Source organism: Amycolatopsis cynarae (assembly GCF_026802195.1).
In the GTDB taxonomy this organism is placed as follows: Bacteria; Actinomycetota; Actinomycetes; order Mycobacteriales; family Pseudonocardiaceae; genus Amycolatopsis_E; species Amycolatopsis_E rhizosphaerae.
The window spans coordinates 6,498,791-6,555,316 of record NZ_CP113836.1; the positions used below are offsets into that span (position 1 = coordinate 6,498,791).

A 56,526-nucleotide genomic window follows, 5' to 3' on the forward strand; every position below is an offset into this window, starting at 1 on the left:
CGCCTCCCGCCACACGCGTTCCACGGGTTCGTCCCACGCGTGCAGTGCCAGGCGGAAGGTGCCCCAGTGCACCGGGATGAGCAGGCCACCGCGCACGTCGAGATGCGCGGCCACGCCCTCCTCCGGTGTCATGTGGATATCCGGCCACGCCGGGTGGTACGCGCCGATCTGGACCAGTGCGGCGTCGAACGGACCGTACTTGCGGCCGATCTCCGCGTAGCCGGCGAAGTAGCCCGAATCGGCGGTGTAGAACACCCGCCGCTTCGCCCCGGCGATCACCCACGACGCCCACAAGGTGTTGTTGCGGGTGAAGGCGCGGCCGGAGAAGTGCTGCGCGTCGGCCGCGGTGATCCGCAGCCCGGCGATGTCGGTGCTCTCGTGCCAGTCGAGTTCGATGATGCGCGCGGCGGGCACCCGCCAGCGCCGCAGGTGCGAGCCCACCCCGAGCGGGACGACGAACGGCGCCTCCTGCGTCCGGGTCAGCGTCCGGACGGCGCTCGCGTCGAGATGGTCGTAGTGGTCGTGCGAGACGATGATCGCGTCCAGCCGCGGCAGCTCTTCCAGCTTGTGCGGCGGCCTGTGCATCCGGCGGGGCCCGACGAACCGCGACGGCGAGACCCGCTCGCTCCACACGGGATCGATGAGCACGCGCGCGCCGTCGAGTTCGACCAGCGAGGAGGCGTGGCCGTACCACGTGACGTGCAGCCCCTCGTCCGGGCTGTCCGGACGGGGCGGCACGAGCGGGATCGGCCCGGCGGGGCGGCGGCGCTGACCGCCGAACAGCATCTCGCGCAGCAGGTCCGTGCCGGTGGCGGTGTTCGGCATCACCGGCGGGGCGAGATTGCGGAACCGGCCGTCGCGGAACTGGGGCGACCGGCGCATCACCTCGAGATCGGGCCTGCCCCCGAACGCCAGGGGTATCTCCCACAACGCCCAGCCGAGGGCGCCGATCAGCGCCGGGATCGTCCACCGGAGTTTTCTCGCCATGTCCTGAGAAACTACCCACTGCGGACGGAAGTTCCCCACACGTCGTGGACCCAGAGGGTGACCCCCGGCCGGTTATCCTTCGTGTGGGGTCCCTCACGCCGGAGCACGGGGAACCCACACCAGGCCGGCTCAGCGCAGCGGCGCCAGCGGACCGTCCGGATTCGCCGGGGAGACGCAGCTGACCAGCGGGTCGACCAGCGAGCAGGCCGACGGCCCCTGCACCAGGTGGTAGCCGGACGGCACCCCGCCGGTGGCGATGACCTGCCGGTACACCGGCACCGCGTCGGTGGGCCTCCGGGTCAGCGCCGGATCGGTGAGAGCGTCCACTGTGTACAGGCCGAAGCGGGGCCGGTAGCTGCCCCACTCGTAGTTGTCGGTGATGCTCCAGTAGTTGTAACCGATCACGTTCATCCCGTCGGCCTTCGCCCGCTGCACCCAGAAGATCGAGTCCTGGAGTGCGGCCGAGCGCGTGTACCCGTCGGCACGCGGCTGCCCGTTGTCGGTCGGCATGCCGTTTTCCACGATGTACAAGGGAAGTTCCGGGTACCGGCCGGCGTAGTAGCGCAGCGCGTCGTAGATTCCCTCGGGCTGCAGTTTGATCTTCCAGAACTCACTGGAGATCCCGTTCACCGCGGTGAGGTTGTCGAGGCTGACGCCGTAGTAGTAGTCGAGGCCGATGAAGTCGACCTTGTCCTTGATCTGGTCCATCACGACCAGATCGGTGGCCGCGTTGAAGCCCGAGTAGAAGGACTGGTTGCTGGTGACCTTGCCGCTCGGGTCGAGCCGGTGGATCAGGTCGTAGGCCTGCCGGTGCGCCCGCACCACGTCGGCCTGCCACGCCGGGATCTGGAACACATTCACCGCACCGATCCTGAGTTCCTGGGTGAGGAAGGCGACCGGCTCGTTGAAGGTCACCCACAGCACGCCCAGTTCCCGGTAGCGCTGCACGATCCTGCCCGTGAAGGCGAGGAAGTCGTCCACCGTGCGGGCGTCGGCGAACCCGCCGCGGTCGGCCACCCAGCCCGGATACACCCAGTGGCTGAGGGTGATCATCGGCGTCATCCCGGCCTGGCGGATCTGCCGGATCACGTCGTCGTAGTAGGCGAGTTCCTGCTCGTCCCACACGCCGGGCTGTGGTTCGACCCTGGCCCACTCGACGCTGAACCGGAACGTGTTCACCCCCATCCCGGCGGCGAGCCTGATGTCCTCCGGATAGCGGTGCCGGAAGTCGACGGCGTTGGCGTACCGGTCCACGCTCGCGGTGCGGGCGACGTACCGCGACCAGTTGCTGTCCGGCGCGCTCCCCTCGTTCTGATAGCCGGCGGTGGCGACGCCCCAGTAGAACGCGCGCGACCAAGCGGCGGCGCCGGCGCTCGGCGAGCCCAGCGACGCGGTCAGCACGGCAACGACGGCGATTACCCACACCCGGCGCAACACGCGAAAGATATTTACGTTTTTGGCCACGTTCGGTCAACGACCGACTCCGCACCGCGTTACCCGCGGAACGCCACGAAGAGGCCCCGTCGGTCAGGGGCGAGTTTCGCCGGTCAGCCAGGCGAGGTACTCCGCGCTGCCGCCTGCGATGGGAGTCGCGATGATTTCCGGCACGTCGTAGCCGTGGTTCTCACGGATCAGCTCCACGAGCGCCCCGGCCCGGTCCGCGGCCGTCTTGATCTCGACCCGCCATTCGGTGTCGGTCCGGATCCGGCCCTCCCACCGGTAGACGCTGGTGATCGGGCCGACTATCTGCGCGCAGGCGCCGAGCTTCGCCTCGACCGCCTTCCCGGCCAGCTCACGCGCGGTCTCCTCGCAGTCGGTGGTGGTCGAAACGATCACGTGCTCCGGCATGCGCGCAGGCTACCGCCCGCGACCGGCACCCGGTGGAAGGAAACCTCCCCCCGGACGGGCGACGAAGCCGTGTCACCGAACGGCGATCGGGGTACCACCGCTCGTATGCGATTAGGCGTGCTCGACATCGGATCCAACTCCGCGCAGCTGCAGATCGTGGACGCGCACCCCGGCGCCCCGCCCCTGCCCGCGCTCGCGGTCAAGGAGCCGACGCGCCTGGCGGAGCTGATCGAGGAAAACGGCGCGGTGGCCGAGGAGGGCGTCCGCCGCGCGATCGACGCCGTCGCGGAAACCCTCGCCGCCGCGCGGCGACACCGGGTCCAGCAACTGTTCCTGTTCGCCACCTCCGCCATCCGGGACGCCACCAACCGGGACGAGATCCTCGACCGGATCGAGGAACGCACCGGCGTGCGCCCGCAGTTCCTGACCGGCGAGGACGAGGCCCGGCTGACCTACGCGGCCGCGCACCGCTGGTACGGCTGGTCCTCGGGTCGGCTCCTGCTGCTCGACATCGGCGGCGGCTCGCTGGAGATCGCACTGGGCCGCGACGCCGAACCCGACCTGACGCTGTCCCTGCCGCTCGGCGCCGGACGGCTGACCCGCCGGTTCCTGCACGACGACCCGCCGACCCGGGGCCAGGTGAAGGAGCTGCGGCGCTACGTCCGGAGCATGCTCCGCGAGGTCGCCGACCGGTTGCGCTGGGAGGGCGTACCCGCGCGAGCCGTCGGCACCTCGAAGACCTTCAAGCAGCTCGCCCGGCTCGCCGGTGCCCCGCCCCAGCGCAAGGGACCGTTCGTGCCTCGCGGCCTGACCGCCGAGGCGGTCGGGGACTGGATCCCACGCCTGGCCGGGATGTGCGCGATGGAACGCGCCAAGCTGCGCGGCGTTTCGGCACCCCGCGCCCGGCAGATCCTGGCCGGTGCGATCGTGGCGAAGTCGGCAATGGACACTTTGGACATCAAGGGCGTGGACATCTGCCCGTGGGCCCTGCGTGAGGGCATCATGCTGCATCACCTCGCCTCGCTCCAGGTCCACCGCGAACTGCTGCCGCTGCAGGCGGTCAGCGCCGTCAGCCCCTCCCGCGACGCCGCGGTGCTGCATCCGGTGCCCGACCGGTTGAACGCCTGAGCATGTGTCGCCCCGGGTCGGCCGGGTAGCCCGTTGGCGGGACCGAGCCGAAAGCCCGAGGAGGAAAACATGGCCGAGACGGTTGGCGACTACCTGTTGCGGCGGTTGCGCGAATGGGGCGTGGAGCAGGTGTTCGCCTACCCCGGCGACGGCATCAACGGCCTCGTCGCCGCCTTCGGCAAGGCCGACAACCAGCCACGGTTCGTGCAGACACGCCACGAGGAGATGGCGGCGTTCGCCGCCGTGGGCTACGCGAAGTTCAGCGGCCAGGTCGGGGTGTGCATGGCCACTTCGGGCCCCGGGGCCATCCACCTGCTCAACGGGCTCTACGACGCGAAACTCGACCACGTGCCGGTGGTGGCCATCGTCGGGCAGACCGCGCGCAGCGCGATGGGCGGCAGCTACCAGCAGGAGGTCGACCTGCAACCACTGTTCAAGGACGTGGCCAGTGAGTACCTGGTCGAGGTGAACGTCGCCGAGCAGCTTCCGAACGCACTGGACCGCGCGATCAGGACCGCGCTGGCCCGGCGGGCGCCGACCGCCCTGATCGTCCCGTCGGACCTGCAGGAACAGGAGTACCAACCGCCGAAGCACGCGTTCAAGCAGATGCCGTCGAGCGCGCCGTCGTGGCCGCATCCGGTGGTCGTCCCGCCGGAGGACGAGCTGGCCCACGCGGCCGAGGTGCTCAACGCCGGGGAGAAGGTCGCGATCCTGATCGGGCAGGGCGCGCGGAACGCGGCGGACGAGGTCGTCCGGATCGCGGAGCTGACCGGGGCGGGCGTGGCGAAGGCCTTGCTGGGCAAGGATGTGCTGCCCGACGACCTGCCTTATGTCACCGGCGCGATCGGCCTGCTGGGCACGCGCCCGAGCTACGAGCTGATGCGAGACTGCGACACGCTGCTGATCGTCGGCTCGAACTTCCCCTACAGCCAGTTCCTGCCGGAGTTCGGCAAGGCCAGGGCGGTGCAGATCGACATCGACGGCAGCATGATCGGGATGCGCTATCCGACCGAGGTGAACCTGGTCGGCGAGGCGAAGGCGACGCTGCGGGCACTGCTGCCGATGGTGCAGCGCAAGGAAAACCGCTCCTGGCTCGAGACGATCGAAAAGAACGTCCACGACTGGTGGTCGACCGTGGCGCGGCAGGCGATGCTCGACGCCAAACCGGTGAACCCGATGCGGGTGGTGCACGAACTGTCCGAACGCATCCCCGAAGACGCCGTCGTCACCGCGGACTCCGGTTCCTCGACGAACTGGTATGCGCGGAACCTGCGCTTCCGCGGCCGGATGCGCGGCTCGCTGTCCGGCACCCTCGCCACCATGGGTCCGGGCGTGCCCTACGCGATCGGCGCCAAGTTCGCCCATCCCGAACGGCCGGTGGTCGCCCTCGTCGGGGACGGCGCGATGCAGATGAACGGGCTGGCGGAGCTGATCACGATCGCCCGGTACCGGCAGCTGTGGACCGATCCGCGCCTGATCGTCTGCGTGTTCCACAACAACGATCTCAACCAGGTGACCTGGGAGCTGCGCGCGATGGGCGGTGCCCCGAAATTCGTGGAATCCCAAGCCATCCCGGAGGTCTCCTACGCGGACTTCGCCCGGTCACTCGGGTTCGAGGCGATCGCGGTGGACCGGCCGGACGAGCTCGGCGCCGCCTGGGACCGGGTGCTGGCGGCGGACCGGCCCGCGGTGCTGGACGTCCGGTGCGACCCGGAGGTGCCGCCGATCCCGCCGCACGCCACCTTCGAGCAGGTCAAGTCGGCGGCGGAGGCGCTGCTCAAGGGCGACCCGGACAGCTGGCACATGCTGACCCAGGGCATCCGGACGAAGGCCGAGGAGCTGCTCCCCAGCCGCTGAGGGCCTCAGTCCCGGGGCCGCCGGAGCCAGTCCAGGATCTCGCCGGTGTGCTCGCCGAGATGCGGAGCGGGACGGCGGTAGGTGGGCGGCGTCGCGGACAGGCCGATCGGGTTGCGCACCGTGTCGCCGGAGACACGGGGATCGAGGCCGAGGCGTTCGGCCAGGCCGAACGCCTCGGCGAGCGTGTTGACCGGCCCACAGGGCACACCGAGCGGAGTGAGCAGCTCGAACCAGTCGTCGGCACCGCGAGCCCGGAGTTTTTCGCCGAGCAGCGAGGCGAGTTCGTCGACATGCGCCACCCGGTCGGTGTTGGTGCGGAAACGCGGATCGGTGGCGAGCCCGGGACTGCCGACGGCTTCGGCCAGCGCGGCGAACTGCCGGTCGTTGCCCACCGCGAGCACGATCGGCCGGTCCGCCGCCGGGAAGACCTCGTACGGCGCGATGGAGGGATGGCGGTTGCCCATGATCCCCGGCACCACCCCGGCCATCAGGTAGTTCGCGCTCTGGTTGACCATGCTCGACAGCAGCGTGCCCAGCAGGTTGACCTCGATCAGCTGCCCCACCCCGGTGGCGTCGCGATGCCGCAGCGCGGACAGGATGCCGATGGCCGCGTGCAGCCCGGTGAGCACGTCCACCAGCGCCACGCCCGCCTTGGTCGGCTCCCCTGGACCGGGCCCGGTGACGCTCATCAACCCGCCGACCGCCTGCACCAGCAGGTCGTAGCCGGGAAGCGCGGCGCCGCCACCGCTACCGAAACCGGAGATCGAGCAGTAGACCAGCCCGGGGTTCGCGTCCTTCAGGCCGCTGTGGTCGAGGCCGTAGCGGGCCATCAGGCCCGGACGGAAGTTCTCCACCAGCACATCGGCCCGCAGGGCGAGTTCCCGCGCCGCGGCGAGCCCGGCCGGATCGGTGAGATCGAGCGCGATGGAACGCTTGTTCCGGTTCACCGACAGGTAGTAGACCGCCTCCCCGGCCACGTGCGGCGGCCCCCAGGCGCGAGTGTCGTCGCCAGTGCCGGGTCGCTCGACCTTGATCACCTCGGCGCCGAGGTCGGCAAGCAGCATGGTCGCGTACGGCGCGGCGAGCACCCGGCTGAAATCGGCGATCAGCAGCCCGGCAAGTGGTCCATCGGTCACGTCTTCTTCTACCCCATCCGTCCGCGAGGGGTTAGCGCCGGACCGCCACGGGAATACCCGGCATGGGTATAGGGAGGTGGCTGTGCACGCGATCGGCAAGGCACTGGCGCTGGCCGGATCGATGACCTGGGAAATCCTCTGGGCACTGATCCTCGGCTTCGCACTGTCCGCGGTGGTCCAGGCCGTGGTGCGCAAATCCACGGTGGTGCGCCTGCTCGGCGACGACCGGCCCCGCACCCTCGCGGTGGCAGCGGGACTGGGCGCGGCCTCTTCGTCCTGCTCGTACGCGGCGGTGGCGCTGGCGCGGTCCCTGTTCCGCAAGGGCGCGAACTTCACCGCCGCGATGGCCTTCGAAATCGGGTCCACGAACCTGGTCGTCGAACTCGGCATCCTGATGGCCCTGCTGATGGGCTGGCAGTTCACCGCCGCCGAGTTCGTCGGCGGGCCCCTGATGATCGTGCTGGTCGCGCTGCTGTTCCGGTTCTTCGTCCGGGACCGCCTGCTGCGCGCCGCGCGCGAGCAGGCGGACCGCGGGCTGGCCGGTTCGATGGAGGGGCACGCCGCGATGGACATGTCCATCCGGCGCGCGGGATCGTTCTGGCGACGGCTGGGCTCGACCGAGGGGTTCACCTCGGTCTCGCACGTGTTCGTCATGGAATGGGCGGCCATCCTGCGGGACCTGGTGATCGGCCTGCTCATCGCCGGGGCGATCGGGGCGTGGGTGCCGGATTCGTTCTGGCGTGCGTTCTTCCTGACCGACCACCCGCTGGGCTCGGCCCTGTGGGGCCCCGTGGTCGGGCCCGTGGTCGCGATCCTCAGCTTCGTCTGCTCGATCGGCAACGTCCCGCTGGCCGCCGTGCTGTGGAACGGCGGGATCAGTTTCGGCGGCGTGGTCGCGTTCATCTTCGCCGACCTGCTGATCCTGCCGATCCTCAACATCTACCGGAAGTACTACGGCACCCGGATGGCGCTGACCGTTTTCGGCACTTTTTTCCTCGCCATGGTGGGGGCCGGTTATCTCGTCGAACTGCTGTTCGGCGTGAGCGGCCTGATCCCGAAGGAGCGGTCGGCGACGGTGCTGGAGACCGGCATCTCGTGGAACTACACGACCTGGCTCAACATCGCCTTCCTGGCGCTCACCGCCGTGCTGCTGATCCGCTTCTTCCGCACCGGCGGTGCGTCGATGCTCAGGATGATGGGCGGCGCCCCCGCCGCCGAGGACCAGTCCGAACCGCACCACCAGCACCACCGCTAGGAGCTGTATCGAAGTGGTTTGTGTGGCGGTGCGGGTGGCGGAACCTCAGGCGGTCCCTGGCTGCGGGATCTCCTCTTCATGAATGCCAATTCACGAAGCGCTGGCAGTGCTGTTCCTGCCAGGAGCCGCCTGAGAACCGCGGCGGTGCAAGCTGACGGCCCACCGCAAGCGGCTCCGCCGCTTCGAACCACGCCCCAGGCGGTTGGTGTCAGTGGAAGGTGCGCAGGCGCAGGGAGTTGGTGACCACGAACACCGAGCTCAACGCCATCGCCGCGCCCGCGATCATCGGGTTGAGCAGACCGAAGGCCGCCAGCGGCAGTGCCGCCACGTTGTAGGCGAACGCCCAGAACAGGTTTCCCTTGATCGTGCGCAAGGTGCGCCGGGAGAGCCGGATCGCGTCGGCGGCGACCCGCAGATCGCCGCGGACCAGGGTCAGGTCCCCGGCCTCGATCGCCACGTCGGCGCCGGTACCCATGGCCAGGCCGAGGTCCGCCTGCGCCAGTGCGGCCGCGTCGTTCACCCCGTCGCCCACCATGGCCACCCGGTGGCCCTCGTCCTGCAGCCGCTTGACCACGTCCACCTTGTCCGACGGCAGCACTTCGGCGAGCACCTCGGCGATCCCGACCTGGGCCGCGACCGTGCGGGCCACCGCCGCGTTGTCGCCGGTGAGCAGCACCGGGCTCAGCCCCAGCCCGGTGAGCCGGGCAACGGCTTCCGCGGAGGTCGGTTTGACCGTGTCCGCCACGGTCAGCACGGCTCGTGCCCGGCCGTCCCAGCCGACCGCGACCGCCGTCTCCCCGCGCTCTTCGGCGGCCGCCTTCGCCTCGGCCAGCGGCTCCGGCAGGTGCAGGCCCCACTGTTCGAGCAGCGCCGGGCGCCCGACGACGGCCGCGAGCCCGCCGACCACGCCCTGCACGCCGAGCCCTTCGACGTTGGCGAAGCCTTCCACGTCGGCTCGCTCGGGCGCGGCCGCGGCGATCGCCCTCGCGATCGGATGTTCGGAGGCGTGTTCGAGGCTGCCCGCGACCCGCAGCACCTCTTCGCGGTCGACGCCCTCCGCCAGGTGCACGCCGGTGAGCGCCATCCGCCCGGTGGTGACGGTGCCGGTCTTGTCCAGCACGATCGTGTCGATGCCACTGGTGGATTCGAGCGCTTCCGGCCCCCTGATCAGGATGCCGAGCTGCGCCCCGCGCCCGGTGCCGACCAGCAGCGCGGTCGGCGTGGCCAGTCCCAGCGCGCACGGGCAGGCGATGATCAGCACGGCCACCGCCGCGGTGAACGCCGCGGAGGGCGCGTTTCCCGTGGCCAGCCAGGCGACCAGCGTGCCCAGCGCCAGCACCAGCACGACCGGCACGAACACGCTCGCCACCCGGTCGGCGAGCCGCTGGACGCGGGCCTTCCCGGTCTGCGCCGCCTCGACCAGCCGCGCCATCTGCGCGAGCTGGGTGTCCGCGCCCACGCGGGTGGCCCGCACCACGAGCCGCCCGCCCGCGTTCACCGTGGCCCCGACGACCGGATCGCCAGGACCGACCTCGACCGGCACCGATTCGCCGGTCAGCAGGCCGGCGTCCACCGCGGACGTGCCCTCTTCGAGCACGCCGTCGGTGGCGATCTTCTCCCCGGGCCGGACCACGAACCGGTCGCCCACCCTCAGCAGGGAAGCCGGAATGCGGGTCTCCACCCCGTCGCGCAGCACCGCGACGTCCTTGGCGCCGAGTTCCAGCAGCGCCCGGAGCGCCGCGCCCGCCCGGCGCTTCGACCGGGCCTCGAAGTACCGCCCCGCCAGCAGGAAGGTGGTCACCCCGGCGGCCACCTCGAAGTACACGTTCGCCAGCCCGTCGCCGCGCTGGACGGTGAACTCGAAGGAGTGGCGCATTCCGATCATGCCCGCCATGCCGAACAGCAGCGCGCAGAGCGACCACAGGTAGGCGGCCAGGGTGCCGACCGAGATCAGCGTGTCCATGGTCGCGCTGCCGTGCCGCAGGTTCGCCCAGGTGGCGCGGTGGAACGGCCAGGCGCCCCAGGTCACCACCGGGGTGGCCAACGCCAGCGAGACCCACTGCCAGTAGTCGAACTGCAGCGCGGGGACCATCGCGAGCACGACGACCGGAACGGCCAACACCGCGGAGGCGACCAGGCGGAGACGCAGGGGACGGGTGGTGTCCTCGTCCGCGTCCGCTTCTTCACTCGCGGGTTCGGGAAGCACGGCGGTGTACCCGGCCGCCTCGACCACCTCGATCAGGCGGTGCGGATCCACGCCCGACGGGAAGGTCACGTCGGCCTTCTCGGTGGCGTAGTTGACCGTGGCGGTCACGCCGTCGAGCTTGTTGAGCTTCTTCTCGATCCGCATCGCGCAGGACGCACAGGTCATGCCGCCGATCGCGAGTTCCAGCCGGTCGTGCTCCGCGGTGACGGCCATCAGGCGACCTGGTAGCCGGCCTCGTCGACGGCCGCGCGGATCGCCTCATCGCTGAGCGGGGTGGCGCTCACCACGGTGACGGCTCCGGTCGGCAGGTCGACCGAGACGGACTCGACGCCCTCGATCCTGCCGACCTCTTCGGTGACCGACTTGACGCAGTGTTCGCAGGTCATGCCGGTAACGGTGTAGACGGTCTCAGTCATGACCCGACTATACCCCTTACCGGTAAGGGGAGAGCGGTGGGCGCCGGGGGCAAAGACGGTGACGCCGAGCACGGGAAAGCTGTCTTCACCATACGGGGAGCGGGTATGATGACGGTTCAGTCGAACACGAAGGTGGGCACGGAAATGGCTAGCTACAGCGGGGACAAGGACGCCTACCTCAAGCGCCTCCGCCGGATCGAAGGGCAGATCCGCGGCCTGCAGCGGATGGTCGAAGAGGACAAGTACTGCATCGACATCCTGACCCAGGTCTCCGCCGCGACCAAGGCACTCCAGTCGTTCTCACTCGAACTACTGGACGAACACCTGTCCAGCTGCGTGGTCGACGCCGCCAAGGCCGGCGGCCACGAGGCCGAGATCAAGGTGCGCGAGGCCTCCGACGCCATCGCCCGGCTGGTCAAGTCCTGACCTGGAGACTGTTTTGAAGTGTTTTGCGTGGCGGTGCGGGTAGCGGAACCTCAGGCGGTGCAAGCTGACAGCCCACCGCAAGCGGCTCCGCCGCTTGCGAAACACAACCCGGAGACTCCCCCGGCAAGCGCTTTTCCCTCTGCCGGGCGCGTGCTGAGCGGCGTTTAGCCCGTCTGGCAGCGGGCACTCAGCGGTCATGAGCGCCACCACCGGGACACCGATACCGAATGTGGCGAGCGCACACCTGAGCACCTTGGACGACACGCTGGAGGCGTTGCGCCAGCAGATCGCACGGCTCACCCGCTGGGGACGGCTGCTCGCCGAACGGCTCCGTGCGGGCAACCGCGTCCTCGCCGCCGGTAACGGCGGTTCGGCCGCCGAAGCACAGCAACTCGCCGCCGAACTGGTGGGTCGCTACCACGACGAGCGGCGCCCCTTCTCCGCGATCGCGCTGCACGCCGACACCTCGAGCCTGATGGCGCTCGGCGACGAGTACTGCCATGACTACGCGCAGGTGTTCGCGCGTCAGGTGACCGCACACGCGCGCCCCCGCGACATCGTCGTACTGCTGTCGGCCAACGGCCGCAGCCGCAACCTCACCCTCGCCGCGGAGGCGGGGATCGGGGCCGGCGCCACCGTCTGGGCTCTGACCGGCCCCGGTCCCAACCCGCTCACGAACGTGGTCGACGATGCAATCTGCCTGCCCGGTACCGCCGCCGCCGTCCAGGAGGCGCATCTGGTGGCGGTACACATCCTGTGCGCCACCCTGGAACAGGAACTGCTCGCGAACTGACCCCCACCGTCCTCAATGGACCACTCGGGTCCGGCCGGGTCCGAGCTCGCCCGAACTGTCAGACCACCCCCCTAGAGTCGACCCCGTGTTCGGCCCACCCTTCCCCCCACCCGTCTCACCCCGGCGCCGAAGGCGGTTCCGGCCGGTAGACGCGCCTGCTTTCGATCGATCCGTCCCGGCGCTGGATCGCGAGCACGCTGGGCCGGTCGGCTCGCGCGAGCCGCGCGGCGGCGTTCACCGCCTCCCGCTTCCGGCCGTGATGCGACAGCACCTTCCCCGCCCGGCGCACGTCCCAGCTGCCGAACAGCGGCGAAACCCAGTACGTGGTGCACACCATCGAAGCGATCCCTCCCCAGCGACGACACCGACATCCCCACCGTGTTGCATAACTGCAACAATATCCCAATAGTAACACAGACCGCCCCACCACTGCGATACCGTGTCATTACTGCGACGGTAGACGCGCCGAAACGAGGGAAGATGGCCGGACGACTGGACACGGGCAGGCTCTACGCGGCCCTTGACGCGCAACGAGAAGCACGCGGACTGTCGTGGCGGCAGCTGGCCGCCGAGGCCGGGGTGAGCGCCTCGCTCGTCAGCCGCATGGGCAACGGGCACCGCCCGGATCTGGACGGCTTCATCGCCCTCGTCCAGTGGCTCGGCATGCCGGCGGAAACCTTCATGGTGTGGCCGGAAGGAACCCCGGAGCGGCGGCCAAGGCCCTCACTGGAGGCTCGGCTCGCCCCACTGCTCCGCGCCGATGACGAGTTGTGCGAGTCCGATCGCGACCATCTGCTCGACGTCGTCGCCGTCACGCTCCGCCACCTCCGCGCCCGGAAGAGGTGAGCCGGTGACGCTGCGACGCGGCTTCAAGAAGGAGGCCAGGGAGCTCGCCGAAGAGGTTCGCGCCGAACTCGGCATCGACGCGCTCACCCCGCTCGATCCGTACGCACTGGCCGAGCTCTACGGCATCGAAGTGTTCGACCTGACCCACCCGGATCTGCCCCCGGATTCCGTGCGGCACCTGACCGAGGTCCGCCCGCACGTCTTTTCCGCGGCGCTGGTGCCGCTGGCACCCAGTGGCGCGATCATCATCGAAAACCACGTGCACCATCCGCGACGGCGCCGCTCCACCATGGCCCACGAGATGGCCCATGTCCTGCTCGAACACCCCTTCAGCCTGATGCTGACCGACGAAGGGGGCTGCCGCTCCGCGGTCGCCGCTCTCGAAGAGGAGGCCACGGAGCTGTCCGGGGAGTTGCTGATCCCCACCGGGGGCGCTCGGGTCGCGGCGTTCCGCGGCTGGTCCGATCAAGTGGTGGCGAGCCGGTTCCGGGTCAGCCTGCGCATGGCGCGATGGCGCATGAACGTCAGCGGCGCGCGGCGCATCGCCTGTCGTTGGCGAGATCGCCGCACCCGGGGTGAAGTTTCCGCGGCGCGGTAATCCACAGGTTTGTGCACAGGTGGGGACAACCGTGTCCACAAACGACATCGAACCAACCGCCTTGGCGGTCCGCCGACCGAACGAGAGCGGATAAACCTGTCGACCGGGTGATCCCACCGCGAGCGGGATCACCCGCTACGGAGGTGGCAATCCGTCCACTGTGGACAGACTTCTCCGCGATCCCGGTCGTGGGTCGCCGAAACGACTGGTCGAGCTCAACACCGGGTCCGTCGGTGCCGATAGCCACACCAGCTATCCGGAAACCCCGATCCGGCGGAGGCACCACCGTGCTCAAAACCAGTTCCCTCTGGCGATCCCTGGCCGCGCTGACCGCGGCCATCCTCGTCCTGGTCCCGTTTCCCAGCCAAGCGGCCCCACCGCAGCCCATACCGCCGCCCCCGGCGGGACCACCGCACCCGATGACCGACATCACGGCCTCGGACGCGCAGTACTTCAGGCTGACCTGGAGGCCCGACTCGCTGGCGGGTTCGATCGGAAACCTCAAGAGGTTCCACAGCACCACCCCGCTGACGACGCTGACACCCCAACAACTCGTCACCACCATCGCGGCCGGTGGCCCGTTGGTCAGGCACGCCACCCAGCAGTGCCCGCAGGCGCTGGTGCCCCCTCCGCCGCAGGTCACTGAGGGCGCGATCTTTCCCCCGATGAGGAAGCCCGCGGACTGGTACTGCCTCGACCACACTGATTCGGGTGACCCGAACGTGCAACCCGTCGGGCCCGACAGGCACCTTCCCGGCTGGTCGCTCCAGGGCATCAGCGGCAGCGAGGACACCGCCACTGGCGTGCCGCGCACCGTCGCCGGTCACAAGGTCTTTCTGCTGTCCTGGTACCACAACAACGCGGCGGGGCACAACGACGGTTCCCGGCTGACCTTTCTGTTGCAGGATCCCAAGAACACCCGGGGCAACTACCTGCACGTCGGTCTGGTCCAGTTGTCCGGCAGCACGACGAATCCGAGTTTCCGGCCGCTGCGCACCCATGCGGACGGCGTCGTCTGGTACCGCGACGCCACCACCGACCGCCTCTACGTCGCCGACCCGGACCGAGGGCTGCTGGCGTTCGACATGAACAAGATCCTTGATCTCGGCATGACCGTCGACCCGCGTGCCCCCGGCTTCCGCTACGTGCTGCCGGAGGTCGGTCTGTGGGGCACCCGGGGCGGGCCGTGCAACAGGACGCTGACGGCCGGAGAGACCGGATTCGTGCCGCGCCCGCACGTACCCTGCTACAACTACGCCTCACTGGACACCAGCGTCACGTCCTACCAGTTCGTCACCGGCGAGTACTGCCGGCTTCGGATCCACGACCAGCCGTCCTGGTGTCCGTCGCGGCTGGCCCGGTGGCGGATCAGCGACATCCAGAACTGGACCCCGAACACGACCATCGAGGCCGTCCAGGTGTTCACCCAGCCGGCGACGAGCGTGCAGGGCGCCGCGTCGTACAACTTCTCCGGGGGTCCGTCGGTCTGCTACTACTTCAACAGCAGCCGGGGGAGGAACAATCTGGGCTGGCTGTTCACCGACCGGCCGGACATCACCGCCCCACCAAACTACGAACACGGCGGTGTCGGTCTGCAGGACCTCTACGTCGAGTCCGAAGAACACCAGTTGTGGACCGTCACCGAATGGCCGGGCTACGGGAAACGGATCCTGTACGGGATCGCCCCACCACCCCCATTGTGCCCGTAGCACCCGTCGTGCTCACCGGGGGCACGACGGCGTTCCGCGGCTGGTCCGATCAAGTGGTGGCGATCCGGTTCCGGGTCAGCCTGCGCGTGACGCGATGGCGCATGAACGTCAGCGGCGCGCGGCGCACCGCCCGTCCGCTGGCGAGATCGCCGCACCCGCGGTGAAGTTTCCGCGGCACGGTAATCCACAGGTTTGTGCACAGGTGGGGACAACCGTGTCCACAAACGACACTGGCCGCTCGCGGACGGCCCGGTGGCCGCGCGAGTGCGGATAAACCTGCCGAACGGGTGATCCTGCCCGAAGTGGGATCACCCGCAGCGGAGGTGTTGGAGCCCAATGTGGACCCCAACTGCCACGGCGAAGATCTCCGTCAGACGTACAGAGGCACCTGCTGCCCCTCGGGAACTCCACCGGCGTCGCAGACCTTGTTCAGTTCGGACTGGTAATACAGCACTCCGATGCCGAAGACCAGCATGAGAAGCAGGCCCGCGACGGGGGAACAGGTGGGCTGGAGACCGGCCGCACGCTGCGCGTTCCGGATCCGCGTCCCGCAGTTGTACAAACTCACCAGGGGAGCGATGACCGTCCAGCCGAGGAACAGCAGCACCAGCATCGGACCGGCGACCGGCACCTGGCGCCGACGGTCGAATTCGGCCATCTCCTTGTGGATCTTGTAGTACCACACCAGCGAGTAGATGCCCAGCGTGAGGAAGGGCCACAGGAGCCACACGGCTACGGGGTTCCGCTTCTTCATCGCGATACCGGTGGCGACGGGCTGCCCCCCGACCACGCTTGACGCCGGCTGCCCCGCCATCGTCGGGGACGGCTGCTGGACGGGCTGATAGGGATCGGGCTGCGTCATGACTGTGGGTGTCCTTCCTGGACAGTGTCGTGTTCCGCGCCGGCACGGTATGTCCACTCAGGTTCCCGTGGACGCGGGACGTAGGTCGGGAACGAGACCTCGGGTGTTACTACCCCGGCTCCGTGCCGATCTCGCTGTGATCAATCCGCAACCTGGCCGGGCCCGCCCGTCAGTCCGGTCGGTACGTGAGTGCCTTGACCCGGCGGAGCACCAGGGCTGGGACCGAAGGGCGGCCTCCTCGGCCTCGTCGCGGAAGGCAGGCGATGAACACCCCCAAGCACGCCAGCATGATCGTGGCCGTGCGCTCACTCGACACGTTCCACCAAACCCTTCCCGCACAACGGAATGACCGTCGCCTCGCGTGACTGAACTGCGCGAACGCGGGAATCCGAAAATCGAAGCCTGCGGATGCGCGGATTCCGACACCTCGGAGACGGGGCGAGCCGGAAGAGGAGCATCCACGCTCGGGGTGATGAGACGTGGCGCCGATGCCCAGGATGGCACCACGCCGGTCAGATCGATTACTCGCTGAAGCGGAGTTCGGCGATGCCCGCGAGGTCGATCCCGTACCGGGTGTAGACCTTGAGCGTGTTCTCGCTGGTCAACTGGTCTTCGGCGAACCCGAGCAACTGGGCGACCCGGATGACGTCGGCGGTGGTACCTGCCTCGATTTCCAGGTAGGGCGGAATCCTGGGCCATTCATCGATCTCCAACTGCGCCCCGTCCAGGGTGAAGCTGGTGCGGCGGTTCTCCTGGTACGACCTCGGTGTGAAGCCGAGCAACCCCAGCAGCTCGTTCGTGGCGGCGAAGTCGTCGACGGTCACCTCGGTCTCGTATGTGCCGTCGATGGCGTCGCTGCGAACTTCCTTGACGCACAGGGTGGTTTCGGTGCCCGTGTCCCGGAGCCGAATCCACTTCGCGTCGTTTCCGGGGACGATGTCGTAGACGTAGCGCCGCATGAGCTTCGGCTCGCCGATCTGCCGCCCGCCCCTGGCCAGGATGCGTGCGGCCGTGGCGGCCGGGTCGATGTCAAGCACCTTGGCTTCGTGCTCGATGGGCACGGGAAAACTTCCTTTCACTGTTTGAGCTGCACGGATTGGGTTTCCTGGAGTGTGCTCGGTCGGGGTGACGGCGGTGATCGTTTCCGCGTCGACTCCCGTCGCGCCGTCGAGCTGTTCGCGCAGGATGTCGGCATGTCCGGCGTGGCGGCTGGTCTCGGGAGAACGTGGATGAGGATCTTGAACAGGGTCACCTCGGGTTCAGGCCACCACGGCACGCGGCCGGGGGCGCCGAGATCGAGGCCGGTGATCGTCGCATCGGAGTGTTCCCACACGCGCCGGTAGCGGTCGATGATCTGGGTGCGTGTCTCGTGCTCGGTCGCCCACATGTCGGTGCCGCGCTCGGGCAGGGGTTCGGGGAACGGCCGCGAGAAGACCTCGCCGAAGTACCTGGCCTCCCAGATCGACAGATGCTTGATCAGGCCGAGCAGTTTGGTCCCGGTGGTGGTCAGCGATCACAGGACAACAGCTTGCCCCAAAGCCGGCTTGCGCTGAGGCTCCTCCGCAGGAAATGTTTTGATGGCTGGCCTCAGGGCGGCGAAGATCTTGACGTGGGTTCTGCCTCCAACCCAGGCCTGCACAGGTTTCGGGACCAGCGGTGGACAAGCTGGGACTTCGTCTCGACGGCCGATGAGGTACTGGTGCATTGCCCCCGTTGCGATGGCTGCGCCAAGGTGGTGCACCTCCCACGGCATGGCCAGGGTTCGAGCCTACGACGGCTCGTCTGTACCGCTTGCGGCTATGCCTCTGACAAACGTCTGGCTGGCCCTGGGGCGCTCCCCAACGTGTTGTACCGTCCCGAGCTGCGCGGGACGGTTCGTGATCCCTTTTTCCGGCTCCCCTTGTGGCTGCAGACCGACTGCCGTGGACATGTGCTCTGGGCCTACAACCAACGGCACCTGGACTACCTGGAAGCGTTCGTCTCCGCTCGCCTCCGGCTGCGGTCACAGCCTGATCTCGATACCGCCCGGCACCGTCGGATGACGATGACCGCGAAGCTGCCGAGGTGGCTCAAGTCGGCGAAGAACCGGGAGGCCGTCCTGCACCGCATCGCCAGGCTTCGCAGCTCCGTCCAGCCCGCATAGCCGAGGCCGCACCTGGCTGGCCTCCACGGTCCGGGAAATCGCGGACCAGCTCGGCCACAAGCGGGTGAGTATGACCCTCGACACCTACTTCGAACGGAAGCAGGCAAGCCCCAAGGCGGCCGAGCTGCTGCGAGTGATCGGCGAATAAAGTGTGGGAAAAGTGTGGTGTTGATCTCGGACGGCCGTACGGCCATGATCACCCGGGAAAAGCAGAGAACCCCCTGTCACCAGGGGGTTCTCCGTATTGCTGTCTCAACCAGACGTGCGCCCGAAGGGATTCGAACCCCTAACCTTCTGATCCGTAGTCAGATGCTCTATCCGTTGAGCTACGGGCGCTTGTTCAGTTATTAACTTAGCATCCGGCGAACCGGCGCTGAGCGGAGGCTCCGGGATTTGAACCCGGGAGGGGGGGTTACCCCCAACCGCATTAGCAGTGCGGCGCCATAGACCAGACTAGGCGAAGCCTCCCGATCAACGACCACTGCTTGGATAGAGTACACATCCCCTTTTGACCCCGGCAAAGCACCCCCTCATCGGTGCAGCAGGCGCATCAACCAGCGGGAACGCCCGCCAAGGCCCTCGGCCTCGAAGACGGCGATGCCGACGCGCGGGAGTTCGCGGACGCCCGGGTAGACGAGGTACCGGGGCACCCAGCGGGGCTGGAACTTCGCGTTGAACCGGTAGAGGGTCTCGATCTGGATCCAGCGGGACATCCAGCCCAGCACCTTCGCCGACATCCGGGCGACCGGGCCGGCGCCTATGCGGCGGCCCTGTTCGATGAGTTTCCGGAAGGCGGCGAAGTTCAGGGAGACATATCTCACCCCGAACTCGCCCGCGACGAGCAGCAGTTCGGAGATCATCAGCTCGTTCACGCCGTTGTCCGCGCTGCGGTCCCGGCGCATGACGTCCAGGGACAGCCCCTCCTTGCCCCACGGCACGAACTGCAGCAGCCCTCGGATCCGTCCGTTCTGCTCGGCCGTCACCAGGATCGAGCCGGGGTCTCCCAGGCGGCCCAGCGCCATGGAGAAGCCCCGTTCGGTGTCGCTGCTACGCCAGTTCGCGGCCAGGGCCCCCAGCTCGGCGAGCTCACCCGCGGCCAGGTCCTCGGCCCGCTGCACCCGTACCGTGTAGCCGGCCCGTTTGGTGCGCGACACGGCCTGCCGCACGCCCCGCATGACCCGCCCGTCCAGGGTGAAGGTGTCCGCGTCCACCACGGCCTCGTCGCCGATCTCCAGCACGTCCAGCCCGTATCGCGCCCACACGGTCGCACCCAGTTCGGAGCAGCCCATGGCGGCGGGCACCCAGCCGTGCCGTCGGCACACGGCCAGAAACTCCTCGATACCTCCGGGCCAGGCCTCGCTGTCGCCCAGCGGGTCCGCCGAGGCCACCGCGGCCCCGGCTATCACCCGGTAGGTGACGGCGGCCTTCCCCGTCTTCGAGAACACGACGAACTTGTCGTCCCGCAACGCGAAGTAGCCCAGCGAGTCCCGGTCCCCGTGTTCGGCCAGCAGTTGCGCCAGCCGGTCCTTCTCCCCCACCGAGAGGTGCGGGGCCGGTTCCGCCGAGCGCAGCAGGAAGTACGCCGCGAGCAGCACCGCGCCGAGACCGAACAGCAGACCCACCGAAGTGGTCAGGTCGTCCATCCATGTGACACGGAACACGGCGGGGCCGCTGATCCCCGCCAGTGCCAGCGCCGCGTCGGAGAGCCGGTCCTGGAAGGACATCGGCTCCACCACGCTGTGTGGCGCGACCGACAGCAAGGCGAAGTTGATCACAACGCCGGCGACGGCGAGTTGCACGAACACCCGTACCGCCCGCCACCGCCCGGTCACCGGATCCGGCAGGGCGATGAAGTACCGCCGGTTCGCGATCAACGTCACCGCCAGCGCCACCGACACCAGCCCCGCACCGACGATGTGCCGCAGCCCCAGGTGCGACAGCGCCAGCAGCAGGCTCGCCGCCAGAGCCAGTTGCCACGCCCGCTGCTTCCGGCGGCGAAGCCCGGCGGCGAGCATCATCAACAGCACACCGGTGACCAGCACCACGGCCGCCGCCGCGGTGGTCGCCTCCTGCGGCAGCTCCAGCCACTCGGCGACGTGACCCCGCAGCCCCCTGCGCCCCGCGGGCAGCACGACGGACACCACCGCGATCAGCCCCACCAGCCTGGTCACCCAGGTGATCGCGGTCACCGCGGCCGTGCCGGACAGCCGCCAGAGGGCCGGTTCCTGCTTCTCCCCTGTCAACGCCCTCCCCACCAACCGTTCGCCCCCTCATCTCCCCCCGGCCAGTTCGACGAACGGCCGCAGCGCATCCGGATTGGCCAGTGCATCCCGGCTCACCGCCCGTTCGGGCGCCATTCCGGCCAGGATCTTCTTCACCGGAACCTCGCACTTCTTACCGTTCAGGGTCCGGGGCACTTCAGCCACCTCGACGAACCGGTCCGGCACATGCCGCGGCGACAGGACCGCCCGCAGTTCCTCGCGCACTGCCTGCTCCACCTCGGCCAAGATCGCGCCGGGCGCCATCACCACGAAACACAGCAGCTCACCGTCGGTATTCCCGGCGCCGGAGGTGTCAATCACCAGCGAGTCCGCGATCTCTTCGAAACCCTCGACCACCCGGTAGAACTCGGCGGTCCCCATGCGCACCCCGCCCCGGTTGAGGGTGGAGTCGCTACGGCCGTAGATCACCGCGGAGCCGCGCGTGGTGATCCTGATCCAGTCCCCGTGCCGCCATTTGCCCGGGTAGTACTCGAAGTACGCCGCCCGCAGCCGCGAACCGTCGGGATCGTTCCAAAAGAACACCGGCATGGACGGCATCGGCCGGGTCACCACGAGTTCCCCGACCTCCTCGACCACCTCGTTGCCGTCCTCGTCGTACGCGCACACGGCCGCACCCAGCGCCCGGCAGGACAGTTCCCCGAGCCACACCGGGACGTCTGGGGCGGAGCCGACGAACGCGGCGCACAGGTCGGTGCCGCCCGACACCGAGCAGATCTGCACCTCCGGACCGATCTTCTCGGCGATCCACCGGAATCCTTCGACGGACAGTGGAGCCCCGGTCGACCCGATCGCCTTCAGCGCCGACAGGTCGTACCGGGCGCCCGGCTCGAGGTGCGCCTTCAGGCAGCTCTGGATGAACGGCGCCGAGGTGCCGAAGTAGGTGATGCGAAGCCGTTCCGCCAGCCGCCACAGCGCATCGAGATCGGGATGCCCCGGGCTGCCGTCGAACAGCACGACCGTGGCGCCGACCAGCAGGCCCGCGATGAGGAAGTTCCACATCATCCAGCCGGTGGTGGTGAACCAGAAGAACACCGAACCGGGGCCGAGATCCATCTGCAGCGACAGGGCCTTCAGATGCTCCAGCACGATCCCGCCGTGCCCCTGCACGATCCCCTTGGGCAGGCCGGTGGTTCCGGACGAGTAGAGCACCCACAGCGGGTGGTCGAAGGGCACCGGCTCGAACGCTAGTTCCGAGCCCTGGTGCGCGTCCAGCAGCGCGTCCCAGGACAGGGCCCCATCGAGCCCGCCGCCGTCCACGTAGTCGACGAGTACGGTCGCGGTGAGGGACGGGATTTCGCCGCGCAGCCGGTCGATCGTCGGCCGGACGTCGAACCTTCGTCCATTGTAGACATACCCGTTGACCGCGACGAGCACCTTCGGCTCGATCTGGGCGAACCGGTCCGCCACCGCCCGCACCCCGAAGTCGGGGGAGCAGGACGACCAGATGGCGCCGAGGCTCGCCGAGGCCAGGAAGGCGATCAGCGTCTCCGGGCAGTTCGGCGCGAGCGCGACCACGCGGTCTCCCTTGCCCACCCCCAGTCCGGCCAGCGCGGCGCGGGCCGCGGCGACCCGGGCCCGCAACTGCCCGAAGGTGAGCTCGCCACCGGCGCCGTCCTCACGCGCGAAGATCACGGCGAGTTCGTCGTCGCCCTTGGCGGCTCCGGCCACCCCGCCGCTCAACGCGTGCTCGGCGTAGTTCAGCGTGGCCCCGGGAAACCACTTCGCGCCCGGCATGCTCGCGTCGGCGAGCACGTCGCTGGCCCGGGCATGCCACCGCACACCGAGAAACTCGGCGACCCCGCCCCAGAAACCGGTGGGATCGCCTACCGAGAACCGCCACAGCTCGTCGTAGTCGGAAACAGCGACACCGCGCTCGGTGCGCAGCCATTCGCGGAAGGCGCGAATCCGCGACCGGTCGACCTGTTCCGGGGTGGGACGCCAGAGAACCTCGGGGATGTCAGTGACAGCGGGGGATTGAGTGGCATCGGTCACAGGCTGAGGGTACGTCAGCGGAGGTGCGCGTCGAACCAACTCAAGGTGCGCTGCCACGCTTCGACCGCGGCCTTCGGATCCGCGTCGAAGCGGTGGTTGGCACCCGGATAGCGCACCACGTTCGTCACCGCGCCGGACTTCGCCGCGGCCTCCCGCAGGAGCTCCACCTCGGCCGCCGCCGATTCGTCGCCCGCGTCACCGAAGATGCCGAGCCACGGACTGGTCAGCCGGCTCGCGATCTCCGTCAGCGCGGCCAGTTCCTTGCCGCCCTGGCCACCGACGCTCACGGCCGCGCCGAGCATGCGGTCCGCGGCCACCATCAGTGCCGCCGTGCCGCCCAGGTCGAATCCGACCACCCCGAGCAGATCGGCGGGCACCCCGCGGTCCACGAGCCAGGCGAGGGTGATGTCCGTCGCGGCCAGCACCTGCTCCCGTACCGCTTCGCCCTCGATCCGCGGCGCGGCCGCGAGCCAGCCCTCGGCGGCCAGGCTCGCGATCAGCAGTCGCACACCGTCGGTGACCCGGTCCGCCTCGTGTAGCACGACCAGCCCACCGCGAACCACGTTGTCGGGTTCGGCGTAGGTCAGTTCGATCGCGCGGCCGTCCTCACGCTGGTAGTGCTCCGTGTGCGTCTGGGTCATCCCTCTACTCAACCATCCGGGAGTGAACAGAAGTCAACTTTCCGTGTCACTGAGGCCACACGTTAACGTGACTACAGCAGCTTTTCCCCCAGAAGGAGCAAGCAATGCCCGTGCAGCCCCGTGCCGATCTTCATTCGCTGCCCAGCTATGTCGCCGGGAAAACCGTGCCGGGCGCGGTGAAGCTGTCCAGCAACGAAACGCCCGGGGGCCCGCTGCCGAGCGTCGCCAAGGCGATCGCGGAAGCGACCGCCGACATCAACCGCTACCCGGACATCAGCGTGGGGAAGCTGGCGCGGCGGCTGGCCGAAAAGCTGTCGTTGCCCAGCGAGCAGGTGTCGGTGGGCTGCGGCTCGGTCGCGCTGTGCCAGCAACTGGTGCAGGCGATGTGCGCGCCCGGCGACGAGGTGCTGTTCGCCTGGCGCTCCTTCGAGTCCTACCCGATCGTCAGCCAGATCGCCTCCGCGGTACCGGTCACCGTGCCGCTCGACGCCGGGCACCGGCACGACCTGACCGCGATGGCCGCCGCGGTCACCCCGAAGACCCGCGTCGTCTTCGTCTGCAACCCGAACAACCCGACCGGCACCGCGGTGCGACGCGAAGAACTGGAACGGTTCCTGGACGCCGTGCCTTCGAACGTGCTCGTCGTCCTCGACGAGGCGTACCGGGAGTTCGTCACCGACGCGGACGTGCCGGACGGCATGGACTACGTGCGCGGCCGCGACAACGTCGCCGTCCTGCGCACCTTCTCGAAGGCGTACGGGCTCGCCGGGCTGAGGGTGGGCTACTTCGCCGGTCCGGCGGCGGTCGCCGAGGCGGTGCGAAAGGTGTACGTGCCCTTCAGCGTGAACACGCTCGCGCAGATCGCCGCGATGGCCTCCCTCGACGCCGAGGACGAACTGTTCGCCCGGTGCCGGACGCTCGTGACCGAACGCGACCGCGTGCGCACCGAGCTGATCGAGGCCGGGTACGAGGTGCCCGAGACCCAGGCGAACTTCGTCTGGCTGCCGCTGGGCGAACGGGCGATGGACTTCGCCGAGCACGCACTGGCCAACAAGGTCGTGGTGCGGGCCTTCGCCGGTGACGGCGTGCGCGTGACGATCAGCCACCCGGAGGAGAACGACCTCTTCCTACACGCCGCGCGCAGCTACCGCAGGACGAGCTGAACGATCGCCGCCAGACCGACGACCACGATCACGGCGCGCAGCGCGGCCGGGGGCAGGCGCCTGCCGATCCTGGCGCCGAGCTGCCCGCCCACGGTTGAGCCGACGGCGAGCAGCCCGACCACCGGCCAGCTGATCGGCGCCACGAACGCGTAGACCGTGCCCGCCACCACGTTGACCACGGCGGCGAGCACGTTCTTGATGCCGTTGAGCCGCTGCAGCGAATCGGTGAGCAGCATGCCCATCACCGCCATCATCATGACGCCCTGCGCGGCGGTGAAGTAGCCGCCGTACACGCCGATCAGGAAGATCAGCGCCATCAGCAGCGGCCCGCCGTGGGCCGGGGCGTCCGGATGGCGTTCCCGGCGCCGTGCCACCCACACCGCGACGCGGGGCTGCACGATCACCAGCACCACCGCGATGCCGACCAGCACCGGAACCACCGCTTCGAAGGCGTTCGGCGGCAATGACAGCAGCAGCGCGGTGCCGCCGAGCGCGCCGAACAACGACGGCACGCTGTAGCGGACCAGCCGCCGCCCCTGTCCGGCGAGCTCGTGGCGGTAGCCGATGGCCCCGCTGATCGTGCCGGGCGCCAGCCCGATCGCGTTCGAGGTGGTGGCCGTCAGCGGCGGGTAGCCGAGCGCCACCAGCGTCGGGAAGGTGACCAGGGTGCCCGAGCCGACGACCGCGTTGATCGTCCCGGCCCAGACCCCGGCGAGCAGGATGAGCAGCGCGTGCCACCAACTCATCGGGCGGACACGCCGCGGCCACCGGTGAGCACGTCCTTGAATCGCACAACCATGCCCCCATCGAACAGCACGTTTCGTATTTACTACCAGTGGGTATCCCGGTTACATGCAGACGACGATGTTGCGACCCTTGGTGACCGCCCCGGGCCCGTTCACGTCCGTCTACTTCGAGGACTCGCACGACACCGAGGACGCCGCGAAACAGCTCGAACTGAAGCTGCGCGACCTGTGCGAGCAGCTGCGTGCCCTGCATGCCCCGGACGCGTCCGTGCACGCGATCGAGAACGCGGTGCGTAAGGGACCGCATCCGTCCGGGCGGAGCGGGCGCGCGCTGCTGGCCACGGGCGGCTCGGTCGTGGTGGACGAGCGGCTGACGGAGCCGCCCGCGGCCCCGCTCACCCGCGTTTCCGATCTTCCGTACCTGCTCCCGCTCACGCGTTACGCCGAACCGGGGCTCAAGCATGTGGTCGCGATGGTCGATCAGGTCAATGCCAGGGTCACGGCGTTCGACGAGCACGGCCGCGAGATCGGGGCCGAGGCGGTCAGCACCCAGGACCACCCGGTACACCGGACCCGCGGAGGCGGCTGGGCGCAGTACAGCATCCGGGAACACACCGAGGAGACCATCCGACGCAACGTGACCGAGATCGCCGAGGAAATCACTCGGCTGGCCGAGTGCACCGAGGCCGAGATGATCCTGCTGGTCGGCGAGATCCAGGGTCGCCGGGCGGTGCACGAGGCGCTGCCCGAGCGACTGCGAGGGATCACGCAGGAGGTCACCCATGCCGACGTGGTGGACGGTCTGGTTTCCGCGACGAAACAGCGCCGGCTGGAGGCGGTGCTCGACCGCTTCCGGACGGAGATGGGCCGCCCGGACGGGCTGGCCGTGCAGGGACTCGAGGGCGTGACCGCCGCGCTCGTCGAGGGCAACGTGGAGACGCTGTTGATCAGCGATCCAGGTGACGAAATGGTCTGGACCGGGGTCGTGCCCACCCAGATCGCGGTCACCGAGGCCGAGCTGAGCGCGCTCGGCGCGGCCCAGGCGCACCAGCGCCGCGCGGACGAAGCGGTGCCGGTGGCGGCGATCGCCGTCGGCGCGGACCTCGTCGGAGTGGACAGTGATCTCACCGAGGGTTTCGGTGCGATCCTGCGGCACCGGTGACGAGGCCGGTCTTGCCGACCGCAACTACACAAAGCTGTCGCCCGGAGACGACACCGGGCAAAGGTAACCCGTTAGAGGCATCATGGTGCGCAGGCAGTATTCGGACTACGGCGAGGTGAAAGTGGCCGACTGGGAACCCCCGCCCCTGCACGCGCACAACGACATCGAACTCTGGCTCGGCGCCGACCTGGTACACCTGCCGATCGTGCGCTCCGTGGTGGCGACCGTCGCCACCCGGGCCGACTTCGACCTCGACGCCATCGCCGATCTCCGGCTGGCGGTCGACGAGGCCTGCTCGACGCTGATCACCCGGGCCGTCCCGGGCAGCACCATGCGGTGCCGGTTCACGGTGACCGACGAGGAGTTGCGGTTCACCGGATCGGTGCACTCCACGACCGACAGTGCGCCCAGCACGAAGTCTTTCGGGTGGCGCGTGCTGACCACGTTGACCGACTCGGTCGACACCCACGTCACTTCGAACGGTCATCAGGGTCACCAGGTGGACATCGAACTCGCCAAGCGGCGCATGGTGGCGGATTCGCCAGGGGCGGGCGCGTGACCGGCTCCCGAGCCGAACCAGCACAGCCCACGTCGTCGAACGAGTACGAGCACCTCAGCCCGCTGTTCGATGAGCTCGCCGCCCTCGACGAAAACGATCCCCGGCGGGCCGAGCTCCGGGACGAGCTGGTGACCGGGCACCTGCCGCTGGCCGAGCACATCGCCCAGCGCTTCTCCGGCCGCGGCGTGGCCAAGGAAGACCTGGTCCAGGTGGCCACGGTCGGGCTGATCAACGCCGTGGACCGGTTCGACCCCACCCGGGGCTCGGACTTCCTGTCCTTCGCGGTGCCGACCGTGATGGGCGAGGTGCGGCGGCACTTCCGGGACACCGGCTGGCTGGTGCGGGTCCCGCGGCGGCTCAAGGAGCTGCACCTGTCGATCTCCAGCGCGAACACCGAACTCGCGCAGCGGCTCGGGCGGGCCCCGACCCCCAGCGAGATCGCCACGCACCTCGGCATCACGCAGGACGAGGTGCTCGAGGGCCTGGAGGCGGGCAACGCCTACCACTCGATGTCGCTGGACGAAGTGCTGTCCGGGGACACCGAGAACCTCGCGCTGGGCGACACGCTGGGTGAGGAGGACGCCGCGCTGGAAGGGGTGGAAAACCACGAAGCGCTGCTGCCGCTGATCCAGGAACTGCCCGAGCGGGAACGCAAGATCCTGGGGCTGCGGTTCGTGCACAACATGACGCAGACCCAGATCGCGGAGCGGATCGGCGTGTCCCAGATGCACGTGTCCCGGCTACTCGCCCGCACCCTGGAGCGGCTCCGCGAAGGCCTCACCGAGCAGGACGACGCCGACCCCCGCTAGCGCGGCCTACCGCCGTTTCGAGCAGTGAGAGCGGGGTATCAGGTGATCATGGAGACGCGGCCCGGCTGGCGGGAGCCCATGCTCGCGACGCTCACCCAGCGGACCTTCTCCGACCCGGGCTGGCTCTTCGAACGCAAGCTCGACGGGGTGCGCGCGATCTGTTCCCGGGCGGGCGGTGCCCCGACCCTGTGGTCGCGCAACCACAACGTCATCAGCGAGTCCTACCCCGAGATCGTCGAAGCGCTCGCCGAACGAGGCGGCTCCCATTTCGTCGTGGACGGCGAAATCGTCGCCTTCGCCGACGGGCAGACCAGCTTCGCCAAGCTCCAGCCCCGCATCCACCTCACCAACCGGCTGCGGATCAGGGCCACCGGCGTCGAGGTGTTCTACTACCTGTTCGATCTGCTGGTCTACGACCACGCCGATGCCACCATCCTGCCGTTGCGCCAACGAAAACAGTTGCTGCGCAAGGCTTTCGACTGGGGCGACCCGCTGCGTTACAGCGTCCACCGCGACACCGAGGGCCAGGAACTGTTCGACTACGCGTGCTCCCACGGCTGGGAGGGGGTGATCGCCAAGCGGGCGGACTCGCCGTACCGCGGCGGGCGGTCCGGCGACTGGCTCAAGTTCAAATGCGTCAAGGACCAGGAATTCGTGGTCGGCGGCTTCACCAAGCCCGGCGGTTCCCGCAGCGGCTTCGGTGCGCTGCTCGTCGGGTACTACGACCACGGCGTCCTGCGCTACGCCGGGAAGGTCGGCACGGGCTACCGCGAGTCGACTCTGCGCGAGCTGTCCGGCACGCTCGGCGCTCTGCTGCGCGACAGTTCCCCGTTCGGCGAACCGGTGCCGGAACGGGATCCGCGCTGGGTGGAGCCGCGGCTCGTGGTCGCGGTCCGGTTCTCGGAATGGACGAACGACGGCAGGCTCCGCCATCCGCGCTTCACCGGGCTGCGCGACGACAAGGCGGCCCGGGAAGTGGTCCGCGAACAACCGTAAGGTCCACAGTGGACAGGGACAGGCCAGGGAGAGGGCGATGGCGAGAGCGATCTGGAGCGGCTCGATCAACTTCGGCCTCGTCACCGTGCCCGTCGAGCTGTACAGCGCGACCGAGGACCACGCGGTGCACTTCCGGCAGTTCGAACGCGGCACCGCCGACCGCATCCGCTACCGGCGGGTGAACGAACGCACCGGGAAGGAAGTCGACTACGACGAGATCGTCAAGGGCTATGACCTCGGCGACGGCGAGTACGTTCTCGTCGAGCAGGACGAACTCGACGAGATCGCGCCCGGCCGGTCCCGCGCCATCGACATCGAGGGGTTCGTGGATCTCGCCGGCATCGATCCGATCTTCTTCGAGAAGAGCTACTGGCTCGCGCCGGCGAAGGAAGAGTTCGCGCACGCGTACGAGCTGCTGCTGGAGGCGATGGGCCGCAGCGGCAAGGCGGGTCTGGCCCACTTCGTGATGCGCGGCAAGGAGCACATCGCCGCCATCCGCGCCGGTCACGGCGTGCTCGAACTCGACACGCTGCTGTTCGCCGAGGACATCCGCGACCCGGTGAAGGAGTTGAGCAAACTGCCGGAGCGGCAGGAGGCCCGGAACAGGGAAATCGACATGGCGATCACCCTGATCGAGTCGATGGCCGAGGAATGGCACCCCGAGGAGTACCACGACACCTACACCGAGCGGCTGCTCAAACTGATCGAGGACAAGAAGGCGGGCCGGACGGTCAGCGTCGAGGCGGCGCCCCCGGAGCCCACCAAGGTCGTCGACCTGTTCGAGGCCCTCTCCCGCAGCGTGGAGAGCAGCAGGAGCGCTCGCGGGAAGAACGAGAAGACGGCGAAGAAGGCCACCAGGAAGGCCAAGGCCCCCGATCCGCGCGAGCTCAGCAAGGCGGAACTCGACCGCATGGCCCGTGAGCTCGACGTCAAGGGCCGGTCGAAGATGTCCCGCGCCGAACTGGAGAAAGCGGTGCGCGCGGCCCGGCCGTCGCGCCGCCGCGCGTCCTGAGGGATCCGGCGGAATCCGCACCGGAATCCTTCCGGCACGGAATACCATCACCGGGTGCGTAGAGCCGCTCGACTGGCGAGGTTCCGGGTGGTGCTGCGCACCGCACTCGGCTTCGTGCTGCTGGGTGTCGGGTCCAGTGTGCTCGGCGCCGGCGCTGTCTCCCTGCTGCTCGTCCTCGAAGGCCTCCCCTCCGACTTCGGTGACCGCAACTGGGTCTTCGTGCTCTGCGCCGCGGCCTACGTCGCGTTCTCGCTCGGGGTCGGCTCGCTGTGGATGGTGGTGCTGCACCGCCGTACCGCGGTCTGGTTCGCCGTCGGCCGACGACCGACACCGGCCGAGGCCGAACGCGCCCTGCGCCTGCCCCGGCACATGGCACTGGTCAGCGGATCGCTGTGGCTCGGCGGCACGATCGTGCTCGGTGGGATCACGCCGCTCCTCGCCTCGTGGCCCGACAGCATCGGCGTGGCCCTGACCGTCGGCCTCGGCGGGCTGCTCACCGTCGGACTGATGTACCTGGCCACGGAGTGGGTGAGCCGTCCGATCCTGATCATGGCGCTCGAGGTGAACCCGCCGCAGGACGGCCCTTCGGTCAGCGTGCTGGCCCGGCTCGTGCTGACCTGGGGCGTTGCCAGCGGCGTCCCGCTGCTCGGCGTGCTCATCCTCGCCGCCCCGCCGAACCTCGGCCGCGCCGACAACGCGGGCAGCCTTATCGTGCTCGCCGTCGTCGGTCTCGGCACTGGCGCGTTCGGCACCGCACTGCTGGCCCGTGCCGTCGCGGCCCCGCTCGACCGGCTTCGGCTCGCGGTCGGCGAGGTGGCCAAGGGCCGTACCGACATCGAGGTCCAGGTCGACGACGTCAGCGAGATCGGGCAACTGCAGGTTTCGGTGAACAGCATGGTCGCCGGGCTGCGCGAGCGGGATCGGATGCGAGACCTGTTCGGCCGCCACGTCGGCAACGACGTGGCGCGCCACGCCCTCGAACACGGGGCGTCGCTCTCCGGCGACGTGCGGGAGGCCACGGCCCTGTTCGTCGATGTCGTCGACTCCACCGCGCTCGCCTACCGGATGCCTCCCGAGGAACTGGTCGGCAAGCTCAACCGGCTGTTCGCCTGCGTGGTCGCCGCGGTGGACGCCCGTGGCGGCCTGGTCAACAAGTTCCAGGGCGACGCCGCGCTCTGCGTTTTCGGCGCCCCCACACGACTCGCCGATCCGACGACCGCCGCGCTGTCCGCCGCCAGGGAGATCCGGGACGCGGTCCGCGAAGCCGGCGAGCTCGACCTCGGCATCGGGGTGGCGTGCGGCCCCGTGTTCGCCGGCCAGCTCGGCACCCGCAGCCGCCTCGAATACACCGTCATCGGCGATGCGGTCAACGAAGCGGCACGCCTCACCGAGCACGCCAAGAAGGTGCCGGGACGGATCCTGGCCAGCGACGCGGTACTCGAAGCGTGCTCACCGACCGAACGGGAGCACTGGTCGGCGCATCGCAAGCTCCGCCTGCGGGGGCGCAGCGCCCCCACCATCACCTGGACGGCTTGGGGAAGTGCGACGGCGGACCACCCGGCGCGGCTCGGCCTTGACGGCACCGGACCTGGGTGAATCGGCCCGGTCAATCGGCCTGGCCGGGTTTGACGTCGGGCCAGGTCAGCACCGTGGAACCCCAGGTCAGCCCGGCGCCGAACGCGGTGAGCAGCACCCGGTGCCCCGGCAGCAGGCTCCCGTCGGCACACGCGTCGGCGAGCGCGAGCGGGATCGACGCCGCGCTGGTGTTTCCGGTGTGGCCGATGTTCACGACGACCCGATCCTCGGGCAGGCTGAGCTGCTTGGCCGTGGCCAGCAGGATGCGCAGGTTCGCCTGGTGCCCCACGAACCGGTCCACCTCACCGACCTCGAGTCCGGCGCGCTCGAGCACCGCCTTCGCCGACTCCGCCATGCGTGCGCAGGCATGCCGGAATACCGTGGTCCCCTGCATCGTGACGTAGTGGTCGTGCGGATCGTCCGAGGCCCGCCGCTTGGCCCCGCCCGCGGGCACGATCAGCAGGTCCGCCAGCTCGCCCTGGCTGTGCAGGTCGAACGGGCCGAGCGCTCCCGGCTCCTCGGCCGAACCGGCACGCAGCACCACGGCACCGGCCCCGTCGCCGAAGATCGGCACGGTGCTGCGGTCCGCCGGATCGCAGTAGCGGCTGAACGCGTCCGCCCCGATCACCAGGACCCGCTCGGCGGTACCGCCTGCGATGAGCCCGCCCGCGGTGGCCAGTGCGTAGACGAAACCACTGCACACCGCGTTCACGTCGAAGGCCGGTATCCCGCTCAGCCCCAGCGCGGCCGCGACCTGCGGCGCGCTGGCCGGGCACAGGTGGTCGGGCGTGGCGGTGGCCAGCACGAGCGCGTCCACCACGTCGGATCCCGCACTGCGCAGGGCATTGCCACCCGCGTGCACGGCCATGTCCACTGTGGACGTATCCGGATCGGCGATGCGCCGCTCACGGATGCCGGTCCGGGTCCGGATCCACTCGTCCGAGGTGTCCAGCCGCTCGGAAAGCTCGTCGTTGCTCACTATTCGCGGCGGCAGCCAGGCGCCAAGGCCCGCAACGACAGCCGAGTGCCCGTTGGTCATGCAACGGTTGTAGGGGCTACCCCTGGGTAGACCGGTCAGTTGTGTTCCAGGTCACCATGCCCTACCCGATAGAGGGAGTGCGCCATGGAATAGCGGCCATAATCCGTCCGCTATCGGCCGTACGCTTCGATCATGAAGGTTCTCGGCACCCGTGCGCTGAACCGCGCCCTGCTCGCGCGGCAGTTCCTGCTCCAGCGGGTGAAGCTGTCCCCGCTGGAGGCCGTCCACCAGCTCGCCGGGCTGCAGGCGCAGGCGCCGTTCCCGCCGTACTTCGGCCTCTGGTCGCGGCTGCACGAGTTCTCCCCTGACGACCTGGCCCGGCTGCTGCTGGACCGGTCGGTGGTGCGCATCGTGCTCATGCGGGGCACGGTGCATCTGGTCACCGCCGACGACTGCCTGCGGCTGCGCCCGCTCGTCCAGCCGATCATGGACCGCGACCTGCGGACCAACACCTCCCACGCACGCTCCCTGGCCGGAATGGACCTCGAGGAGCTGTCCGCCGAAGCGCGACGGCTGCTGGCCGAAGAGCCGCGCACCGGCGTCCAACTCGGCACGCTGCTCGCCCGCCGCTGGCCCGACCGGCCCCCGGCGTCGCTGTCGCACGCCGCCCGAGGCCTGCTGCCGCTGGTCCAGATACCGCCGCGCGCGGTCTGGGGACGCAGCGGGAAACCGACCTACGCGACCGCCGAGGACTGGCTCGACCGCCCGCTCGACGCCAAGACTTCCCTGGAGGAGATGGTTTTGCGCTACCTCGCCGCCTTCGGTCCCGCGTCGGTCGCCGACATCCAGGCCTGGAGCGGGCTCACCCGGCTCGGCGAAGTCGTGGAACGGCTCCGGACCCGCCTGCTCGTGTTCCACAACGAGCAGGGCCGCGAGCTGTTCGACCTCCCCGAGGCGCCCCGGCCCGATCCCGAAACACCGGCCCCGCCCAGGTTCATCGCCGAATACGACAACCTCCTGCTTGCCCACGCGGACCGCGGCCGCGTCCTCTCGGAGCAGATGAGGAGGCAAGTGCTGACGACGCCGAACGCAGTCATCCCCGGCACTGTTCTGGTCGACGGCTTCGTCCGCGGCAGGTGGCGCATTGAACGGGAACGGGGTACCGCCACCCTCGACGTCGAGTTGCACGGCCGCATCCCCAAGCCGGACCTCGCGGCCCTCGACAGCGCCGGAGCGGACCTCCTGCGGTTCGCCGCCCCTGGTGAAATCCATCGCACCCGGTTCACCGCACCGGCCTGAACCCCCCTGGAGAACGCGCATTCTTGGCTACCATGCGAGAGTGCCCGCCGCCGACCTCGACCAGCTCGACCTCGCCATTCTCAGCCGACTGCAGGAGGACTCCCGGACCATCGCCGAATCCATCGGCGCCCAGGTGGGCCTGTCGGCCGCGGCGGTACAGCGTCGCATCAAGCGGCTACGGGAGGCCGGGGTGATCAGCCGAGAGGTCGCCGTGATCGACCCGAAGGCGGTCGGGGTGGACATGACCTTCGTCGTGAGCGTCGAAATGGAGCGCGAACGGATCGACGTGCTGGACGCCTTCCGCAAGCAGGTGCTGGCCGATCCGGCGGTCCAGCAGTGCTACTACGTCACCGGCTCGGCGGACTTCATGCTGCTCGTCACCTGCCGGGACATGACGGCGTTCGAAGCGTTCACCCGGCGGACCTTCTTCGAAAATGAGGAGGTCCGGCACTTCACCACCAGCGTGGTGATGGACCGGGTGAAGGTCGGTCTCAGCATTCCCCTGACCGGCGGCTGACCAGGCCACTCTCCGCATGTTACAGGCAGGACACTTTTACACCGGATCGCGTGAATGTGGGACCCCGTGCATCATCATCGCCACCGAATGCCATCTCCTGGCTGTCCGATCGTTCGCGCCCCGTGAACCCTGACCGCGAGGAGTGGCACGTGAACACCGATGCCGTCAACCAGAACCAGTTCGTCACCCTGAACGGATCCCCTGCCCCCGTCCTGTCGCGACTGTCCTATGTGGGCAGCGAGCCGTTCGCCGTCAACCTCGCGTTCCGCACCGAACGGGGACGCTGGGTGGAGTGGACCTTCGCCCGCGAACTGCTGGTGACCGGTCTGTCCGAACCTGCGGGAATCGGCGACGTGCGGGTCCGCCCGGACCTCGCCACGGACGAGGACCTGCTGATCCTCGAGATCGAATCCCCGGACGGCTACGCGCTCGTGGAAATGGAGCGCGAGGATGTCGAGCGCTTTCTCGACGCCTCCGCCGAGGTCGTTCCGATCGGCGCGGAGGACAGCTACTTCGACGTCGACGCCTTCATCGCCGAGATCACGAACGTCTGACCCGACCCGTCACATCACGGCCGGCTGCTTCATGGTCGGCCGTTACCGTCTGGGGGTGAATTCTTCGGAGGAGGAACCGCCGCCGGCTTGGCGAGCCCCGTCCCGGGGTGAACACCGGTGGCTCGCCGTCACGGTCGTCGTCAGCACCCTGGTCCTTCAGTTGCTCCTGCCCAACGAGCTGGTGTTGCGCCCGGGCTGGCTCCTGCCTGCCGTGTCCGGGCTGCTGGTGGTGGCGCTGATGCTGATCAATCCCGGCCGGGTGGATCAGCGCACCCGGCTGGACCGGGGCGTCGCCCTGTCCCTGGTGGCGGCGGTCAGCGTGACCAACGGTGCCTCCGCGGTGCAGCTCGTCGAGGGGATCATCTCCGCGTCCATCACCGATCGCCCTGCGTCGATCCTGGTGAGCGCGGCGATCGTGTACTGGACCAACATCGTCGTGTTTTCGCTGTGGTACTGGGAGTTCGACCGCGGTGGGCCGGGTCAGCGGGCCACCGGCACGGCCGAATACCCGGATTTCATGTTCCCGCAGATGAGCAGCCCGGAGTTCGCGCCGAAGGGTTGGAAACCCGCCTACGCCGACTATCTGTACCTCTCGTTCACGAACGCGACGGCGTTCAGCCCGACCGACGTGATGCCCCTGCGACGGTGGGCGAAGGTGACCATGATGCTGCAGTCGTCGATCTCGCTGATCCTCGCGCTCCTGGTCGTCGCCTGGGCCATCAACGCCATCCACTCGTGATACGCGGAAGCGCTTGCGGCTCAGCGGTGACCGAATCGCGGCTGCTCGACCCCGTAAACAAACTCGGGACCGTAACCCGAGACGGGGCCGTAGCCCCAGTTGGCCAGGTCGACCCAGGAGCCCACCATCTGCTGGAACTGCTGTGCCACGGCCGACATCGGGTCTGGCATCGTGGCCGCCGCCCGGTCCAGCAGATCCACTCGGGATGGGCTGGTGGTGGCCGGTCCGGACGGTGAGGTCTTGTGGGCCACGCGCTTGGCCGGAGCGCTCGTCTCCTTGCGGTTGTCGGCGCCGTCACTGCTCGGTGTGCCGGTCGGAGTCGGCTGGGCCAACGTCCGTGTGGCCGTCGGCGGCACACTGACCTGGGTCGGTTCGTCCGCCGGTTCCTTGCCGGTGACCGCTCCGGTCGCCACGGCGGGCGCGGGGTCGCCGTCGTGGTGCCCGAAGGTTCCTCCGCCGATCCACCCGACGATCAGGAACAGCGCCGCCGCGCAGGCGAACAGCAGGTTGCGCCGCAGCCGCCGTGTCGCCGATGGACCGGGCGCATCGAAGTCCCTTTCGGGGACTACCGGCACCGGAGCCAACTCGCTCACGAGCGGACCGGCTGAACCGACCGGCTCCGGGGAAGTCGGCGGCGCGCTGGCCGCAACGATGCCCGTCCGGTCGGCGAGCTTGATCGCCGTCACGATGTCACCGGACCCGCTGCGCAGCATCGTGCGCACCAACGCCATCAGAAATCCTCCATCGCCCACCGATTGGCCGGCTTCGTCCACCTCACCGCCGATCGGCTATCACCCGACCGCACATCCGGCAAAACTCAAGGCGCGGCCGAAGCTACCAGGACGATGGGTACCCCAAGGCTGAAAGCCTCTCACTTTCCCCGATCCCGCGAAAAGATAACACTTATGGGTGATGCTTGTTGTGGCGGATCAAGCACAGCGTGACCGGAGCACCACCCAGTTGATCTTCGTCGATGAGTGACGTACTCATGTTCCACTCTCGCCGGTTTCCCACACCCACGCTGCGATCGCCACGCGATTCCTTGTCTTCAGCTTTCGCTGGATATTGACCAGATGCGTCTTCACGGTTCCCGCCGAGATGCAGAGCTTCTCGGCGATTTCCCCGTTCGTTCTCGCCTCCGCGACCAGCCGTGCGACCGCGAGTTCGCGTTCGGTGAGCGGTAGCGCGGCATCGCGCGGCGCCCGACGCGGCGCGAGGCGCCGGAACAGCTGCAGCGTGACCTGAGGACTGATGAGCATGTCCCCGGCGACCGCGGCCCGGACACCTTCGATCAGCAGCGAAGCCCCCGATCGTTTGAGCAGGAAACCGCAGGCTCCGTTGCGCACCGCGGTGTAGACGTACTCGTCGAGGTCGAAGGTGGTGACCACCACGACCCGGAGGGGATCGGCCACCGCGGGCCCGGCCAGTTCCCGGGTCACGGCGAGACCGTCCCGGCCCGGCATGCGAATGTCCGCCAGGACCACGTCGGGCCGCAGCCGACGGGCCTGGTCGATCGCGCTGTCCCCGTCGGATGCCTCGCCCACGACACTCAGGTCAGCCTGCGATTCCAGGATTCGTCGCAGATTTCGCCGCACCATCGCCTGGTCGTCCGCCAGCAGGATTCTGATCCCGCTCACACCCGCCTCCCACGGATACCGGATGCGGTCGAGGCGGCCTGTCGCCTCATCCGCCGTCCAGCGGAAGTACCGCCTGGACTCGCCAGCCTCCTGCCTCGCCCGGCCCGGCCCGGAAGGCGCCCCCGAGAGCGTGGACACGCTCGGCCAGACTCGCCAGCCCGGCACCACCGTTTCGCCGCCTGAAGACGGAGGCGCTCCGCCCGGGCCGCCCGTCATCGGTCACCGTCAGCATCACGGCCGCTCCCTCCTGCCGCACGGCGACCAGCAGACGGGTGGCCGTGGCGGCGTGTCTGCGAACGTTCGTCAAGGACTCCAGCACCACCCGATAGCCCACGTCCTCGATCTCGGGCCGTGCCTCCACCCCCTCCTCCAGGAACAGTTCGGCGCGGGTGGAGCCGACCCGGTCGAATCGTGCGATCAGTTCCGGCAACTCACGAAAACCGCGCAGGCACCCCTCGCCCATCTCGCCGCTGAGCCCGTTCTCGCGGCGAAGAAGCCGGATCGCCCGGTCCATCGACTCCAGTGCCCGGACACCGGCCTCTTCGATCCGTCTCAATGCGGTACCCGCCTCGCCGCCGACGCACTCGGACAGCTGGGCGGCCTGCGCTTCCAGCACTATTGCGGTCACCTCGTGGGCCAGCCAGTCGTGGACATCCCGTTCGAGCTGCCTGCGTTGCTCGCGTCGCGCCCATCGCACGGCCCGCACCGCGGTTTCGTCAAGCCAGCGCAGGTAAATCCCCACCGACAGGGCGCAGCCCGCCAAAAACGCCGTCCCGCAGCAGAATCCGGCGATTTCCAGCAACGGAGGAAACGTCGGGAAGGCCGGTAAGAACCGCATCGGAATCAGGGTGACCGCGACGAACACCGAGACCCCGACCGGCCACGCACGGGAAAGCGGGAGCCTTCGGACCACCTGGACCAGCAGGAGCAGCAGAAAGCCGATCTCGACGAGCATCCACGGAGCCCAATCGGGACTGACGGGATCTCGACGTGTTCCGGTATCCACAAGGGACAGTGCGGCCGAGAAGGAAGCTCCAATCATGAACGTCCGATGTGACCGCGGCCCGCCGAGAGAACTCGCGGTGGACACCACGAGCGCGGCTATGGCGGACAGGCTGGTGAGGGCGGGCACCTCGGGAAGCCCGAGGACGACCACGACCGCGGTGGCCCAGACGGCGAGTGCGACCCATCCGCGCGAGAGCGGTCGGGAACCCGCCCCCGATGCCATACCGGCCACGCCGGCACGCAACCGTACGCGGTGCCCCGCCACCCGGGTGGGCCGTACGAGCCTCCGAGCCGTTGCAGTCTCCACATCGTTCCTCCTTTGCCGTGGACGGCGAGACCGGCCGATCGACCGCCGATCGGCCGTGTTGCCGCGTCCCGCCTCAGCCTGCCGGACGCAAGCCCCTCGAGACCATCTCCCAAAAGACAGATCTTGGGGAACAGGTCATCAGAGGATCACCCGAAGGTGTTCGAAACGTCGTTCGATACTGCGGTAGCCTCGATGACGACCGAGCGAGTCGGCCGAACATCCGCTCGCCGGCCCCGAATCCCGGGAACCGGCCCCTCTTCGTCCATGAACAGTCTGGAGTTGATCATCGTGATGACCCGCGCAGTTGTGACACCACTCGCATCCGCCGTCGTGAAGGTCCGACATCACAGCAGGTGGTCCCGTGAGCATCCGACGTGACCAATAAGGAAGATTGTCCTTCCTCGCCCAACAGTGTGAGACGGTACTGTCCATGGACAGGACTTCGCTGACCGCAGAGGTGTTCGGCGGCCGGATGCCCGCGCGGGCGGGCGATCTTGCTATCGAGACACACGGGATCACACCGGTACCCGCCGCCAACCGATTCGGACGGCCGATCCGCCTGCTCACGGTGTTCTTCGCCCCGAACCTGACAATGACCGCGGTCTTCTCCGGCACCCTCGGCGCCGGACTCGGCCTCGGGTTCGGCACGGGGCTCGTTGCACTGCTGGCCGGTACGATCCTCGGTGCCATCCCGGTGGCTTACCTCGCCACCTGGGGGCCCAAGACCGGTACCGCTCAGCTCCCGCTGGCCCGCCTCCCGTTCCGCCGCAGTGTGGTGCTTCCGGGTCTGGTGCAGTGGTTGAACTCGATCGCCTGGGATGCACTGGTCGGCCTGTTCGGCGGTGAGGCGCTGGCCAAACTGGTAGGCATGCCGTTCTGGCTGGCGGTGGCCGTCGTACTACTCCTGCAGTGCGCGGTCGGCATCCTCGGCTACGAAGTGATCCACCGGGTGCAGGCGGTGATGACCGCGATCATCGGCGTGTTCTTCGTCGTGCTCACGGCCAAACTTCTGACCGGGCACACGATCGCCGTACACAACACCGTTTCCGGTGGGGAACTCATGGGTGCGTTCCTGCTGTTCAGCACCATCGCACTCAGCCTGTCCATCTCGTGGGCGAGCTACGCGTCGGACTTCAGCCGATACCTTCCGTCGACGACTTCTCGGCCACGGGCTTTCGTGTACACGCTGCTGGGACTGACGCTGTCCTTCGCGTGGGGCGAAGCGCTCGGGCTCGCGGCCGGGCAGACGCTGACCGACCAGACCACGGCAGGTATCAGTACCCTGCTCGGCGGCGGACTGCTGGGCAGCATCGCACTCCTGGTGATCGCCCTGACAGCGGTCTCCTCGAACGCGATGAACGACTACAGCGGCTCCCTGGCCCTGCAGACGATCGGCGTGCGGCTGCGGCGACCGGTGTCCGCCGTGGTCGTCACGGTGATCGCGTTCGGACTCATCCTGTGGATGCACAGCGGCAACCTCAGCTCGAAGTTCGAGGATGTGCTGCTGGTGATCGGCTACTGGGTCCCGCCGTTCGTCGGTGTCGTGGCGATCGACTGGTGGGCCAGGCGGCCGCGGCGGCGTGAATTCGACGTCCTGGCGGAAGTCGCGACCCGCCAAGCGGGATGGCCCGCACTCGTAGCCTTCCTGGTGGGATGCGCTGCCGCCGTGCCGTTCATGAACACGAGCATCTTCACCGGTCCGGTCGCTTCGGCCCTGCACGGAGCGGATCTGGCGTACTACGTGGGATTGGTGGCCTCGGCGATCGTCTACGCGATCCTGAGGAAGGTTGTACCGAGCGCCGGCGGGTGGCAAGCCCGGGTGAGCGAGAAGGTGACGGCGGGCAGCCCGGCCTCCTGACGAAATCGCGCAAGGGGTCGTCGAAGTCAGCCAACCGGAAGCACTGGCAGGTGGCAAGCAGCGGAGGCTCCGGCGGAACGGTCACGAGGCCGTCCCGCCGGGCCGCTGCCGGAATGCGGTTCCTCCCGCCGGCTCCCTAGTGGTTGGGGCTCGCGGGGTCGGGGCCGGTCGCGACCGGACGGTCCGGGTGATTCGACCACTGCGACCACGAACCCGGGTACAGCGCGGCCTCGATCCCCGCGGCCGCCAGCGCCGCGATTTCGTGCGCCGCGGTGACCCCGGAACCGCAGTAGACCGCGACCGGGCGGTCCGTGGCACCAAGGTCGGCGAAACGGGCCGCAAGCTCACCGGCGGACCGGAAACGGCCGTCGGGGGCCAGGTTGTCCCCGGTCGGGGCGCTGACCGCACCGGGAATGTGTCCGGCGCGGGGGTCGATCGGCTCCTGCTCGCCGCGGTACCGCTCCGCCGCCCGCGCGTCCAGGAGCAGTCCATGGTCCGGGAAGGCAGCAGCCTCGTCGATGGTCAGGACCGGCAGGTTGCCCGGCCGCAGCACCACATCCCCAGGCTCGGGGGTGCGGCCGTGGCCGGTCTCGAGCGGGCGATCACCCCAGGCGGCCAGGCCGCCGTCGAGCAGCCGCACCTCGGACAGCCCGGCCCACCGCAGCAGCCACCACGCCCGCGCCGCCGCCATGTTTCCTGTGGCGTCGTAGGCCACCACCGGCACTCCTTCGCGCACGCCCCAGCGCCGGGCAGCCGCCTGCAGGGCCTCCAGATCCGGCAGGGGGTGCCTGCCCTCGGCCGGCACCGGTGGCGCGGCCAGTTCGGTATGGAGATCGACGTAGACCGCACCTGGCAGATGCCCCTCCAGGTAGTGCTGGTGGCCATTCGGGTCGCCGAGCTTCCAGCGCACGTCCAGCAACACCGGCGGATTCTCCGAGTCCAGTTGCCGGGCGAGCTCCTCGGCGCTGATCAGGACCGGCGGTACGGTTTGCGGCAGCTCCGCGGGGTCCGCGCTGCCCGGCGCCTCACCGTGGTTCGCGGCGATCGCCAGCCGACGCTGCACCGCCTCGTTGAGCGGGGTCGGCACCCCGTGCAACCGCCCGAGCAACACGATCTCCCCGTTGAGAAAGTCGGTCTCCACCGAACCGGCACCCCGCGCCAGGCTCTGCCAGGTCGAGCTGCCGCCACGAGCCCGTCCCGGTATCTCGGCCACCTCGACGGCCGCAATATCCACTTCGGACTCAACCGCGAGATCGGCCGCAGTCATCCCCGCCGCCTGGAACACGCGCCGCGCCTCCGCCTGGAGTTCGCCCGTGATCCGGTCGTTCCGCCCGTACAGCGCATTCACCGCGTTGGTGAGGTTGGCGAGCAGCTTGCCGGCCTTCCAGCGCGGAAGATCGGGCACCACCTGAACCACGAAGTCCGCCCGGCGGAAATCCTCGGCGATCGCTTCGAGCCTGGGGTCTTCACCACCGGGATACCGGCCCAACCAGAAAATGCCCGGCTTCTCCGCCCCTTCGGCACTCACCTCCCCGGGCTCGAGAAAGGTCGACGGCTGCCACACTGCGGCCCCGAAGACGGTACGAAACCGGCGGAGTGCCGCTCGTTCGTTCTCGAGACCGTTCTGCAGACTCACCACGGGCAGGTCGGCGGCCAGGCCCTCGCCCGCCGGGCGCCAGGCCCACTCCTGGAGAACCTCCTCGGTGTTCTGCGTCTTCGTCGCGAGCACCAGCACATCGTCGGCCGCGAGGTCGACCTCGACGGCACCGGAGGCGACCGGCACCGCAACGACCTGTTCGCCGCTCGGGCGCAGGTACCGCAGGCCACCGTCACGGATCGCGGCGGCGTGCTTTCCGCGTGCGATGAGCACCGTGCGGATCCCGGCGACGTGCAGCTGCGCCGCCACCGTCGACCCGACCGCCCCGGCCCCGATGATGATGTATCGCATGGTGACCATCCCACCACTTCCGGCTGTCCGCGGCGAGAGCGCCGAGACGCCGGTCACCGCAACAAGAACGTGACCGGCCAGGCAGAACCTTTCCGCCCCACAGCACGTCTTCTTCGGCAACAACACCGGACACAGAACCCGACCCTGGGGGCCTTTGTGCGTTTCAAGAAGATCTGGGTTGCGTTGAGCGGCGTGGCCGCGGCCGCCGTACTGACCGCCTGTTCGGGCGGTGCGACCAACGCGAACGTACAGCCGCTGGCCGCGGCCAGTACGCCGACATCGAGCTCCCCGGCCGTCCCGACGACCACGACCGCCACGCCGACCACCACCACGGAGGCGAGCACCACCCGGCCGCTGGCTCCTTCCACCACCACGACCAAGAAGCCGACGTCCGCACCCAAGACCACCACGGCGGCCCCCGCCACCGACCCGAGTGTCCCGTGCTCGATCACCGAGGGCGCCTGCGTGGACATCTCCGCGAAGAAGGCCTGGCTGCTGTCCGGCGGCAAGGTGGTGTACGGGCCGGTGCCCATCACCACCGGGCGCCCGGGCTACCCGACGCCGACCGGGAAGTTCCAAGTGATCTCCAAGGAGAAGATGCACTACAGCACGGAGTTCAACAACGCTCCGATGCCGAACTCGGTCTTCTTCGTCCCCGGCGACGCCTTCCACACCGGCAGCCTGTCCACGCCGTCGCACGGGTGCGTCCACCTGTCCAGCACCGCTTCACTGAAGTTCTTCAACACCCTTTCCGTCGGCGATCCGGTTCAGGTCGTTCCGTGAGCGGGCCGCAGCTCGGCGCGCAGCTCGGCGAGTAACTCGCCGCGGCTGGTCGCGCCGAGCCGCTGGCGCATCCGCGCCATGTGGTGTTCGACCGTCTTCGCGGAAATGAAGAGCCGATCGCCGATCTGCTTGTAGGTCAGGCCTGCCAGCACAAGCTCGGCGACCTGGCGCTCCCGGTCGCTGAGCCGTACCGGGCCGGGCGCGGTCGAGGGCTCTCGCCCCTGCAGCACGCGGGCGCAGTCGAGCAACACGACCATGGCCTTGCGGTCGGACGTCCTGATCGCCGCCTGACCGGCGAGCCGGGCACCGTCCCAGCACAGGCCGACCGCGTGGAGTCCTCGGGCCGCCGACTCCACGGCCTCCGGGTCGACATCCCCGCCGAGCACCTTCAGCCAGCACTCGGCGGCCTTGGCGAGCGCAGCGAAGTACGGCCCGGTCCCGGCCGCCGCGGTGAGCGCTCCGGCGTGCTCGGCGGCTTCGGCGGGTTGCTCGTCGAGGATGGCCGCGTGCAACCCGCTCCAGTGCAGGGCGCTGGCCCACAGCGGCGGGTCGCCGAGTGCGGCCAGCAACTGCCGGGCCTGCCGCAGGTGCGGGGCGAGCCGGTCGCGTTCACCGAGTCTGGCCGCGGCCACCTCGAACTCGCCGAACGGCAGGAACGTGAACAGGTCGACCGGATGCCGGACGACCACCTCCCTGGCCTGGGTCCAGATCCGGCGGAGGGCGGCGAGGTCACTCGCGCGTCTGGCCAGCCCCACCCGGAGCCCGACCGAGAACAGCCAATCCCGCGGCGAGAGGTCGTCTCCCGCCTCCCGTAGCCGCGCTTCCGCGGTTTCTTCGTCGCCCCGCAGCATCGCGATCCAGGCGAGCAGCAGCCGGTGCCGCGCGGCGAGCGAGCCCGTCTCGATCGCGCGGTCCAGCAGTGGTTCGGCGATCGCCGCCTCTCCGCTGTGCAGCGCGACCAGTGCGCCGAGAGCGGCCGGACTGTCCGGCAGTAGCACCCCGGACGACACCGGGGCGAGCGTTTCCGCCGCGTGGACCAAAGTAGACAGTGCCACCGCGGGCTGCCCCGAAACCGATTCGAGGATTCCTCGCGCGGTCGCCGAGACGGCGCTCGACAACAAGGTCGGTGGACCGTCCACAGTGCACTTTTCCGCAACGCGCTCGGCCTCGGCGAGCCGCCCGGTGCCCACCAGGCCGATCAGGGCGAAGCAGCGCGAATTACCGGAGCCGGACCACTGGAACAGCTCCGCACTGCGGGCGAGCTGGCCCCGCAACGCGAGCACCGCACCGGCCACGCGGGCGGCTTCGGCCCGATCCGGCGCGTGCTCGGTGGACAGCACCTGGTCGGCGAGTCGGAGCGACGAGTCGAAGTCCCCGGCGCGGGCCAGCGCCTCCGCCCAGCGGGCGGTGACCGCATGCCCGGCCCGCACCGCCGCTTCGTGCAGCTTCGCCGCCAGCGCGGGGTCCGCGCCCGCTTCCCCGGCCGCGCTCTCGAACGCCTTCGCCATCACCGCACCGGTGAGCCCGGTCTCGGCCAGGGGAAGCACCAGCCGCAGCAGAGGCCCGCCCCGTTCGAGCTGTTGTTCCACCAGTTGGCGCCGCACGGCGATCTGCCGATCCCGGGGAATCAGTTCCCGCAGTGCCTGGGCGGCGACCGGCAGCAGGGTGCCGTCGGCGGCAAGGAGCCCGGTCGCGTGCGCGGCCTCGACAGCCCCTCCGGCCAGATCCGGCCCCGCCCCGGCCTCGGCCGCGAGCAGGAAACGCAACACCTCCGGGCCGGCCTGGTCCAGTTCATGGCACAGTGCGGTCAGGTCGGCCACGGCGCGCACGAGCCCGGGGACACCGCCGGTCTGCGTCAGCACGGCATCGGCGGGCAGGCCGCTTCCGGTCGCTCGCAGGTAAGCCTCGGTCCGCGCGAGGTCGAACGGGCGCAGCACGATCTGGCCGCGCAGCCGGCCGAGGACCTGGTTCAGTGCGGCGGGCCGGGGATGGGGACGGGCGGCGATGACCAGCCCGGCCTGCTCGTCGTCGAGGTAGCGCACCAGTTCGGCCAAGTCGGCTTCGCCGAGCAGGTGTGCGTCGTCGACCAGCCGCACTCCGGAAGCGGGGGCGAGATGTTCGAGCACCGCCGTCTTGCCGTAACCGCCCGGCGCAACGACGGCGAGCCGGACCGGCAGGAGCTCGCCGGACAGGATGGCCGCGCAGACGCGTTCGGTGGGCTCGTCCAGCAGGATCACTCGTCGTCCTCGTCTCGGGAACCGCTTCGCCGGCCCGGCACGAACCGGCGCCGGGGTGGTTCGAGCGGCGTCAGTTCGATCGGTGGTCTCGGCGGCACGGGTTCGGCATCGTAGACCTCCTCCGGCATCGGGGCCGGTTCGGCGCTCACCCGGGGCACCAGCGTGGTCGATTCCGAAGGCGCTTCCGCGGGCGGCCTCGCGGTGAGGGCGGCTCCCCGGCAGGCGGCGGTGGCCGGGTCGGGATCGACCACCACCCGGCAGTCCACCAGTTCCCGGGTAAGCGCTTCCACCAGCGGAGTCCGCGCGGTGCCACCCACCAGGAGCACCGAGGACAGCCCCTCGTACCGCCGAAGCGGGGCCAGCGTGTGCATCAGCAGCGGCCGGATCAGCCGTTCGAACTCGCTCCGGGTGAACCGGCCGCCGAGGTCGATTTCCGTCTCGGTGGACAGCATTTCCCTGGCCTCGTGGCAGGCGAATCTCATCTCCCCGAGTTCGCCGCCGAACCGGGGCAGCACATGCTCGGTGAGCGCGTCGTCCAGCGCGGGCGCGCTCTGCTCGTGGTGGCTGACCACCTCGAAGGCTCGCGAAGCCCGCCGCAGCACCGCGGTGTCCACGTATTCGCCGCCCAGACGGCAGACCGCGAGCACCGATCCCGGCTCGACGCGCTCCCGCACCAGGTGGTTCTCCGCGGCGGCGACCGGTGCGGGCAGGAGTAGCGCCCCCGGAAGGCCCGCTTCCTGCAGGGCTTCGTGGAGCAATCGACGCCGGTACGCGCCCCAGCCCGGGGGATGGGTGACGGCGATGCGTTCGGCGTCCCCGCCCTCGGCGTCGGCGATCTGATCGGCCACCCAGCCCGCGACCACGGCCGTGAGCGACTCGGCGCGATACAACTCGTCGCCGAGCAGGAACGGCACGTCGTCGCCCACCCGGCGCAGGAAGCCGCGGGCCGCGCGCTCGGGCTCCACCGCGGCACGGCGCCGGGCCTCGGCTCCGACCTGCACCGTCGTGTCGTGCGCGACGTGCAGGACGGCTTCGAGGGAGCGGGTCACCACCTCGGGTTCACCCCAGAACTCCCCGGCCCGACGGCACACCGCGGCCTTGATGCGGGTGGTGCCGATGTCGATGCCAAGGACGTAACGCATTCGGGTGCCGCCTCCTAGGGTTCGCCTCTTCGTACCAAAGGCACCCCCTGGGGACTCATCCCCTAATCCCCTAACGCACACCGCCGGATCCCGGGTTCGGGGTTCGGGATCGATCCCCGATGCCTCCGGCGCCCCGGTTCCCTAGGTTTGGCCGAGGCACCGGCCACCACGCCGGCCCGCCCCTCCATTCCATCCCGAGATTGCGGAGAATTCGTTGTCCCTCCCCGCCCAGACCCTGCACGACTTCGTGCTGAACCTGCTGACCGACGACGCCGCCCGGTCGGCCTTCGCCGCCGACCCGACCGCCGCGCTCGCGAGCGCCGGGCTGAGCGACGTGACCCCGCAGGATGTCCAGGAGGTCGCGCCGCTGGTCGCGGACTACGCGCCGGCGCACGTCGCGGACGCCCTCGAATCGGCCTTCACCTCGCTGCCCGCCAACGCCGCTGGTCTGCAGGGCGCGATCGAGCACCTTCAGGCCGTCGCCGAGGCCGCGCACGGTCTGCCCGTGTCCGCCCCGGACGTGCGCGCCCTGCCGGTGCAGACCCCCGACCTGAGCGCCCTGCCGGTGCACGCGCCGGACCTCGGCTCGCTGCCGGTGCACGCGCCCGACCTGAGCGCCCTGCCGGTCAACGCCCCCGACCTGAGCGCCCTTCCCGTGCACGCGCCCGACCTCAGCGCCCTGCCCATCGACGCCGACGACGCGCGCTCGCTGCCGGTGTCCGCGCCCGACCTGGGCTCGCTGCCGGTCCAGACCCCCGACCTCGGCTCGCTGCCGGTGCACGCGCCCGACCTGAGCGCCCTGCCGGTCAACGCCCCCGACCTGAGCGCCCTGCCGGTGCACGCGCCGGACCTGAGCGCCCTGCCCCTGTCGGCCCCGGACCTCGGCTCCCTGCCGGTCAACGCCCCGGGCCTTGGCTCCCTGCCCATCGACGCCGGTGACGCACGCGCCCTGCCGACCACGCCGGACCTTGGCGGCTTCCACGCCACCGGCAGCGGCTCCGCCGAAGGCGTCACCGGGGCCTTCGCCTACAGCGGCGAGCAGGCCACGGCGGGCTTCCAGGGCGTCGCGAGCCAGGAGGGCGCGCACTTCGCCGGTGGCGTCGAGTCCGAGTACGGCAGCTTCGAGGGAACCGGCGAGGTCAGCGCCTCCGGTTTCACCGGATCCTTCGAATCGACCTCGCCGCTGGGCACCTACGGCCTGAGCACCGACGGCACCCCCGCCACGGCCGGTTTCGGCCAGGTCAGCGACCTCGGTCAGAGCCTCGACGCCGACGCCTTGGCGAAGAGCGTGCCCGCCGCGGGCACCGTGGCCAGCTACGTCTCCACCGGTGGTGAGCTGGTGGGCAGCCACATCGCGGACGGCTCCGCGACGCTCGGCGGCTACCTGACCGGTGCCGGTGCCGGCCTCGGCCACGCCGTGACGGCGGGCGGCGAGGAGGTGGGCAGCCACGTGACCTCGGGTGCCGACCTGGTCTCCGAGCACATTTCGCAGGTCCCGGCCGTTTCCTCGCTGTCGGTCCCGGCCCTGCCCGCGGACGTGCCTTCGCACCTGCCCACCGACCTGCCGGTGCACCCCACCGCGGAACTGCCGCACTCGCTGCCGCACCTGCCGGTGGCCAACCCGCTGCCCCAGGTCGGTGAGCACCTGCAGGAGGCCATCACGCACAACCCGATCGCCGATGCGGTCTCGCACAGCCCGCTCGGTGAGGTCTCCGGTGTGCTGGACCACGCTTCGCTGCCCGAGGCCGACGCCCTCGGCGGCCTGCACAACGACCTGCCTCTCGGCCACTGACCGCGCCCAGTGAGGTGAGGGGCGGGCTCGTCGCCATGCCTCGGCGGATTCATCCCTCACCGGTCGTATAGCGGCGGGGGTCCGTCCATTCGGACGGACCCCCGCCGTTGCCCTTTCGTGACCGAACAAGGCACACTCCTCCGCGTGATCGCACCGCCCTGGCTCGAAGTACTGGACGACACCGTCCGTGCCTGCGCCACGCACCGGCGCCCGGACCTGGCGGAACGCCTTCAGGCCCGTAGAGCCCGGCTGGTGGATCCGAAGCTGCGGGTCGTGGTAATCGGCGAGGCCGGTCAGGGCAAGAGCCAACTGATCAACGCCCTGCTCAACGCCCCGGTCTGCGCGGTCGGCGACGACGGCACCACTGTGGTTCCCGCGGTCATCGAACACGCCGAAACCCCGATCGCCACCGTCGTCACCGGAGGCAGGCGCGCGCTGGAAAGCGCTTCACGAACGCCCGTTCCGGTCGAGTCGGTGACGGCGGAGGCCAACCGCGAGGCGCGGTCGGTCAGTGGCCCGCCCGTGGTCCGCGCCGAGATCGGGTTGCCCCGTGCCCTGCTCGCGGCCGGCCTCGCCCTGGTCGACACCCCGGCAGGCACCGGAGCCGAACTGGTGGAGTCGATGGCGGCGGACGCGGTGCTGATGGCCACCGACGCCACCAGCGAACTGTCCCGCTCCGAGTTGCTTCTGCTCAAACAGGTCGCCCGGCTGTGCCCGACGATCATCGTGGTGCTCACCAAGATCGACCTCGTGCCGGGCTGGCGGCTGATCGCGGAGCGCACGCGGGCCCTGCTGGACGACGGGGGCCTGATGGCCACGGTCCTCCCGGTTTCGTCGAGCCTGCGCCTGGCGGCCGCGCGCTCCGGCGACCAGGCCCTCAACCAGGAATCCGGTTTCGTGGAACTGATCCGCTGCCTGCACCAGGATCTCGCCGGTCAGGCGGAACTGCTGGCCAGACGGTCGGTGGCGACCCTGACCGGGGTCACCGTCGAGAGCCTGCTCACCTCGCTGAAGGAGGAGTTCGCGGCGACCCAGCAGCAGGGCAGCGAGGAGGCGGTGGCCCGCTGGCACGCCGAGGGCCGCAGGCTGGAGCGGTTGCAGCGGGACGCGGCCCGGTGGCAGACGCTGTTGTCGGACGAGGTTTCCGATCTGTTGTCCGATGTGGAGTTCGACCTTCGCGACCGGACGCGCAAGATCCTGGTGGAGGTCGACGACTACTTCGACACCGCCGATCCGGCCCGCACCTGGGACGAGTTCGAGACGTGGCTGCGGGAGAACCTGGAAAAGGTGGCGGAGACGAACTCGGAATGGCTGCTCGACCGCTTCGAGTGGATCGCACGGAAGGTGGGGCGGCAGGTGGCGCCGCACCGTCCGGACGCGCTGCCGGACTCCCTCCCACGGGAGGTGCCCGGTGATGCGGTGGGCGACATGAAGATGCCGAAGGTGGAACGGTTCGGGGTGGGGCAGAAGCTTTTCGTCGGGATGCGCGGTTCCTACAGCGGGCTGCTGATGTTCGGTCTGGCCACCACCATCGCCGGGCTGCCGCTGATCAACCCGATCTCGCTGGGCGCCGGGGCCGCCTTCGGCGCGAAGAGCGTGTTCGAGGAGCGTGGTCAGCGGCTCAAGCGGCGGCAGGCGACCGCGAAGACGGCCGCTCACCGCTATGTCGACGATTTCTTCCTGACCTACGGCAAGCACAGCAAGGACACGGCCCGGCAGATCCACCGCGCCCTGCGGGACAGGTTGGCCGCCGTCACCGAGGAGTTGCGTGCCGAGATCACCGATTCGGCGAAGGCGATCAAGCAGGTGATCGATGCCGACGCCGCGCGGCGAACCAACCGGGCCCAGGAGATCCGGCGCGACCTGGACGAGCTCACGCTGCTGAGCCGGCGGGCCCAGTCCCTGGCCGGGATGCGGCACCGACAAGCTCCACGGGGGCTCACCGCGTGAGCCTCGCGTCGCGGACCAGGGCCCTGCTCGACCAGGCCCTCGACGCCTACCAGGACAGCCCGCGCGCGGTGAGCTGGCTGCGGCGTCAGGTGAACCGGCTGGACGATCCCCTGCGCCTGGCGGTTGCCGGGCCGCGGCAGTCCGGCAAGTCGACAATGGTGAACGCGATCGCCGGTGCGGAGGTCGCGGGCCCGAGCGCCGGCCTGTCCTGGTTCCGGGCCGCGCCGAGCCGCTCCCGCGACGAGTTGATGTTGATCGACACCCCGCCCGTCGACGGGGAGGCCGCGGCGGGCGCGATCGAGAACATCTACCTCGAAGCCGACGCCGTGCTGTTCCTGGTGCGGCATCCGCACCGTGCGGATCTCGGCTTCCTGCACGCCATGCGGGACCACCCGATCGCCAGGGCTTCGACGGTGAACGCGATCGTCGTGCTGTCCCGGGCCGACGAGCTCGGCGGGGGCCGGGTGGACGCGGTGATCTCGGCGCGGCACGTGGCGCGCCGGTACCGGCGCGAGCCCGAGGTGGGCGAGTTGTGTCAGGACGTGGTCCCGGTGGCGGGCCTGCTGGCCAGTGCGGGGCGGACCCTGCGGCAGCCCGAGTTCGACGCGCTCGCCGACCTCGCCCGGGTTCCCCGTGCCGAACTCGCGCCCCAGTTGATGTCCGCCGACCGGTTCACCGCCCAGGATCCGTCGGTGCGGGGCGGTCTGCTGGAGCGGTTCGGGCTGTTCGGCGTCCGGATCGCGGTCACCCTGATCCGCCGCGGGGCTCAGTCCCTGCCGGCACTGGCCGCGCAACTGGTACCGCGAAGCGGCCTCGCGGAGTTACGCGACGCCATCGACCAGGCTTTCGTGGAACGGCGGCCGGTGCTCAAGGCGCGGTCGGCCTTGCTGGGTCTGGACGTGGTGTTGCGGATGGAACCGCGTCCCGCCTCGGCCGCCCTGGCGGCGGAGCTGGAGCGGACGCTCGCGGGTGCGCACGATTTCCGGGAACTGCGGTTGCTGGCCGCGTTGCGTACGGGGCGGACGGAGCTTCCCCCGGAGTTGCTGTCGGAGGCCGTGCGTCTGCTGGGCGGGCAAGGTACCGGGGTCGAGGAAAGGCTCGGCGGACATTCCGAGAACGAGATCTTCGAGATGATCCGGCGCTGGCGGGCCTGGGCCGAGGACCCGGCTTGCAGTGCCCGGGATCGCCGGGCCGCGGCGGTGGTGTTGCGAAGTTGTGAGGAGCTGGTGGCGAGAATGCGGTGAGCGCGTCCAGACCGCCCACCGAATATGAGTACTTTTCTGATTTCCCACGAAAGGTCTCGCTTATCCCGCGAACCGGTAGCGCACCGTGACCGTGGTGAGAAAGCGCTTCCTGTGATTTCGAAGCCTCGCCTGAACGGCTTAACCAACAACCGGTAAGATGTGACGGCAATCTCCCGGTGGCGGAAGGTGCTGGACGTGGCGCGTCAGACGCGGACCAGGCAATTTGCCATGGACGATGTCGACCTCGATCATCCCAGTGTTGCTCGCGTTTACGACTACTACCTCGGCGGCAACGCCAACTACGCGGTGGACCGCGTGTTCGGCGAGATGGCCCTGACCGCCTTTCCGTTCGTGCGGCCCGCCGCCAAGGCGAACCGGCTGTACCTGCGACGGGTCGTGCACTACCTGATCCAGCGCGGGGTACGGCAGTTCATCGACATCGGCTCCGGCGTGACCACCTCCGACGGCGGCACCCACCGGATGGCCGACGAACTGGGCCGGGCCAATGGCGCGCGGGTCGTCTATGTGGACCACGAGCCGGTCACCGTGCTGCGCTCACAACTCCAGCTCGAACAGCACGGCGACCCCAAGCGTCACGCGGTGGTGCAGGCGGATCTGCGGGAACCGGACCTGTTGTGGCGCAAGGTCCGCGCATCCGGCGTGGTCGACCTGCGGCAGCCGGTCGCGATTCTGCTGATGGCCGTGCTGCACGTGGTTCAGCCCGGCCCCGACGGCACCGATGTGAGCGCGCAAGCGGTCGCGCGTCTGCGCGAGCTCATGCCCCGCGGCTCCTACCTCGCGCTCTCACACGGCACCACCGATGGCGTGTCGGCCACACTGGCGCACGACATGGACGAGTTCGCGCGCCTCTACGACCGCACGCCCGCCCGGCTCCACTGGCGGCCTCGGGCGGAGATCGAGACGTTCTTCGGCGATCTGACCATGGTCGAACCGGGAGCCACCTGGTGCCCCCTGTGGCATCCCGAACTCGCCCGGCAGGGGGAGGAGATCCGGTTCACCGATCCCGGCGAGTCGATGGTCTGGGTCGGCGTCGCGCACAAGCCCTGACCATCCTTTCCGGACGCTCCGAAGAGGTCATGCCAGGGCCTTCCGCAGCGCGCTCACCTGCTCCCGCCACAACGGATGCTCATGCTGTTCCTCGTCCCACAGCTCGCCGAGTTCGGAATCGGCCCCCAGCACCCGTTCCAGCACCCGCGCCGCGAAGGTCACGAGATCCGCGGGAAGCCGCGGTAGTGGTTGCTTCGGCCCCGCAACCGGATCGAGAGCAGGCCCGCCCGGCCTCGCCGCGGCGACGATCGCCACCGCGGCAACCGCGGCCGAGCCCTCGTCCGCATCGAGATAATCCCTCTCCGCCAAGGCTTTTGCCAGCACCCCGCGGAGCAGCTCCGGACGGTCGGCCGGAGCCGCGTCGTCGAACTCACCCACGAAATCGAGCGCCGCGTCGTTCTCGAACGGCCCCGTTCCCCAAGCACCCATGCCGGCTCTCCCTCGTCTCATCGAATGCCGAGGATTGTGCCGCTGGCCACCGACAAAAACCGGCCGCGCGATTGGCGGCTGCACCGCACCCGGATGGCCGACGCCTAAGCCTGGGCCGACGGGGTGATCAGCTCGTCGGCGACCCACCGTGCGACGTTCTCGGGGTAGGGCGACGGCACGCCGAGGACGATGTGCCGGAAGCCGGCGTCGATCGCTTCCCCGATCGCGTTCCGGGTGGCGCCGGGCTGGTCGTAGGAAACCGGCAGGTGGATCGAGCGGGTGATCGAGGCGGGGTCGCGGCCGATCTCGGTGCAGTAGCGGTCCAGCAGGGCGCTGCGGCGGATGACGTCGTCGATGTCGCCACCGGGGATGTTCCACAGGTCCGCGTGCTCGGCGACCACCCGCAGCGTCGCGGCCGCACGTCCGCCGATGAGGATCGGCGGGTGGGGGCGCTGGAGCGGTTTGGGGTTGCCGAACGCGCCGGTGAGCTGGTGATACGTGCCGTCGAAGTCGAACGGCCGGTCCGAAGTCCACAACCGCTTGATCATCGCGCACGCCTCGGCGAGGCTGCCCACGGCGTGGGCGGTGTCGTGGAAGGGCAGGCCGTGGGCTTCGTACTCGCGCCGGGCCAGCGGGTGGCTGGGGCGCGAGCCGACGCCGATGCCGAAATCGAGCCGTCCACCGGAGACGATGTCGACGGTCGCGGCGATCTTGGCCAGCATCGCGGGCGGCCGGAACCGGTTGCTGGTCACGAGCAGCCCGAGGCGCAGTCGCCGGGTCTGCGCGGCGAGGGCCGAAAGCAGCGACCAGCCTTCGTAGACCGGTCCGTCCAGGTCGCCGAAGATCGGCAAAAGGTGGTCGAACAGCCATGCGTGCTCGATCTCCGGGATGGTGTCCGCCTCACGCCAGACCCGCAGGACGTCCTGGTAGTCGACCTGCGAGGGCGCGGTCATGATCCCGAACCGGGTCGGGGCTGTCTCCGACATGGGGGTTCCTTTCGTTCCCATGGCTTTACTTGGATTCGATCCGGCCCAGCGATTCGGGAATGTCCGCCGACGCCGCGCGCCAGCCGGGATCTCCGGAATAGAGCGCACTGCGCAAGTACGCCGCCGTGAGCCGCTGGATCAATGCGACTCGTTCGGGGTTTTCGTCCGTCGTTTCCGCGGCCTCGTATCCGGGAATGCCGCCGAGCGAATGTTCGCCCCCGAACAAGGTGAGCAGACTCTTGTCACCCTGGCTCAGGAAATATGCGTCGGTGAACCAATCAGGCCCCCGAACCGTGAGTGCGGACCGGTCGTGGTCCCCCGCGACCACGAGGGCCGGCGTGGTCATCTCGGCGAAATCGGGGTTCATGAAGGGGAAGTTCTCGGCCGCGAATGGAGCCAGATCGGCTCCGCCGCGGCCCGCCGCGGCCAGCAGCACACCCGCTTTGATCCGCGGGTCGGACAGGTCCTCTCCCGTTCCCCCAAGGGGATCGAGGACCCGCGCGCCCAGCAGCATGCCCGCCGTCTGGGCGCCCCAGGAATGCCCGGCGACGGCGATGCGACCCGGATCGAGACGCCCGCTCAGACCGGGCAGGGAAGCTTCGACGAGGTCCAGCTGGTCGAGGATGCGAGTCAGATCCTCTACTCGGAATCGCCAGATCAGCGGGGTGCGGGGATCGTCCTGAGGCAGGCCCAGCGTCCTGGAATCGAGATGGGTGGGTTGAACCACCACGAAGCCGTGCGCCGCCCAGAAATCGACCAAGGGCCCGTAGCCGTACGACGACGAGCCGAAACCGTGCGAGAAAACAATGATCGGCAGGTCGCGCCCGGTCTCGGGGGCCGAAATCCGCACCCGCAAATCCTCGCCACGGCCCGGAGCCGGCAGCACCACCGGATTCATCGAGACGACGGGAACGGGCACGTCGGCGAATTCACCGGCGGCGACCGTATTGGACGTGCTCATGGAGCGATCTTCCTTTCGGGCGTTCCTCCGGTGCGGCCGGAGCCCGATGGCACGCACGGCGTGCTTGCCGGGCTCGGCGCCCTGGCATCATAAGTAAGCGGAACCTTGCTCCGACAAGAATACGGAGCATTGTTCCGCTTGACAAGTTCGGCGGCGAAGGAGCGCGCGGTGAACGACGGCGGCAAGAGCTCGGGGCACCCGTCCCGGCCCAAGCGGGCGGACGCCCGGCGCAACGAGAAGACCCTGCTCGACGCGGCCGCCTCGGTCTTCGTCGAGTCGGGCGTGGATGCGCCGGTGCGCGACATCGCGGCCAAGGCGGGCGTCGGGATGGGCACGATCTACCGCCACTTCCCGACCCGGGCGGATCTCATCATCGCCGTCTACCGGCACCAGGTCGAGGCCTGCGCCGAGGCCGGTCCAGCCCTACTGGAGAGCAGCGCGAGCCCTTACGCCGCACTGAAGAGCTGGATCGACCTGTTCGTCGACTTCCTGGTCACCAAGCATGGGCTCGCCGGAGTGCTGCGGTCCGACAACGCGGGCTTCGACGCGCTGCACGCCTACTTCCTCGACCGCCTCGTGCCCGTGTGCGCCCAGTTGCTCGAAGCCGCGGCCGACGCCGGCGAGATTCGATCCGACCTGAAGGCCATCGAACTCATGCGCGGCGTCGGGAACCTCTGCATCGGCGCGGACACCGATCCCCGCTACGAACCACGCCGACTGGTCGAAGTCCTCATCGCGGGACTGCGCCGGCCCCATTGACGACGCTCGACGCCGCCCTTTCAGACCGTGATCGCGAGCTTGCCCTGCACTCCACCGGCGGCAAGTACCTCGTGCGCCTCGGCCAACCTGTCCAGCGGGAAGACCTGCTGCAGGTGCACCCGCAGCCGCCCCGCCTCGACCAATTCGCCCAGGGCCTCCAGACCGGCCGGATCCGGTTCCACGCCAACGGCCGCGAAGCGGACGCCGGACCGCTTCGCCAACTCGGGAAGGGTGCTGCTGAGCCGCTCCACCGCCGTCACGAGCACGCCACCCTGCCGAAGCACGCCGAAGGAACGCTCGGCGTTCCCGTCACCCAAGGTCTCCAACACCACGTCCACCGGCGCGTCCCGGAGCACTTCGGTGTAGTCCTGGGTCCGGTAGTCGACCAACTGGTCCGCACCCAACCCGCGCAGGAAGTCGTGCTTGGCCGCGCTCGCCGTGCCCACCACTTCCGCGCCCAGGTGCTTGGCCACCTGCACCGCGACGTGCCCGAGCCCACCACCCGCGCCGTGGATCAGGACCCGTTGCCCCGGCCGCACCTGCGCGATCTCCACCAGTGCGTGCCAGGCGGTCAGACCGACCAGCGGCAGCGCCGCGGCCTCCTCGTGGCTGATTCCCGCTGGCTTGCGAGCCAACTGCCGCGCGGGGGCGACGACGTATTCGGCGTTGGCCCCGGCCGCGGCCGGGAAGTACGGCATCCCGTAGACCTCGTCGCCGACCTTGAATCGGTGCACACCCGGATCGACCTGCTCGACCACTCCGGAAACGTCCCAGCCCAGTACGAACGGCGGCTCACCCAGCAACGGGAAGGCGCCGGAGCGGACGAACAGTTCCACGGGGTTGACGCTGGTCGCCTTGACTCGGATCAGGACCTGCGGCGGTCCGGGGGTCGGCTTGGGCGCGTCGTCGACGAGCTCCAGCACCTCGGGGCCACCGAAGGTCTTCTGGGTGATCGCGCGCATGGTCATTTGCTCCTGTCCGAAGAGTCGCTTGGGATGTCCCTATCGTCGATCCTCCGGTACCCGTTGAACAGAAGGCACTTCAAAGGTATATAGGTACCCTATGGGTACTACCGACGACCTGCGCTTCCACGGAGGCGCGGATGCCTACCTGGCCGCCTGCCCCTCTCGTCAGATCTTGGACGTACTCGCCAACAAATGGACCATGCTGGTCATGGGTGCCCTG

The 56,526-nt window shown here is 69.4% G+C and carries 53 protein-coding genes, 2 tRNA genes and 1 pseudogene (2 of these 56 only partly in view); 29 read left to right on the top strand and 27 right to left on the bottom strand.

All coding sequences use genetic code 11. The features are described from left to right. The 3 genes from ORV05_RS31390 to cutA form a co-directional block, all read right to left on the bottom strand. Positions 1–987 carry the 5' portion of an MBL fold metallo-hydrolase gene (locus ORV05_RS31390; protein ID WP_268755515.1) on the bottom strand. The gene continues 99 nt to the left of window position 1, outside the view, so 987 of the gene's 1,086 nt are visible here — the first part of the coding sequence; its start codon is at positions 985–987; its stop codon lies off the left edge, out of view. 129 nt (positions 988–1,116) lie between these two features. Beyond that, the gene (locus ORV05_RS31395; protein WP_407652619.1) at positions 1,117–2,424 is read right to left on the bottom strand and encodes a glycoside hydrolase family 1 protein; all 1,308 of its coding nucleotides are present in this window, start codon (positions 2,422–2,424) and stop codon (positions 1,117–1,119) included. A gap of 90 nt (positions 2,425–2,514) precedes the next feature. Further along, positions 2,515–2,835 (bottom strand): divalent-cation tolerance protein CutA, encoded by a 321-nt coding sequence (gene cutA / locus ORV05_RS31400; protein WP_268755516.1) that lies wholly within the window; start codon positions 2,833–2,835, stop codon positions 2,515–2,517. Positions 2,836–2,952: 117 nt separating this feature from the next. On the opposite strand from cutA, the gene ORV05_RS31405 reads away from it, so the two are divergent. Next, entirely contained in the window at positions 2,953–3,963 is a 1,011-nt protein-coding gene (locus ORV05_RS31405; protein WP_268755517.1) for a Ppx/GppA phosphatase family protein, read from the top strand. 69 nt (positions 3,964–4,032) lie between these two features. Continuing rightward, complete coding sequence (locus ORV05_RS31410; RefSeq protein WP_268755518.1) at positions 4,033–5,820, top strand: thiamine pyrophosphate-requiring protein; 1,788 nt, start codon at positions 4,033–4,035, stop codon at positions 5,818–5,820. Between the two features lie 5 nt (positions 5,821–5,825). On the opposite strand, the gene ORV05_RS31415 is transcribed toward ORV05_RS31410, so the two are convergent. After that, positions 5,826–6,956 carry a CaiB/BaiF CoA transferase family protein gene (locus ORV05_RS31415; protein ID WP_268755519.1) on the bottom strand — a complete coding sequence of 377 codons (1,131 nt, stop codon included), beginning with the start codon at positions 6,954–6,956 and terminating at the stop codon, positions 5,826–5,828. A gap of 82 nt (positions 6,957–7,038) precedes the next feature. On the opposite strand from ORV05_RS31415, the gene ORV05_RS31420 reads away from it, so the two are divergent. Next, the gene (locus ORV05_RS31420; protein ID WP_268755520.1) at positions 7,039–8,211 is read left to right on the top strand and encodes a permease; all 1,173 of its coding nucleotides are present in this window, start codon (positions 7,039–7,041) and stop codon (positions 8,209–8,211) included. A gap of 208 nt (positions 8,212–8,419) precedes the next feature. On the opposite strand, the gene ORV05_RS31425 is transcribed toward ORV05_RS31420, so the two are convergent. Together ORV05_RS31425 and ORV05_RS31430 are read right to left on the bottom strand one after the other, a co-directional pair. Continuing rightward, complete coding sequence (locus tag ORV05_RS31425) at positions 8,420–10,630, bottom strand: heavy metal translocating P-type ATPase (protein WP_268755521.1); 2,211 nt, start codon at positions 10,628–10,630, stop codon at positions 8,420–8,422. Next, positions 10,630–10,833, bottom strand: a complete 204-nt coding sequence (locus ORV05_RS31430; protein WP_268755522.1) for a heavy-metal-associated domain-containing protein — start codon at positions 10,831–10,833, stop codon at positions 10,630–10,632. Before ORV05_RS31430 ends, ORV05_RS31425 begins: the two co-directional genes overlap by 1 nt. A gap of 144 nt (positions 10,834–10,977) precedes the next feature. Here ORV05_RS31430 and ORV05_RS31435 point away from each other — a divergent pair, with 144 nt between their 5' ends. Next, entirely contained in the window at positions 10,978–11,259 is a 282-nt protein-coding gene (locus ORV05_RS31435) for a metal-sensitive transcriptional regulator (protein WP_268755523.1), read from the top strand. 196 nt (positions 11,260–11,455) lie between these two features. After that, positions 11,456–12,052, top strand: coding sequence for a D-sedoheptulose-7-phosphate isomerase (locus tag ORV05_RS31440; protein ID WP_268755524.1), 597 nt, complete (start codon positions 11,456–11,458; stop codon positions 12,050–12,052). 115 nt (positions 12,053–12,167) lie between these two features. On the opposite strand, the gene ORV05_RS31445 is transcribed toward ORV05_RS31440, so the two are convergent. Continuing rightward, positions 12,168–12,389 (bottom strand): DUF2188 domain-containing protein, encoded by a 222-nt coding sequence (locus ORV05_RS31445; RefSeq protein WP_268755525.1) that lies wholly within the window; start codon positions 12,387–12,389, stop codon positions 12,168–12,170. Positions 12,390–12,532: 143 nt separating this feature from the next. Between ORV05_RS31445 and ORV05_RS31450 the strand changes: the two genes are divergently transcribed. The 4 genes from ORV05_RS31450 to ORV05_RS31465 all read left to right on the top strand — a co-directional run bounded on the left by ORV05_RS31450 (position 12,533) and on the right by ORV05_RS31465 (position 15,369). Next, positions 12,533–12,898: a helix-turn-helix domain-containing protein gene (locus ORV05_RS31450; protein WP_268755526.1), complete on the top strand. Its 366-nt coding sequence runs from the start codon at positions 12,533–12,535 to the stop codon at positions 12,896–12,898. A 4-nt stretch (positions 12,899–12,902) separates the two neighbouring features. Beyond that, positions 12,903–13,496 (top strand): ImmA/IrrE family metallo-endopeptidase, encoded by a 594-nt coding sequence (locus ORV05_RS31455; protein ID WP_268755527.1) that lies wholly within the window; start codon positions 12,903–12,905, stop codon positions 13,494–13,496. A 287-nt stretch (positions 13,497–13,783) separates the two neighbouring features. Beyond that, the gene (locus ORV05_RS31460; RefSeq protein ID WP_268755528.1) at positions 13,784–15,205 is read left to right on the top strand and encodes a hypothetical protein; all 1,422 of its coding nucleotides are present in this window, start codon (positions 13,784–13,786) and stop codon (positions 15,203–15,205) included. After that, positions 15,196–15,369: a hypothetical protein gene (locus tag ORV05_RS31465; protein ID WP_407652620.1), complete on the top strand. Its 174-nt coding sequence runs from the start codon at positions 15,196–15,198 to the stop codon at positions 15,367–15,369. The genes ORV05_RS31460 and ORV05_RS31465 overlap by 10 nt, the downstream gene beginning before the upstream one ends. Positions 15,370–15,575: 206 nt before the next feature. Here the strand turns inward: ORV05_RS31465 and ORV05_RS31470 are convergent, their stop codons facing one another. The 3 genes and pseudogenes from ORV05_RS31470 to ORV05_RS31480 form a co-directional block, all read right to left on the bottom strand. Next, the gene (locus tag ORV05_RS31470; protein ID WP_268755529.1) at positions 15,576–16,067 is read right to left on the bottom strand and encodes a DUF4234 domain-containing protein; all 492 of its coding nucleotides are present in this window, start codon (positions 16,065–16,067) and stop codon (positions 15,576–15,578) included. A 521-nt stretch (positions 16,068–16,588) separates the two neighbouring features. Next, positions 16,589–17,128, bottom strand: coding sequence for a class IV adenylate cyclase (locus ORV05_RS31475; RefSeq protein ID WP_268759986.1), 540 nt, complete (start codon positions 17,126–17,128; stop codon positions 16,589–16,591). Positions 17,129–17,212: 84 nt separating this feature from the next. Next, a pseudogene (locus tag ORV05_RS31480) lies at positions 17,213–17,577 on the bottom strand (DinB family protein); the annotation flags it as partial. 420 nt (positions 17,578–17,997) lie between these two features. On the opposite strand from ORV05_RS31480, the gene ORV05_RS31485 reads away from it, so the two are divergent. Then, positions 17,998–18,210 (top strand): hypothetical protein, encoded by a 213-nt coding sequence (locus tag ORV05_RS31485; RefSeq protein WP_268755530.1) that lies wholly within the window; start codon positions 17,998–18,000, stop codon positions 18,208–18,210. A gap of 263 nt (positions 18,211–18,473) precedes the next feature. On the opposite strand, the gene ORV05_RS31490 is transcribed toward ORV05_RS31485, so the two are convergent. From ORV05_RS31490 to ORV05_RS31510, 5 genes are all read right to left on the bottom strand, one after another. Next, a tRNA-Arg gene (locus ORV05_RS31490) sits at positions 18,474–18,546 on the bottom strand. Between the two features lie 42 nt (positions 18,547–18,588). After that, positions 18,589–18,678, bottom strand: a tRNA-Ser gene (locus ORV05_RS31495). Between the two features lie 62 nt (positions 18,679–18,740). Further along, positions 18,741–20,453, bottom strand: coding sequence for a phosphatidylglycerol lysyltransferase domain-containing protein (locus ORV05_RS31500; protein ID WP_268755531.1), 1,713 nt, complete (start codon positions 20,451–20,453; stop codon positions 18,741–18,743). Between the two features lie 27 nt (positions 20,454–20,480). Next, positions 20,481–22,484, bottom strand: coding sequence for an acetoacetate--CoA ligase (locus tag ORV05_RS31505; protein ID WP_268755532.1), 2,004 nt, complete (start codon positions 22,482–22,484; stop codon positions 20,481–20,483). A gap of 14 nt (positions 22,485–22,498) precedes the next feature. Beyond that, positions 22,499–23,125 carry a dienelactone hydrolase family protein gene (locus tag ORV05_RS31510; protein WP_268755533.1) on the bottom strand — a complete coding sequence of 209 codons (627 nt, stop codon included), beginning with the start codon at positions 23,123–23,125 and terminating at the stop codon, positions 22,499–22,501. 104 nt (positions 23,126–23,229) lie between these two features. On the opposite strand from ORV05_RS31510, the gene hisC reads away from it, so the two are divergent. Beyond that, entirely contained in the window at positions 23,230–24,288 is a 1,059-nt protein-coding gene (gene hisC / locus ORV05_RS31515) for a histidinol-phosphate transaminase (RefSeq protein ID WP_268755534.1), read from the top strand. Here the strand turns inward: hisC and ORV05_RS31520 are convergent. Continuing rightward, positions 24,270–25,034, bottom strand: coding sequence for a sulfite exporter TauE/SafE family protein (locus tag ORV05_RS31520; protein WP_268755535.1), 765 nt, complete (start codon positions 25,032–25,034; stop codon positions 24,270–24,272). The genes hisC and ORV05_RS31520 overlap by 19 nt on opposite strands. A 118-nt stretch (positions 25,035–25,152) precedes the next feature. Between ORV05_RS31520 and ORV05_RS31525 the strand changes: the two genes are divergently transcribed. The 6 genes from ORV05_RS31525 (at position 25,153) to ORV05_RS31550 (ending at position 31,168) form a co-directional block, all read left to right on the top strand. Then, on the top strand, positions 25,153–26,196 hold the full coding sequence (locus ORV05_RS31525) for an Rv2629 family ribosome hibernation factor (protein ID WP_268755536.1): 1,044 nt from the start codon (positions 25,153–25,155) through the stop codon (positions 26,194–26,196). 82 nt (positions 26,197–26,278) lie between these two features. Further along, complete coding sequence (locus tag ORV05_RS31530) at positions 26,279–26,755, top strand: ATP-binding protein (protein WP_186382639.1); 477 nt, start codon at positions 26,279–26,281, stop codon at positions 26,753–26,755. Continuing rightward, positions 26,752–27,564: a SigB/SigF/SigG family RNA polymerase sigma factor gene (locus ORV05_RS31535; protein WP_268755537.1), complete on the top strand. Its 813-nt coding sequence runs from the start codon at positions 26,752–26,754 to the stop codon at positions 27,562–27,564. The genes ORV05_RS31530 and ORV05_RS31535 overlap by 4 nt, the downstream gene beginning before the upstream one ends. A 48-nt stretch (positions 27,565–27,612) precedes the next feature. After that, complete coding sequence (gene ligD, locus ORV05_RS31540) at positions 27,613–28,560, top strand: non-homologous end-joining DNA ligase (RefSeq protein WP_268755538.1); 948 nt, start codon at positions 27,613–27,615, stop codon at positions 28,558–28,560. Positions 28,561–28,597: 37 nt separating this feature from the next. Then, entirely contained in the window at positions 28,598–29,572 is a 975-nt protein-coding gene (gene ku / locus ORV05_RS31545) for a non-homologous end joining protein Ku (RefSeq protein WP_268755539.1), read from the top strand. Positions 29,573–29,626: 54 nt separating this feature from the next. Next, a complete protein-coding gene (locus ORV05_RS31550; protein WP_268755540.1) occupies positions 29,627–31,168 on the top strand; it encodes an adenylate/guanylate cyclase domain-containing protein in 1,542 nt (513 codons plus the stop codon). 10 nt (positions 31,169–31,178) lie between these two features. On the opposite strand, the gene ORV05_RS31555 is transcribed toward ORV05_RS31550, so the two are convergent. Continuing rightward, positions 31,179–32,186, bottom strand: a complete 1,008-nt coding sequence (locus ORV05_RS31555) for a beta-ketoacyl-ACP synthase III (RefSeq protein WP_268755541.1) — start codon at positions 32,184–32,186, stop codon at positions 31,179–31,181. A 132-nt stretch (positions 32,187–32,318) separates the two neighbouring features. Between ORV05_RS31555 and ORV05_RS31560 the strand changes: the two genes are divergently transcribed. The 4 genes from ORV05_RS31560 (at position 32,319) to ORV05_RS31575 (ending at position 35,235) form a co-directional block, all read left to right on the top strand. Then, a complete protein-coding gene (locus ORV05_RS31560) occupies positions 32,319–33,425 on the top strand; it encodes a winged helix DNA-binding domain-containing protein (protein WP_268755542.1) in 1,107 nt (368 codons plus the stop codon). Positions 33,426–33,465: 40 nt separating this feature from the next. Next, complete coding sequence (locus tag ORV05_RS31565) at positions 33,466–33,942, top strand: Lrp/AsnC family transcriptional regulator (RefSeq protein WP_268755543.1); 477 nt, start codon at positions 33,466–33,468, stop codon at positions 33,940–33,942. Positions 33,943–34,091: 149 nt separating this feature from the next. Next, on the top strand, positions 34,092–34,496 hold the full coding sequence (locus tag ORV05_RS31570) for an SsgA family sporulation/cell division regulator (RefSeq protein WP_268755544.1): 405 nt from the start codon (positions 34,092–34,094) through the stop codon (positions 34,494–34,496). Positions 34,497–34,551: 55 nt separating this feature from the next. Continuing rightward, positions 34,552–35,235 carry a hypothetical protein gene (locus ORV05_RS31575; protein WP_268755545.1) on the top strand — a complete coding sequence of 228 codons (684 nt, stop codon included), beginning with the start codon at positions 34,552–34,554 and terminating at the stop codon, positions 35,233–35,235. A gap of 20 nt (positions 35,236–35,255) precedes the next feature. On the opposite strand, the gene ORV05_RS31580 is transcribed toward ORV05_RS31575, so the two are convergent. From ORV05_RS31580 to ORV05_RS31590, 3 genes are all read right to left on the bottom strand, one after another. After that, a complete protein-coding gene (locus ORV05_RS31580; protein WP_268755546.1) occupies positions 35,256–35,966 on the bottom strand; it encodes a hypothetical protein in 711 nt (236 codons plus the stop codon). Positions 35,967–36,221: 255 nt separating this feature from the next. Next, complete coding sequence (locus tag ORV05_RS31585; protein ID WP_268755547.1) at positions 36,222–36,872, bottom strand: response regulator; 651 nt, start codon at positions 36,870–36,872, stop codon at positions 36,222–36,224. Positions 36,873–36,918: 46 nt separating this feature from the next. Beyond that, the gene (locus ORV05_RS31590) at positions 36,919–37,827 is read right to left on the bottom strand and encodes a sensor histidine kinase (RefSeq protein WP_268755548.1); all 909 of its coding nucleotides are present in this window, start codon (positions 37,825–37,827) and stop codon (positions 36,919–36,921) included. 787 nt (positions 37,828–38,614) lie between these two features. Between ORV05_RS31590 and ORV05_RS31595 the strand changes: the two genes are divergently transcribed. Further along, the gene (locus ORV05_RS31595) at positions 38,615–40,042 is read left to right on the top strand and encodes a purine-cytosine permease family protein (RefSeq protein WP_268755549.1); all 1,428 of its coding nucleotides are present in this window, start codon (positions 38,615–38,617) and stop codon (positions 40,040–40,042) included. Positions 40,043–40,178: 136 nt separating this feature from the next. On the opposite strand, the gene ORV05_RS36390 is transcribed toward ORV05_RS31595, so the two are convergent. Further along, positions 40,179–41,990, bottom strand: a complete 1,812-nt coding sequence (locus tag ORV05_RS36390; protein ID WP_326938102.1) for a rhodanese-like domain-containing protein — start codon at positions 41,988–41,990, stop codon at positions 40,179–40,181. 192 nt (positions 41,991–42,182) lie between these two features. Here ORV05_RS36390 and ORV05_RS31610 point away from each other — a divergent pair, with 192 nt between their 5' ends. Beyond that, the gene (locus ORV05_RS31610; protein ID WP_326938164.1) at positions 42,183–42,773 is read left to right on the top strand and encodes a L,D-transpeptidase; all 591 of its coding nucleotides are present in this window, start codon (positions 42,183–42,185) and stop codon (positions 42,771–42,773) included. Here ORV05_RS31610 and ORV05_RS31615 read toward each other — a convergent pair. Together ORV05_RS31615 and ORV05_RS31620 are read right to left on the bottom strand one after the other, a co-directional pair. Further along, positions 42,758–45,010 carry a helix-turn-helix domain-containing protein gene (locus tag ORV05_RS31615; RefSeq protein ID WP_268755551.1) on the bottom strand — a complete coding sequence of 751 codons (2,253 nt, stop codon included), beginning with the start codon at positions 45,008–45,010 and terminating at the stop codon, positions 42,758–42,760. The two genes, ORV05_RS31610 and ORV05_RS31615, sit on opposite strands and share 16 nt — an antisense overlap. Continuing rightward, positions 45,007–46,152, bottom strand: coding sequence for an Hsp70 family protein (locus ORV05_RS31620; RefSeq protein WP_268755552.1), 1,146 nt, complete (start codon positions 46,150–46,152; stop codon positions 45,007–45,009). The genes ORV05_RS31615 and ORV05_RS31620 overlap by 4 nt, the downstream gene beginning before the upstream one ends. 214 nt (positions 46,153–46,366) lie before the next feature. Here ORV05_RS31620 and ORV05_RS31625 point away from each other — a divergent pair, with 214 nt between their 5' ends. The 4 genes from ORV05_RS31625 to ORV05_RS31640 all read left to right on the top strand — a co-directional run bounded on the left by ORV05_RS31625 (position 46,367) and on the right by ORV05_RS31640 (position 52,206). Next, positions 46,367–47,944, top strand: a complete 1,578-nt coding sequence (locus tag ORV05_RS31625) for an IniB N-terminal domain-containing protein (RefSeq protein ID WP_268755553.1) — start codon at positions 46,367–46,369, stop codon at positions 47,942–47,944. A 144-nt stretch (positions 47,945–48,088) separates the two neighbouring features. Further along, positions 48,089–49,894: a dynamin family protein gene (locus ORV05_RS31630; protein ID WP_268755554.1), complete on the top strand. Its 1,806-nt coding sequence runs from the start codon at positions 48,089–48,091 to the stop codon at positions 49,892–49,894. Further along, on the top strand, positions 49,891–51,138 hold the full coding sequence (locus ORV05_RS31635; RefSeq protein WP_268755555.1) for a P-loop NTPase family protein: 1,248 nt from the start codon (positions 49,891–49,893) through the stop codon (positions 51,136–51,138). The genes ORV05_RS31630 and ORV05_RS31635 overlap by 4 nt, the downstream gene beginning before the upstream one ends. Positions 51,139–51,366: 228 nt before the next feature. After that, positions 51,367–52,206, top strand: a complete 840-nt coding sequence (locus ORV05_RS31640; protein ID WP_268755556.1) for an SAM-dependent methyltransferase — start codon at positions 51,367–51,369, stop codon at positions 52,204–52,206. 27 nt (positions 52,207–52,233) lie between these two features. Here the strand turns inward: ORV05_RS31640 and ORV05_RS31645 are convergent, their stop codons facing one another. The 3 genes from ORV05_RS31645 to ORV05_RS31655 form a co-directional block, all read right to left on the bottom strand. Next, positions 52,234–52,635: a DUF4259 domain-containing protein gene (locus tag ORV05_RS31645; RefSeq protein ID WP_268755557.1), complete on the bottom strand. Its 402-nt coding sequence runs from the start codon at positions 52,633–52,635 to the stop codon at positions 52,234–52,236. A gap of 104 nt (positions 52,636–52,739) precedes the next feature. Continuing rightward, a complete protein-coding gene (locus tag ORV05_RS31650) occupies positions 52,740–53,621 on the bottom strand; it encodes an LLM class flavin-dependent oxidoreductase (protein ID WP_268755558.1) in 882 nt (293 codons plus the stop codon). A 25-nt stretch (positions 53,622–53,646) separates the two neighbouring features. Continuing rightward, a complete protein-coding gene (locus ORV05_RS31655; RefSeq protein ID WP_268755559.1) occupies positions 53,647–54,582 on the bottom strand; it encodes an alpha/beta hydrolase family protein in 936 nt (311 codons plus the stop codon). Between the two features lie 168 nt (positions 54,583–54,750). Between ORV05_RS31655 and ORV05_RS31660 the strand changes: the two genes are divergently transcribed. Beyond that, entirely contained in the window at positions 54,751–55,341 is a 591-nt protein-coding gene (locus tag ORV05_RS31660; protein ID WP_268755560.1) for a TetR/AcrR family transcriptional regulator, read from the top strand. 20 nt (positions 55,342–55,361) lie between these two features. On the opposite strand, the gene ORV05_RS31665 is transcribed toward ORV05_RS31660, so the two are convergent. Beyond that, positions 55,362–56,303, bottom strand: a complete 942-nt coding sequence (locus ORV05_RS31665) for an NADP-dependent oxidoreductase (RefSeq protein ID WP_268755561.1) — start codon at positions 56,301–56,303, stop codon at positions 55,362–55,364. 100 nt (positions 56,304–56,403) lie between these two features. Between ORV05_RS31665 and ORV05_RS31670 the strand changes: the two genes are divergently transcribed. Beyond that, positions 56,404–56,526, top strand: the start of a protein-coding gene (locus tag ORV05_RS31670; protein WP_268755562.1) for a winged helix-turn-helix transcriptional regulator. It continues 291 nt past the right edge of the window; only the first 123 of its 414 coding nucleotides appear in the window; it begins with the start codon at positions 56,404–56,406; the stop codon falls past the right edge of the window.

Excerpts from the sequence above, each read along its gene's own strand:
- ORV05_RS31655 (WP_268755559.1), bottom strand. The coding sequence starts at position 54,582 with ATGAGCACGTCCAATACGGTCGCCGCCGGTGAATTCGCCGACGTGCCC.
- ORV05_RS31525 (WP_268755536.1), top strand. The coding sequence starts at position 25,153 with ATGTTGCGACCCTTGGTGACCGCCCCGGGCCCGTTCACGTCCGTCTAC.
- ORV05_RS31445 (WP_268755525.1), bottom strand. The coding sequence starts at position 12,389 with ATGGTGTGCACCACGTACTGGGTTTCGCCGCTGTTCGGCAGCTGGGAC.
- ORV05_RS31470 (WP_268755529.1), bottom strand. The coding sequence starts at position 16,067 with ATGACGCAGCCCGATCCCTATCAGCCCGTCCAGCAGCCGTCCCCGACG.
- ORV05_RS31595 (WP_268755549.1), top strand. The coding sequence starts at position 38,615 with ATGGACAGGACTTCGCTGACCGCAGAGGTGTTCGGCGGCCGGATGCCC.
- ORV05_RS31620 (WP_268755552.1), bottom strand. The coding sequence starts at position 46,152 with ATGCGTTACGTCCTTGGCATCGACATCGGCACCACCCGCATCAAGGCC.
- ligD (WP_268755538.1), top strand. The coding sequence starts at position 27,613 with ATGGAGACGCGGCCCGGCTGGCGGGAGCCCATGCTCGCGACGCTCACC.
- ORV05_RS31410 (WP_268755518.1), top strand. The coding sequence starts at position 4,033 with ATGGCCGAGACGGTTGGCGACTACCTGTTGCGGCGGTTGCGCGAATGG.
- ORV05_RS31440 (WP_268755524.1), top strand. The coding sequence starts at position 11,456 with ATGAGCGCCACCACCGGGACACCGATACCGAATGTGGCGAGCGCACAC.
- ORV05_RS31640 (WP_268755556.1), top strand. The coding sequence starts at position 51,367 with ATGGACGATGTCGACCTCGATCATCCCAGTGTTGCTCGCGTTTACGAC.
- ORV05_RS31510 (WP_268755533.1), bottom strand. The coding sequence starts at position 23,125 with ATGACCCAGACGCACACGGAGCACTACCAGCGTGAGGACGGCCGCGCG.
- ORV05_RS31435 (WP_268755523.1), top strand. The coding sequence starts at position 10,978 with ATGGCTAGCTACAGCGGGGACAAGGACGCCTACCTCAAGCGCCTCCGC.
- ORV05_RS31520 (WP_268755535.1), bottom strand. The coding sequence starts at position 25,034 with ATGAGTTGGTGGCACGCGCTGCTCATCCTGCTCGCCGGGGTCTGGGCC.
- ORV05_RS31450 (WP_268755526.1), top strand. The coding sequence starts at position 12,533 with ATGGCCGGACGACTGGACACGGGCAGGCTCTACGCGGCCCTTGACGCG.
- ORV05_RS31425 (WP_268755521.1), bottom strand. The coding sequence starts at position 10,630 with ATGGCCGTCACCGCGGAGCACGACCGGCTGGAACTCGCGATCGGCGGC.
- ORV05_RS31580 (WP_268755546.1), bottom strand. The coding sequence starts at position 35,966 with ATGGCGTTGGTGCGCACGATGCTGCGCAGCGGGTCCGGTGACATCGTG.
- ORV05_RS36390 (WP_326938102.1), bottom strand. The coding sequence starts at position 41,990 with ATGCGATACATCATCATCGGGGCCGGGGCGGTCGGGTCGACGGTGGCG.
- ORV05_RS31560 (WP_268755542.1), top strand. The coding sequence starts at position 32,319 with ATGAAGGTTCTCGGCACCCGTGCGCTGAACCGCGCCCTGCTCGCGCGG.
- ORV05_RS31665 (WP_268755561.1), bottom strand. The coding sequence starts at position 56,303 with ATGCGCGCGATCACCCAGAAGACCTTCGGTGGCCCCGAGGTGCTGGAG.
- ORV05_RS31555 (WP_268755541.1), bottom strand. The coding sequence starts at position 32,186 with ATGACCAACGGGCACTCGGCTGTCGTTGCGGGCCTTGGCGCCTGGCTG.
- ORV05_RS31430 (WP_268755522.1), bottom strand. The coding sequence starts at position 10,833 with ATGACTGAGACCGTCTACACCGTTACCGGCATGACCTGCGAACACTGC.
- ORV05_RS31590 (WP_268755548.1), bottom strand. The coding sequence starts at position 37,827 with ATGCTCGTCGAGATCGGCTTTCTGCTGCTCCTGCTGGTCCAGGTGGTC.
- ORV05_RS31650 (WP_268755558.1), bottom strand. The coding sequence starts at position 53,621 with ATGTCGGAGACAGCCCCGACCCGGTTCGGGATCATGACCGCGCCCTCG.
- cutA (WP_268755516.1), bottom strand. The coding sequence starts at position 2,835 with ATGCCGGAGCACGTGATCGTTTCGACCACCACCGACTGCGAGGAGACC.
- ORV05_RS31530 (WP_186382639.1), top strand. The coding sequence starts at position 26,279 with ATGGTGCGCAGGCAGTATTCGGACTACGGCGAGGTGAAAGTGGCCGAC.
- ORV05_RS31645 (WP_268755557.1), bottom strand. The coding sequence starts at position 52,635 with ATGGGTGCTTGGGGAACGGGGCCGTTCGAGAACGACGCGGCGCTCGAT.
- ku (WP_268755539.1), top strand. The coding sequence starts at position 28,598 with ATGGCGAGAGCGATCTGGAGCGGCTCGATCAACTTCGGCCTCGTCACC.
- hisC (WP_268755534.1), top strand. The coding sequence starts at position 23,230 with ATGCCCGTGCAGCCCCGTGCCGATCTTCATTCGCTGCCCAGCTATGTC.